Annotated in this window: 55 protein-coding genes, 1 tRNA gene and 2 pseudogenes; 23 read left to right on the top strand and 35 right to left on the bottom strand. The window is 28.8% G+C overall.

The window, feature by feature from the left end; all coding sequences use genetic code 11:
• Positions 1–674 precede the first annotated feature (674 nt).
• A pseudogene (locus tag AC1B00_RS04515) lies at positions 675–1,499 on the top strand (mechanosensitive ion channel family protein); the annotation flags it as partial.
• A gap of 49 nt (positions 1,500–1,548) precedes the next feature.
• On the opposite strand, the gene AC1B00_RS04510 reads toward AC1B00_RS04515, so the two are convergent.
• Positions 1,549–2,994: a DASS family sodium-coupled anion symporter gene (locus tag AC1B00_RS04510; protein ID WP_488848333.1), complete on the bottom strand. Its 1,446-nt coding sequence runs from the start codon at positions 2,992–2,994 to the stop codon at positions 1,549–1,551.
• A gap of 195 nt (positions 2,995–3,189) precedes the next feature.
• Between AC1B00_RS04510 and AC1B00_RS04505 the strand changes: the two genes are divergently transcribed.
• Positions 3,190–3,570: a hypothetical protein gene (locus tag AC1B00_RS04505; RefSeq protein WP_239817414.1), complete on the top strand. Its 381-nt coding sequence runs from the start codon at positions 3,190–3,192 to the stop codon at positions 3,568–3,570.
• A 51-nt stretch (positions 3,571–3,621) separates the two neighbouring features.
• Here AC1B00_RS04505 and AC1B00_RS04500 read toward each other — a convergent pair whose 3' ends face one another.
• The 3 genes from AC1B00_RS04500 to AC1B00_RS04490 form a co-directional block, all read right to left on the bottom strand.
• Complete coding sequence (locus AC1B00_RS04500) at positions 3,622–4,695, bottom strand: Cj0814 family flagellar-dependent secreted protein (RefSeq protein ID WP_488848331.1); 1,074 nt, start codon at positions 4,693–4,695, stop codon at positions 3,622–3,624.
• A gap of 96 nt (positions 4,696–4,791) precedes the next feature.
• Positions 4,792–5,421 carry a hypothetical protein gene (locus AC1B00_RS04495; protein ID WP_488848329.1) on the bottom strand — a complete coding sequence of 210 codons (630 nt, stop codon included), beginning with the start codon at positions 5,419–5,421 and terminating at the stop codon, positions 4,792–4,794.
• 219 nt (positions 5,422–5,640) lie between these two features.
• Positions 5,641–6,954 (bottom strand): cation:dicarboxylate symporter family transporter, encoded by a 1,314-nt coding sequence (locus tag AC1B00_RS04490; RefSeq protein ID WP_488848327.1) that lies wholly within the window; start codon positions 6,952–6,954, stop codon positions 5,641–5,643.
• A gap of 113 nt (positions 6,955–7,067) precedes the next feature.
• Between AC1B00_RS04490 and AC1B00_RS04485 the strand changes: the two genes are divergently transcribed.
• Entirely contained in the window at positions 7,068–7,394 is a 327-nt protein-coding gene (locus AC1B00_RS04485; protein ID WP_488848325.1) for a rhodanese-like domain-containing protein, read from the top strand.
• Between the two features lie 249 nt (positions 7,395–7,643).
• Complete coding sequence (locus tag AC1B00_RS04480; RefSeq protein WP_488848324.1) at positions 7,644–8,087, top strand: hypothetical protein; 444 nt, start codon at positions 7,644–7,646, stop codon at positions 8,085–8,087.
• 17 nt (positions 8,088–8,104) lie between these two features.
• Here AC1B00_RS04480 and AC1B00_RS04475 read toward each other — a convergent pair whose 3' ends face one another.
• The 10 genes and pseudogenes from AC1B00_RS04475 to rpmB form a co-directional block, all read right to left on the bottom strand.
• Positions 8,105–10,315 carry a FecR family protein gene (locus tag AC1B00_RS04475; protein WP_488848322.1) on the bottom strand — a complete coding sequence of 737 codons (2,211 nt, stop codon included), beginning with the start codon at positions 10,313–10,315 and terminating at the stop codon, positions 8,105–8,107.
• Between the two features lie 9 nt (positions 10,316–10,324).
• On the bottom strand, positions 10,325–12,553 hold the full coding sequence (locus AC1B00_RS04470; protein ID WP_488848321.1) for a FecR family protein: 2,229 nt from the start codon (positions 12,551–12,553) through the stop codon (positions 10,325–10,327).
• A gap of 57 nt (positions 12,554–12,610) precedes the next feature.
• A complete protein-coding gene (locus AC1B00_RS04465) occupies positions 12,611–13,915 on the bottom strand; it encodes a tetratricopeptide repeat protein (RefSeq protein WP_488848319.1) in 1,305 nt (434 codons plus the stop codon).
• Positions 13,916–13,920: 5 nt separating this feature from the next.
• Entirely contained in the window at positions 13,921–14,130 is a 210-nt protein-coding gene (locus tag AC1B00_RS04460; RefSeq protein ID WP_488848316.1) for an alkylphosphonate utilization protein, read from the bottom strand.
• A gap of 21 nt (positions 14,131–14,151) precedes the next feature.
• A tRNA-Leu gene (locus AC1B00_RS04455) sits at positions 14,152–14,238 on the bottom strand.
• Between the two features lie 129 nt (positions 14,239–14,367).
• Positions 14,368–14,688 (bottom strand): CZB domain-containing protein, encoded by a 321-nt coding sequence (locus AC1B00_RS04450; RefSeq protein ID WP_488848466.1) that lies wholly within the window; start codon positions 14,686–14,688, stop codon positions 14,368–14,370.
• Positions 14,689–14,808: 120 nt separating this feature from the next.
• Positions 14,809–15,078 (bottom strand): annotated as a pseudogene (locus AC1B00_RS04445) (methyl-accepting chemotaxis protein); the annotation flags it as partial.
• A gap of 398 nt (positions 15,079–15,476) precedes the next feature.
• On the bottom strand, positions 15,477–15,698 hold the full coding sequence (locus AC1B00_RS04440; RefSeq protein ID WP_488848314.1) for an HP1242/YdcH family protein: 222 nt from the start codon (positions 15,696–15,698) through the stop codon (positions 15,477–15,479).
• Between the two features lie 70 nt (positions 15,699–15,768).
• On the bottom strand, positions 15,769–16,893 hold the full coding sequence (locus AC1B00_RS04435; protein ID WP_488848312.1) for a potassium channel family protein: 1,125 nt from the start codon (positions 16,891–16,893) through the stop codon (positions 15,769–15,771).
• 15 nt (positions 16,894–16,908) lie between these two features.
• Positions 16,909–17,103, bottom strand: coding sequence for a 50S ribosomal protein L28 (gene rpmB, locus AC1B00_RS04430; protein WP_214117022.1), 195 nt, complete (start codon positions 17,101–17,103; stop codon positions 16,909–16,911).
• A 119-nt stretch (positions 17,104–17,222) separates the two neighbouring features.
• On the opposite strand from rpmB, the gene rpe reads away from it, so the two are divergent.
• Positions 17,223–17,870, top strand: coding sequence for a ribulose-phosphate 3-epimerase (gene rpe / locus AC1B00_RS04425; RefSeq protein ID WP_488848310.1), 648 nt, complete (start codon positions 17,223–17,225; stop codon positions 17,868–17,870).
• Positions 17,870–18,643 (top strand): 3'-5' exonuclease, encoded by a 774-nt coding sequence (locus AC1B00_RS04420; protein ID WP_488848308.1) that lies wholly within the window; start codon positions 17,870–17,872, stop codon positions 18,641–18,643. The genes rpe and AC1B00_RS04420 overlap by 1 nt, the downstream gene beginning before the upstream one ends.
• A 53-nt stretch (positions 18,644–18,696) precedes the next feature.
• On the opposite strand, the gene truA is transcribed toward AC1B00_RS04420, so the two are convergent.
• Complete coding sequence (truA, locus tag AC1B00_RS04415) at positions 18,697–19,428, bottom strand: tRNA pseudouridine(38-40) synthase TruA (RefSeq protein ID WP_488848306.1); 732 nt, start codon at positions 19,426–19,428, stop codon at positions 18,697–18,699.
• Between the two features lie 103 nt (positions 19,429–19,531).
• Between truA and AC1B00_RS04410 the strand changes: the two genes are divergently transcribed.
• The 7 genes from AC1B00_RS04410 (at position 19,532) to AC1B00_RS04380 (ending at position 27,087) form a co-directional block, all read left to right on the top strand.
• Complete coding sequence (locus AC1B00_RS04410; protein ID WP_488848304.1) at positions 19,532–20,887, top strand: sodium-dependent transporter; 1,356 nt, start codon at positions 19,532–19,534, stop codon at positions 20,885–20,887.
• A 2-nt stretch (positions 20,888–20,889) separates the two neighbouring features.
• Positions 20,890–22,239, top strand: coding sequence for a sodium-dependent transporter (locus AC1B00_RS04405; protein WP_488848303.1), 1,350 nt, complete (start codon positions 20,890–20,892; stop codon positions 22,237–22,239).
• A gap of 137 nt (positions 22,240–22,376) precedes the next feature.
• Positions 22,377–22,796, top strand: a complete 420-nt coding sequence (rplM, locus tag AC1B00_RS04400) for a 50S ribosomal protein L13 (protein ID WP_214117630.1) — start codon at positions 22,377–22,379, stop codon at positions 22,794–22,796.
• A gap of 1 nt (position 22,797) precedes the next feature.
• The gene (gene rpsI / locus AC1B00_RS04395) at positions 22,798–23,187 is read left to right on the top strand and encodes a 30S ribosomal protein S9 (RefSeq protein WP_214117629.1); all 390 of its coding nucleotides are present in this window, start codon (positions 22,798–22,800) and stop codon (positions 23,185–23,187) included.
• A 25-nt stretch (positions 23,188–23,212) separates the two neighbouring features.
• Positions 23,213–24,193 carry an OmpA family protein gene (locus tag AC1B00_RS04390; RefSeq protein WP_488848300.1) on the top strand — a complete coding sequence of 327 codons (981 nt, stop codon included), beginning with the start codon at positions 23,213–23,215 and terminating at the stop codon, positions 24,191–24,193.
• Positions 24,194–24,448: 255 nt separating this feature from the next.
• Positions 24,449–25,795, top strand: a complete 1,347-nt coding sequence (locus AC1B00_RS04385; RefSeq protein WP_239817437.1) for an APC family permease — start codon at positions 24,449–24,451, stop codon at positions 25,793–25,795.
• Between the two features lie 95 nt (positions 25,796–25,890).
• The gene (locus AC1B00_RS04380; RefSeq protein WP_488848297.1) at positions 25,891–27,087 is read left to right on the top strand and encodes a Cj0814 family flagellar-dependent secreted protein; all 1,197 of its coding nucleotides are present in this window, start codon (positions 25,891–25,893) and stop codon (positions 27,085–27,087) included.
• Between the two features lie 112 nt (positions 27,088–27,199).
• On the opposite strand, the gene AC1B00_RS04375 is transcribed toward AC1B00_RS04380, so the two are convergent.
• From AC1B00_RS04375 to AC1B00_RS04350, 6 genes are all read right to left on the bottom strand, one after another.
• Positions 27,200–28,387: a hypothetical protein gene (locus AC1B00_RS04375; RefSeq protein WP_488848295.1), complete on the bottom strand. Its 1,188-nt coding sequence runs from the start codon at positions 28,385–28,387 to the stop codon at positions 27,200–27,202.
• 9 nt (positions 28,388–28,396) lie between these two features.
• Positions 28,397–29,728 (bottom strand): DUF6844 domain-containing protein, encoded by a 1,332-nt coding sequence (locus tag AC1B00_RS04370; RefSeq protein WP_488848293.1) that lies wholly within the window; start codon positions 29,726–29,728, stop codon positions 28,397–28,399.
• The gene (gene lpoB, locus AC1B00_RS04365; RefSeq protein WP_239817441.1) at positions 29,722–30,342 is read right to left on the bottom strand and encodes a penicillin-binding protein activator LpoB; all 621 of its coding nucleotides are present in this window, start codon (positions 30,340–30,342) and stop codon (positions 29,722–29,724) included. Before lpoB ends, AC1B00_RS04370 begins: the two co-directional genes overlap by 7 nt.
• 9 nt (positions 30,343–30,351) lie before the next feature.
• Positions 30,352–30,723, bottom strand: a complete 372-nt coding sequence (locus AC1B00_RS04360; protein ID WP_239817442.1) for a putative periplasmic lipoprotein — start codon at positions 30,721–30,723, stop codon at positions 30,352–30,354.
• The gene (locus AC1B00_RS04355) at positions 30,724–32,154 is read right to left on the bottom strand and encodes a COG3014 family protein (protein WP_488848291.1); all 1,431 of its coding nucleotides are present in this window, start codon (positions 32,152–32,154) and stop codon (positions 30,724–30,726) included.
• An 85-nt stretch (positions 32,155–32,239) separates the two neighbouring features.
• Complete coding sequence (locus tag AC1B00_RS04350; protein WP_488848289.1) at positions 32,240–33,424, bottom strand: saccharopine dehydrogenase family protein; 1,185 nt, start codon at positions 33,422–33,424, stop codon at positions 32,240–32,242.
• Between the two features lie 94 nt (positions 33,425–33,518).
• Between AC1B00_RS04350 and AC1B00_RS04345 the strand changes: the two genes are divergently transcribed.
• Entirely contained in the window at positions 33,519–34,073 is a 555-nt protein-coding gene (locus tag AC1B00_RS04345; protein WP_239817445.1) for a YceI family protein, read from the top strand.
• Between the two features lie 38 nt (positions 34,074–34,111).
• Here the strand turns inward: AC1B00_RS04345 and AC1B00_RS04340 are convergent, their stop codons facing one another.
• On the bottom strand, positions 34,112–34,528 hold the full coding sequence (locus AC1B00_RS04340; RefSeq protein ID WP_239817446.1) for a DUF1090 family protein: 417 nt from the start codon (positions 34,526–34,528) through the stop codon (positions 34,112–34,114).
• 9 nt (positions 34,529–34,537) lie between these two features.
• Entirely contained in the window at positions 34,538–35,518 is a 981-nt protein-coding gene (locus AC1B00_RS04335; protein WP_488848287.1) for a PLP-dependent cysteine synthase family protein, read from the bottom strand.
• Positions 35,519–35,669: 151 nt separating this feature from the next.
• On the opposite strand from AC1B00_RS04335, the gene AC1B00_RS04330 reads away from it, so the two are divergent.
• Genes AC1B00_RS04330 through AC1B00_RS04315 form a run of 4 tightly spaced genes read left to right on the top strand, consistent with a single transcriptional unit; the run spans position 35,670 to position 39,523 of the window.
• On the top strand, positions 35,670–35,921 hold the full coding sequence (locus AC1B00_RS04330) for a hypothetical protein (RefSeq protein ID WP_488848285.1): 252 nt from the start codon (positions 35,670–35,672) through the stop codon (positions 35,919–35,921).
• 27 nt (positions 35,922–35,948) lie between these two features.
• Positions 35,949–37,055, top strand: coding sequence for an AAA family ATPase (locus AC1B00_RS04325; RefSeq protein WP_488848283.1), 1,107 nt, complete (start codon positions 35,949–35,951; stop codon positions 37,053–37,055).
• Positions 37,049–38,770, top strand: a complete 1,722-nt coding sequence (selB, locus tag AC1B00_RS04320; protein ID WP_488848281.1) for a selenocysteine-specific translation elongation factor — start codon at positions 37,049–37,051, stop codon at positions 38,768–38,770. Before AC1B00_RS04325 ends, selB begins: the two co-directional genes overlap by 7 nt.
• A gap of 27 nt (positions 38,771–38,797) precedes the next feature.
• Positions 38,798–39,523, top strand: a complete 726-nt coding sequence (locus AC1B00_RS04315) for a thioredoxin domain-containing protein (protein WP_239817451.1) — start codon at positions 38,798–38,800, stop codon at positions 39,521–39,523.
• A 79-nt stretch (positions 39,524–39,602) separates the two neighbouring features.
• Here AC1B00_RS04315 and AC1B00_RS04310 read toward each other — a convergent pair whose 3' ends face one another.
• The 9 genes from AC1B00_RS04310 to AC1B00_RS04270 form a co-directional block, all read right to left on the bottom strand.
• On the bottom strand, positions 39,603–40,274 hold the full coding sequence (locus tag AC1B00_RS04310) for a hypothetical protein (RefSeq protein ID WP_488848280.1): 672 nt from the start codon (positions 40,272–40,274) through the stop codon (positions 39,603–39,605).
• A 96-nt stretch (positions 40,275–40,370) separates the two neighbouring features.
• Positions 40,371–40,913 carry a hypothetical protein gene (locus AC1B00_RS04305; RefSeq protein ID WP_488848279.1) on the bottom strand — a complete coding sequence of 181 codons (543 nt, stop codon included), beginning with the start codon at positions 40,911–40,913 and terminating at the stop codon, positions 40,371–40,373.
• Positions 40,914–41,477: a hypothetical protein gene (locus tag AC1B00_RS04300; RefSeq protein ID WP_488848278.1), complete on the bottom strand. Its 564-nt coding sequence runs from the start codon at positions 41,475–41,477 to the stop codon at positions 40,914–40,916. It lies immediately after the preceding gene.
• A gap of 2 nt (positions 41,478–41,479) precedes the next feature.
• Positions 41,480–42,484, bottom strand: a complete 1,005-nt coding sequence (locus AC1B00_RS04295) for a Cj0814 family flagellar-dependent secreted protein (RefSeq protein WP_488848277.1) — start codon at positions 42,482–42,484, stop codon at positions 41,480–41,482.
• Positions 42,485–42,535: 51 nt separating this feature from the next.
• Positions 42,536–43,915: an argininosuccinate lyase gene (argH, locus tag AC1B00_RS04290; protein ID WP_488848275.1), complete on the bottom strand. Its 1,380-nt coding sequence runs from the start codon at positions 43,913–43,915 to the stop codon at positions 42,536–42,538.
• A complete protein-coding gene (locus tag AC1B00_RS04285; protein WP_488848274.1) occupies positions 43,912–44,715 on the bottom strand; it encodes a Ppx/GppA phosphatase family protein in 804 nt (267 codons plus the stop codon). Before AC1B00_RS04285 ends, argH begins: the two co-directional genes overlap by 4 nt.
• Positions 44,699–45,679, bottom strand: a complete 981-nt coding sequence (locus AC1B00_RS04280) for a nucleoside hydrolase (RefSeq protein ID WP_488848273.1) — start codon at positions 45,677–45,679, stop codon at positions 44,699–44,701. Before AC1B00_RS04280 ends, AC1B00_RS04285 begins: the two co-directional genes overlap by 17 nt.
• Positions 45,676–47,022, bottom strand: coding sequence for an MFS transporter (locus AC1B00_RS04275; protein WP_488848272.1), 1,347 nt, complete (start codon positions 47,020–47,022; stop codon positions 45,676–45,678). Before AC1B00_RS04275 ends, AC1B00_RS04280 begins: the two co-directional genes overlap by 4 nt.
• 8 nt (positions 47,023–47,030) lie before the next feature.
• Positions 47,031–48,527, bottom strand: a complete 1,497-nt coding sequence (locus AC1B00_RS04270) for an inorganic phosphate transporter (RefSeq protein ID WP_239817460.1) — start codon at positions 48,525–48,527, stop codon at positions 47,031–47,033.
• 147 nt (positions 48,528–48,674) lie between these two features.
• Here AC1B00_RS04270 and AC1B00_RS04265 point away from each other — a divergent pair, with 147 nt between their 5' ends.
• Positions 48,675–49,970, top strand: coding sequence for an alanine/glycine:cation symporter family protein (locus AC1B00_RS04265; RefSeq protein ID WP_336611981.1), 1,296 nt, complete (start codon positions 48,675–48,677; stop codon positions 49,968–49,970).
• A gap of 70 nt (positions 49,971–50,040) precedes the next feature.
• Here AC1B00_RS04265 and AC1B00_RS04260 read toward each other — a convergent pair whose 3' ends face one another.
• Entirely contained in the window at positions 50,041–51,150 is a 1,110-nt protein-coding gene (locus AC1B00_RS04260; protein ID WP_488848270.1) for a Cj0814 family flagellar-dependent secreted protein, read from the bottom strand.
• A 277-nt stretch (positions 51,151–51,427) separates the two neighbouring features.
• On the opposite strand from AC1B00_RS04260, the gene AC1B00_RS04255 reads away from it, so the two are divergent.
• The 3 genes from AC1B00_RS04255 (at position 51,428) to AC1B00_RS04245 (ending at position 54,297) form a co-directional block, all read left to right on the top strand.
• Positions 51,428–52,195 carry a MetQ/NlpA family ABC transporter substrate-binding protein gene (locus AC1B00_RS04255; protein WP_488848269.1) on the top strand — a complete coding sequence of 256 codons (768 nt, stop codon included), beginning with the start codon at positions 51,428–51,430 and terminating at the stop codon, positions 52,193–52,195.
• A 9-nt stretch (positions 52,196–52,204) separates the two neighbouring features.
• On the top strand, positions 52,205–52,963 hold the full coding sequence (locus AC1B00_RS04250; RefSeq protein WP_488848268.1) for a class I SAM-dependent DNA methyltransferase: 759 nt from the start codon (positions 52,205–52,207) through the stop codon (positions 52,961–52,963).
• Between the two features lie 65 nt (positions 52,964–53,028).
• Positions 53,029–54,297, top strand: coding sequence for an MFS transporter (locus AC1B00_RS04245; RefSeq protein ID WP_488848267.1), 1,269 nt, complete (start codon positions 53,029–53,031; stop codon positions 54,295–54,297).
• A gap of 41 nt (positions 54,298–54,338) precedes the next feature.
• Here the strand turns inward: AC1B00_RS04245 and AC1B00_RS04240 are convergent, their stop codons facing one another.
• Positions 54,339–54,791, bottom strand: a complete 453-nt coding sequence (locus tag AC1B00_RS04240; RefSeq protein ID WP_239817466.1) for a Dps family protein — start codon at positions 54,789–54,791, stop codon at positions 54,339–54,341.
• Positions 54,792–54,951: 160 nt separating this feature from the next.
• On the opposite strand from AC1B00_RS04240, the gene AC1B00_RS04235 reads away from it, so the two are divergent.
• Positions 54,952–56,025 (top strand): hypothetical protein, encoded by a 1,074-nt coding sequence (locus tag AC1B00_RS04235; protein ID WP_488848266.1) that lies wholly within the window; start codon positions 54,952–54,954, stop codon positions 56,023–56,025.
• A 47-nt stretch (positions 56,026–56,072) separates the two neighbouring features.
• Here AC1B00_RS04235 and AC1B00_RS04230 read toward each other — a convergent pair whose 3' ends face one another.
• Positions 56,073–57,431 carry an alanine/glycine:cation symporter family protein gene (locus tag AC1B00_RS04230; RefSeq protein WP_488848265.1) on the bottom strand — a complete coding sequence of 453 codons (1,359 nt, stop codon included), beginning with the start codon at positions 57,429–57,431 and terminating at the stop codon, positions 56,073–56,075.
• Positions 57,432–57,671 lie beyond the last annotated feature (240 nt).

Genomic DNA, 57,671 nt, shown 5'->3' with positions numbered 1-57,671 from the left:
TATCAATACTACCAACTTTATTTGATAAAAATAATCTAAATAACAAACTTTTAGAAGATTTCAAAAAAGAAAAAATAAGTAGTGAATTAAAGAAAATAAAATTAGAATTTTATAAAACTTTAATTGAATCAAACAATGTTTTTAATGATAGCAAAATTGACAATGAAAGCATTAAAGACATTATAGATGAAAGCATTAAAGAGCTAAATAGCGAAAAAGTAAAAGATGAAGAATTAGTTTATCTTAATTCTTACATAGAAATACTTACATACTTAAGATTAAACGCTAATGTTTTTGAAAGCAATTATTTAATCCAAGAATTAAAAACCGATAATTTTATCAATTATTTAAATGGTTTTTTCCCTAAAGAAGTAAGCAAATACTTAAATCCTGGAAAAATCATAATTTGTTGCATTATTTTATTGTTTATATTTATGTTTAAAAAGATAATTTTAAAACTAATATATTTTGTTTTCTTAAAATTAATCAAAAAACAAAAGCACGAAATAAACGAATCATTAAAAGATATAACAAAGCCTTTAACATTATTATTTTATATGTATGGAATTTGGCTGTGCTTTGTAATAGCATTTTATCCTGCAGCTGTAATGCCTATAATTTTAACGATTTTATCAATCATAAATACAATAATAATTGCTTGGCTAATTCTAAACATAATTAATTCTTATGGTTTAATTTTAATGTCAAAATTAGCATTAAAAAGTGGTAAAAAAGAAATAATCAACCTAATTTTAAAAATCATAGATTTTATTATCATAATAATTACAATCTTAATAATACTAGCAAAATTAGGCTTTGATATTTCAGCAATCATTGCTTCACTTGGAATTGGTGGTTTGGCTGTTGCTCTTGCTGCTAAGGATATAATTGCGAACTTTTTTGCATCGGTTTTAATGCTTTTTGATAATTCTTTTTCTCAAAGCGATTGGGTAGAAGTAAATGGAATAGAAGGAACTATTGTTGAAACTGGTCTTAGAAAAACCACAATAAGAACTTTTGATAACTGCTTAGTATTCATACCAAACTCAACTATATTAAACGGAAATATCAAAAACTATTCTAAGAGAAAATATGGAAGAAGAGTAAAATTAAGCGTAGGCTTAACATACGATTCAACAACCGAACAAATACAAAATTTTATAAATGATTTAAAAGAACTTTTAAATAACAATGAAATAATCGCTAATGAAAACGATGAAATCTTTCAGCACAAAAACAAAAACTTCTACAAGCAAAACCTAATTTCTGTAAATGATTTAGAAGGGTTTAAATCATCTATTTATGTTTGGCTTGATGATTTTGCTGCAAGCAGTATTAATGTAGAGCTTTATTTTTATATCAAAAGCATTAGTGCAAAACAATACTACGATGAAAAAAGCAAGATATTAATGGAAGTAATGAAAATAGTTGAAAAAAATGGCTTAAGCTTTGCCTTCCCATCAACAAGTCTTTATGTAGAAAAATTACCTAAAGATTAATTTATAATTCCTAATTCAAATTCCAAGGAATTTGAATTAGGATATAAGCTTAATGTCCTAAAAGACCCCAGTATGGAAGTCCCACAGCAAGACATAATACATAAGATACCATAGCAACTACAAATCCTGTTATCCACCATTCTTTAACAGTGTTATAACCAGCACCAAAAATAACTGAAGCAGCAGGGCCACCAAAGTGAGTTAATGCTCCACCATAAGAGTTTGTAGTAATTAATAAAAACGCTAATAAATAAGGATCAACGCCAGCACTCTTGCCTATTAAGAACAACACAGGTAAAAGCGTTGTAATAAACACAGTTGCAGAAGCATATAAATATCTTACGATTATACTAATAAATCCTATTAATATTAGCACAAGTAAAGGGCTTAGATTTAAGTTCATATTAGATTCAATAAATGTTCCAAGCCATTTAAAAAACCCTAGTTTATTCATCATACTTGATAGCGACATAATACCACCGAACCAAAATAGTGTTCCGATACATTCTTTTGAACCTGCGATATCTTCAAACTTTAAAACACCTAATAAAACAGATAAGCTCATCGCAGCAACAGCAACAGCAGTTGCATCTATATCTATTTTATAGTTAAATAAAGAGCTTGCAAGCGATGGAACAGACCAACCAAGTAAAGCAAGAATAAAGATTAAAACAAGCATTTTTTCACTTCTTTTCATCTCTCCTAACTCTTCTAAACCTTGTTTAGCAATAGCAACATTATCTATTGTCTTAATATCAGGGCGAACAAAAACATAAACAATAAAAGGAATTACTAATAAACATACAATACCAGGAACTATCATAGCAACAGCCCAATTTCCCCAATTTAGGCTAGTTCCTAAAATATCGTTTGAATATCCTATAACAAGCATATTTCCAGCCATTGCAGTAGCGAAAATAAACGAAGTCATCTTAGTGCTCATATAAGCATTACAAGCTAAGAATGCACCTACTCTATTTTCTGTTTCTACCTTATCTTTTGATAAAGATTGTGCAATTGAATTTACGATAGGAAACACTATACCACCAGCTCTTGCAGTATTTGAAGGAGTTGCTGGAGATACTATTAAATCCAAAAACGCCGTAACATAACCAAGTCTTAAAGTAGTTTTACCAAGCTTACCTATTAAAAAATAAGCCCATCTTTTACCAAGACCTGTCTTAGTAAAGGCAATACTTAAAGCAAAAGCAGAAACAATAATCCAAGTAGTAGCACTAGCATAACCACTTAAAGCTTGTTTAGTAGCTTCTTTAGCTGAGCCTAAATATTTACCCATAAAAAGTGCAGTTCCTGCAACAGCAGTAATTAACACCATTGAATTAGGAATAGGCTTAAATACAAGGCCTAAAACAGCAGAAAGATATATTCCAAACATTACCCACGCAGCTTCGCTAAGACCATTTGGGCAAGGAAGCACAAAAGCAAATAAAAATGGAATAATGATTAATGCAATAATAGAAATTGCTCGTTTCATTAATTCTCCTTAAATGAAATTAAAAAATAATTATTACTTTAGCAAAATTATCTATAAAATATATTTAAAATCATTTTTTTAAGATTTAATTGTGTAGTAAGGTAACATAATCTATAATTTTTTTATAAAAAACTTATAAATTAATTGGATATTTTATGTCTTTTTATAAGATTTTAAATTTAATTAGGATAAAAGATGAAAAAAGTATTAATATTTTTATTAAGTTTGAATTTATTTTCATATACGCTAGATTTTCCCGGAGATACTCCGCCACTTGATGCGAATCCAAACTGGACTGACCCTACAAAACCAATTGATTTATATAATACAAATGAAATTAATATAAGTCAAAAATTAAACGAATTAGATGAAAAAAAACTAAGAAAACTCAAAAAAGCTCTTGATATATTATTTGAAGAAGAAGAGCAAGAAATAAAAGAAGTAAAAGAAATTATTCAACCTATCAAAAAGCAAGATCCAAGCGAATATATACAAATTACAATAAATGGCGAAAAACCTACAAAAAAGCCAAAAAATACATATAAAAACAACGATATTTTAATAAATATAAAATGATAATTCCTATTTCAAATTCCTTTAAAAATTTATGGAATTTAAAATAGGAATTTAAACTTTCATATCAAATAACTTCATATCTTTTTGACTATATTTTAAAGCCGCTTGCAAAAACTCTTCAAAAGTTTCATAACTATCTATATCTTTAGGAGCTTTTAGGTTTTTGCCACTTATCATTTCATAAGCTAGTTTTTCATACCAATTTAGTATTTTTTTATATTCTTTTGCTAATTCTTCACTTCTTGCTCTTTTAAAATCTTGCGATAATCTATTTGCTTCATCTGCTAGCCATTTTGGCATTTTTGAAATATCACTTTGTGTTATCAAACCTTTTGCTACCATAGAATTAAGTGGTTTTGCGACATTTTGTGCGAATTCTTTATAATCTACAAATCTATCCCCACCACTCATCTTGCCCCAATAAGTTCTCTCGCCCTCTACTAAAAAATGATTATTTCTTAATACGGCTATTAATATTCCACCACGACTTACATCTCCTTGATTATTTTTGTAATTATCGCCTTTAGCGTCCCATAAAATAGAATAACCTTGAGAAAAACTATCGCTATGCACAGGAAACATATCCATTTTTCCATCACCATCATAATGAAATAGTGTGTCAGCGCCTTTTATTCTTTGAAAATCTCTTGCATGAATATTCTTATCATTATAATCTTCAAAATCATATCTAGTTTGTAAAATCTTGCCTACACTAAAGGTGCTATTATCTATCTCAAACCCACATGGCAAATTTTTAATATCTTCTTTGCTAAAAAATTCTTTAGAGTTTAAAAAATCTTCACTTACAACTTGGCTTAAGACTTTATAAGCATTTCCAACGCTTTTTGCTATATCAATTTCCATAAATCTTTTACCTATTATATGAGCTTTATTGTTTTGTTCTACTAGAGATTTTAAACTATCGCTGTGGATTTTATAATTATCAGGAATTCCTGCTGCTTTGTTAAAATCACTTGTAAAAAAGCCATCTTTATCAATTCCGTATCCTAAGACAACTCCTACCTTTTTATCATCTGCTTTATTATCTACTTTTTTAATCTCGTTATTAGTTTCTTTTTTATAAATTTGTTTTGTTTGATATGCTGAATAAGAATTTATTTTCATAATTACCCCTTTTAATTACTAATATCGGTATTTATTAAAATTATTTAATTCCTATTTCGTAATTCTTTAAAAATTCGTGGAATTTGAAATAGGAATTTAAACTCTTTTATCATAAAGATTTTCGCCGTCTTTATAAGCTAAAAATAAAGCTAACAAATCTCTTTCATCTTTGATATTACGAATATCAAGTTTGCTTAAAATCTCTTGCATACTCTCACGCACATCATTGCCTTTTACTTCTATGGGTTTGAATGGTTTTTTATCTTCAGCTTGTTCTTCGTTTTCTTCTTGTTTAATTTCTTCTTTAGATTGCGATATTTGTAAATCTTCATCTGTATTAGAAAAAATACTTTTCATTAATTTATTTTTTTCTTCATTACTTATGCTATCTGAAGTTAATTTATCTAAATTTTTGAAAAGTTTATTTAGAGTTTTTACTAATTCTTCTGTATCAATTTCTGGAGATTTCTCCAATTCCAACCTTATATGCTTTACAACATCAGGGTCTAACGCTCCATACATACCATAAGTTAACTTATCACGAAGACCTAAATTATTGTCATACAATGGTTTATAGGTCGGATCATTTTCTAACTTTTCTTGAGCTATTTTAAGATACTCTAAAGTAGCTGTGCCATCTTCATAATAAGGTTTATCGTTTGTATTTTCGCTTGTAGTTTTGTATTTGTTAATTGCTGTAATATAAGAATTTGATGATATTTTCATTTTAAACCCCCGTTTTTCGTATATCGGCAAGATTTAAAAAAAAATTAATACTTTAAAACAATAAGACTTAATTAAAGCCTTATTGTTGATTTTCTTTATTTACCTTTATAAAAAATGTAGCTATGCAAATTAGCACAGCAACTAAAGAAAACGCTTCTTCTAATATTTGCATTTGATATCCTTTCGTAGCAAGTAGATATCAAAAGCAAAAAGTATTCCTTAATCTTGGATTTTGTAATCGTTCGGATGATCTAATGCGTAGCGGAATTTTTCCATATCAATTTGTTTATTCCAAATAGCCACTATTAGACAAGCTACTGAGTTTCCGCAAAGATTTCCACAGGCTCTCATTTCACTCATAAACTTATCAACTCCAAGTAAAACGGTGATTGTAGCCACAGGAATTAAATTATCTCCTAAAGAGCTAAGAGTTCCAGCAAGAACGATAAAGCCACTTCCAGTAACCCCAACAGCACCCTTACTTGTAACCATTAAAATAAGTAATATTGTGATTTCTTGCCAAAGTGTGATTTCTATATTAAACGCTTGTGCTAAGAAAATTACAGCCATTGCTAAATAAATATTAGTGCAATCTAGGTTGAAACTATATCCAGTAGGTAAAACTAAACCTACACAGCTTTTATCAATTCCTGCCTTTTCTAGCTTTTTCATAAGTGGCAATAATGCACTCTCACTTGAACTAGTTGTAAATACTATTAAAAGCTCTTTTGCAATAAATCTAATAAACTTAAATATATTTATTTTCGCAAAATAGCAAATCACTCCTAAAACTCCGAATATAAAAACACAACAAGCTGTAAGCATTACGAACAATAAATATCCCATATTTACAAGTGAGCTTAAACCAAATTTTGAAATTAGATAAGCCATAGCACCAAATGTTGCAAATGGGCTAAAATACATAACTAATGTTAAGATTTTGAATACAAATGCTTGAAATACTTCTAAAGCCTTTTTAATATATTCTCTATCTTGCTCTTTTAGAGTAATTACAATAAATGCAGTAAATAAAGCGATAAATAATACTTGCAAGGTCTTGCCATCTGTAAATGGGCTTACTATATCTTGCGGAATAGCTCCTTTTATAACACCCCAAAAACCTGCTTGCTCGCTTTGAGAAGCTTGTATATATTTATTAACACTGCTTGCATCAAGAGCGTTGATATCAAGGTTCATTCCAACGCCAGGTTGCATAATCTTAGCCATAAAAATACCTACAATTAGAGCTAAAGTGCTTACTACTTCAAAATAAATTACAGCTTTAACTCCGATTCCGCCGATTTTTTTAATATCTCCAAGTCCTACAATTCCTAAAATAATCATAACAAATATAATAGGTCCTATTAAAAGCTTTAAAGCCTTAATAAACATATCAATAAAAACTTTTGACCATATTGCTAAATTTTCAATACCTAGGCTTTCTATTTTAATAGGAGGCATAGCACCTACAACAATTCCAAGGATTAATCCAACGATAACCCAAAAAATAAGACTTTTTAAATATTTTCTCATTTATGTCCCTTTTTTTAATAATATTCGTTCATAATATCCAAAAAAATATTTTTTTATGATTTTTTGATTTAAAAAAATAATAATAATGTTACAAATTTACACAAAGGAAAGAGATGAATATAAACATTAGTGCAAAAAAAATTGACCTAAATAAGCATTTAATAGTAGATATTAGAACTATTGAAGAAATAAATGAATTAAGCATTAAAAATACTCATTTATATCCGATAGATTTTAATACAGCCAAAGAAGATGAAGTAAAAAGCTATTTTGAAAAATTATACAAAGAAAGTGATAAAGCTTTGGTGATTATGTGTAGAAGTGGTGCTAGAAGTAGTATGCTATGTGAATTTTTAAACCAAGAAGAAAAAATAGCTTATAATTTAATGGGTGGAATAATAGCAATGTGTCAAAATTACCCAGAAATGATAAAAAATTAATTATTTATTACTTAATGTAACAAAATTAGAATTTGAATTTCCGAATTCAAATTCTTTTGACCTTTTAAACTCTTTATATTTAAATATAAACTTTAATTTGTAATAATCTTCAAAATATATAATTTATAAATTTTAAATATTAAAAATTATTTAAAAATTTAAATTAAATAAAAATTATAATATTTTAACCTTTATTTTTCATTTTATTGTAATATAAATGTAATAATTGATTGTTTTGTGGGGTTAAAAATGAAAGATTATAAGAGAGCCGTTGAGATTTTAAAAGAAATTGAAATCTTAATAAGCAATGAAAGTATATTTAAACAAAGTGAAGAAGATAGGTTTAATGATGAAATTTTCATCAATAATGTTGCCAAAGACTTTCCAGAAGTTCCATTTGATGAGCTAAAATATGAAATCATAAATCTAGTTTCTAATACAACACAAGAGCAATTTATAATATATAAAGATAAAAAATACTTATTATTTATTCCAAGTCTTAAAGTGATGACTTATATTTTTAACTGCATAAACCAAGAAACAATTGCATCAAAAACAAATGCTGAAATTGAAGATGATGAAAATGCAAATTTTATAAATATGTGCATTGATATTGCCAAAAAATGTGTTAGTGAGATTAAATATAGAAATGATAAATTAAGAAGTTTATTAGGAGAATTATCACAAATATAGGAGAAATAAATCTCCTATTATTTTCCTTTTACGCTTTCTTCATATAATTTTTTTACAATATGATAAGCATCAGGTGAATCAACATACTTTAAAATATCAGAATTGACATTAAATTTCTTACCATGTATATCTATACTAGCATCTAGCTTAGCACCTATTTTATCTGCTTTTAATTCCACATTAAAATCATCAGCATATTTATCTTCTACTTTTAAAGTATAGTTTGTGAAAGGATCTCTTACATTGCTTATATTGTGCTTATTGGTGTGAAATACACTATCAACAACCCCATTGGTTCTCTTAACATAAGTTGCATCGCCTACACTTTTGTCAAATGTAATTCTAAAAATATCACCTCGCCCTGCATTATAAACTATATAGCTATCAACTGCTTGTTTTACAGGGTTTAGCTTAATTGAACTACCACTACCTGTATAATAGAATTCTTTATCATCATCATTTGTAAAATATTTTTCTCTATATTTATTCACATGCTTTTCAAATTGATTTTTATTTAATTCATGCACATCTTTTGAATCGCTTGTAGAAGTTAATAGTGTATCCTTTATCAAATTAGAAAAAGAAAAATCTGCATATTTTTTATCAGCTTCTAGTTTTAATGTCGCATTTTCACTACCTGAACTAGCATTTGCATTTATATTTAATGGACTTGAGCCATTTATAGGAGAAACTACTTTATTATTTATTACAAATTCTTTATTTAAATAATATTCTCCAGAAGTATTTGATTCTGTATAATATATTCTATTAGCGTATTTTAAATCCGCATATAGCTTTTTACTGCTTGTATTATTTGCAAAATAATAAGTAATTGAAGGATTTCTTAAACTTAAACGAATTGATTCTAAACTATTGTGATAATAAAAGTCTTTGTTTGCATCAAGTGAATTAAAATAATCTTTATTTTTTTCTGCAAGATATTTTTCAAAATTAATCCAATTTTCATTTAGTTGATAAAAATCACTCCCTGTATCTTTTAACATGTCAAATCTATCGCCTAATATATTAGCTTCTAGTTCATTTTTATTTGCACTATAATAAAATGCGCTATTTGCTGAATTTACAACATAGTTACTATTACCATCAAGCTTTGAAGTTGTTGGAGCTAGTATTGTATGTTGAGAATTTGTAATCGCGCTTGCATCATCTGTTGTTTTTGAAATATTTACATATTGGTTTCCATAAATATTTATCTTTTTAAAATCAGTAGTATTTGAACCATTTTTTGTTTGAGAATAAATATTTAAATTACCTTTTTTTACATTTAATTCTGCTGCATCTTTTCTAACACTGCCATCATTTAAATTAGCATTAGATGAATAATAAAAATTCTTAGTATCAGCATATGTAAAGTATTTATCATTTATAGGCTTACTTGGATTTACAGGAATAATAGGCTTACTTATTTCACCTTCTTCTTTATCTTCTGTATTTAGCTTATCATCAATGTAATTTTCTAAATTATCTGCAATTATTTCTTCTTTAATATTTTGATTTTCTAACTTAATTGCATTGCTAGAATTTGAATTCGGATTTTGAGCTTTAATGTCTGAACTAAGAGTAATGCTACTTACTTTATTTTGATTTTGTTTTTCTTCTTTTTTCTCTTGAATTATTTCTTGTTTTTCTTGAATGAAATTAGCTTTTGTTAAAGAAAAATCATTTGCTTTTAAATTTTCTATTTTAATTACTTTTGTATCTTTAAAGCTTATTTGTTTTCCTGAATTAATTAGTGAAGTTTTGTTTCCTAATTTAACATCAATTGCTCCTTGTAAGCAAGCTAATTTATTTACATTAAATCCAACTTCTCCAACAAATACTGTTCCTCTAATACCAATAGTTGCTGTTTGTGCTTTTAAAGAGAAATTTTTTCTTGCAAGTTTTGAGATTTCTCCTGTAATTACTTTAAAGCTTCCTTCATCAACTACTAAATTAACTTTAGAATTTTTTCCATCTAATAAATACTGCTTTATTTCTAAGCTTGTATTTTTTCCTAAAGTTGTTACTGTATTATCATTGAATATTATTTGTAATCTTGCGTTATTACCTGTTTTTATAATATCGCTTTCTTCTAATTCTTGATTTAATACAGCTTGTATTTCAGAACCATTTGAAATAACTACTGCATCTCCTCTAATTGCTGAGATTTTACCTATACTTGCATAGCTTAGTGTTATTACACTTAATAACAAAATGAGTTTTTTCATAAACATTCCTTATTTAGTTTTTAAGTCTTTTATTAAATTATTAATTTTATCTTTCTCTAATGTTTTTTGTAAATCATCAACTTTTACATTGATTAAATCCCCATTAATATTGCTATTAATTTTTAAAGTAGCATCATTAGGAGTTGCTTTTAAAACTATTGAAGTTTTATCTGCATCTTGACTAGCGATATTTACTTTATACTCGCTATCTTCAACCTTTAAATGTGGAGTAACATTAGGATTAATCTTAATTATATTATTGTTTTTATTATAAATTCCTAACAAGTTATTCTTATCTAATTCAAACAATATACTTCTTACATTATCTAATTTATTATAAGACGCAAAATAAGAATCACTAGGCTTTAATTTTACATAATTTTCATCTTTTGCATAATAAAATTCTTTTGTAGGATTTACATAGAATTTTTCAAAAAACATATTTCTATCATTTTCCCAGCTTGATAATTTTGCATTAAAATCATTTATGTTTGAAACATTTAAGCTATCTTGAATATCAGAAATACTCATAATTAAATTATTTCTATCTGCTGAATAACTTATGTGTTCTTTGTTAATAATCGCATCTAATTTATATGTATCTTTAGAATCTTGAATATATGCAGGTCCTACATATAACATTTTAAATGATTCGTATTCTAAATCTTTTGCATCAAATTCTTTTCTTTGTAAAAAATCTTTATGAATAACAACTTGCTTTAAGCCATATTCATCTCTTCCATCTTTTAAATTACTTTTCTTTGAATAATAGGTTAAAGTATTATTTTTAAAATCTAACTTAGCTAAAGAATTATTTCCTACATAATAATTTGAATAATCTTGATTATTTTGATTCACGCTATCTTTAAAGCTATTCCAATCATCTCTTAAAGTTCTAAAATGTTCTAAATCTGATTTTGCTAAATCATAATTTAATCCTAATAATTGTGCCTTTAATTCGTTTTTATTTGCTTCAAAACTAGCATAATTAGAATTATAAGCTAGATTATTTTTACCTTCTGGATTAGTTATTGATGAATTACTTAAATTATGAGTTTCTTCATCAATACTTGCAGGTTTAATGTTATTGTTATTATATCTTTGAGCATTTATTGTATTAGCCGTTCCGTCTAAATAATAAGCATCAAATGCTTTAACTGATTTATCAGCATTTAATTCTCTATTATAAAGACTTAGGCTTACATTGTTTAAATTAAGTTCTGCCGATGTTTTTGTATCAGCTTGATTATTACCATAATAATAAGTGCCTTTATCGCTATTATCAAAATACTTGCTAACTGCTGGTTTTAATTCTGTCCATGGAACTTCATTTTTATTAGTAGGATTTGCCGGAGTTAATTCTACCCAAGGAATTTCATCTTTTTTGATAGGTTCTTCTGGTTTAGCTTCTGGCTCGGTTGGTTTAATAGGATTTGCCGGAGTTAGCTCTATCCATGGCTTACTATTTTGTTGAACTATTAAGTCTTTTACTTCTTGATTAACTTCATTTGCGATATTTATTTGCTCTTCTGTTTTTAAAGTGTTTTTAGAATTTGAATTCGGATTTTGAGCTTTAATGTCTGAACTAAGAGTAATGCTACTTACTTTATTTTGATTTTGTTTTTCTTCTTTTTTCTCTTGAATTATTTCTTGTTTTTCTTGAATGAAATTAGCTTTTGTTAAAGAAAAATCATTTGCTTTTAAATTTTCTATTTTAATTACTTTTGTATCTTTAAAGCTTATTTGTTTTCCTGAATTAATTAGTGAAGTTTTGTTTCCTAATTTAACATCAATTGCTCCTTGTAAGCAAGCTAATTTATTTACATTAAATCCAACTTCTCCAACAAATACTGTTCCTCTAATACCAATAGTTGCTGTTTGTGCTTTTAAAGAGAAATTTTTTCTTGCAAGTTTTGAGATTTCTCCTGTAATTACTTTAAAGCTTCCTTCATCAACTACTAAATTAACTTTAGAATTTTTTCCATCTAATAAATACTGCTTTATTTCTAAGCTTGTATTTTTTCCTAAAGTTGTTACTGTATTATCATTGAATATTATTTGTAATCTTGCGTTATTACCTGTTTTTATAATATCGCTTTCTTCTAATTCTTGATTTAATACAGCTTGTATTTCAGAACCATTTGAAATAACTACTGCATCTCCTCTAATTGCTGAGATTTTACCTATACTTGCATAGCTTAGTGTTATTACACTTAATAACAAAATGAGTTTTTTCATAAACATTCCTTTCAAAAAATATTAACAAATTATAACATAGTTTTGAAAGGAATAAGCTTAAAATTTATATTTATACATTAAATTAAGAAAATAATTATCGTAAGAATTGTATTCAAGTGTAGATTTTACTCTATCATATCCTAAATCTGCTGAAAAAATATTGTGATGATCCATATTGTATTCAGCACCAAAATTAACTCTTATAGATTTATCATTTCTTTGATTAGTAAAAATTGTTTCTTTATATTTACTAGAAGAATAACCTAAACTTGCTTTTAACATAACTTGTTTATTTAGCATATAAATAATACCTGAAGTAATAGAATATTCTTTATAATTATTTGTACTTTCTTTTACTCTACTAGTTTGCTCAATATCATAGGCCATTTTTAAATAAACCATACTTCTTTGAGATATTAATCTACTCATAGCATAAATACTATGATGGTTAGAATCGTTTTCTTTATGTTCTTCATTTAAATAATTATTATGATTAATAGTATAGCCAAGCCCTAAAGATATTCCATTTTCCATATAATAATCGCCAGAAACATCGGCTGTAAAAGTATTTAAATATCTTTTATGTTTTAAAACTATGTAATCATAAGATAATAAAATATTTAGCTTGAATTGTCTTGAAATGTCAAAGCCATTATTAATAGATGCAGTAAATACGCTTAAATTTTGAAAATCTTCTTCAATAGGTTTTATATAATATTTATTATAAAAATTAGCATTTATATCATAATCATAAACATCATTTACTTGCTTTTTATAACCTGCATTTAGATTAGCTAATACACTGCTAGCAGGTTCATGCTTTGCACCACTTATAGGAAATTTAATCCCTAGTTGTGGTATAGGCAAATAGCTATCTTTTAGATTTTGTTTTTTTGGATTACTATCATATCCATATCCTACGCTTACACTTGCGTATGGTGTGTTTATTTGAGCTTTTGATTTTTCTTGTTTTTTAATACCTTTTAGCATATTAGAAACAAGAATTTTTTCTTCTTTTCTTAATCTTTCATCATCTTTTAAGCTCTCAAGCTCAAGTTTTAATAATTCATAATTTCCACTTTTTTGATAAATAATTGCACTTTGTAATCTTGCATCAACATTGTTTTCATCAAGAACTAATACCCTATCAAAAGCAGCAAGTGCTTCATCATACATACCTAATTTAAAAGCGCTTTTACCCATGATTAAATTAAGGTCTATATCAGCACAAGAGTTTTTACAAATATCTGATGAAATTTCATAAGCTCTTTTAAAATTATTATTTTGATAGTTGCTTTGCAAGTCTGTGTAAGCATTATTAGCAAATAGACTAAGCGGTAATAAAATTGCCAATTTTTTCATAAATATTATGCCTTTTTTAAAAAACAAGTTTTTAAAACTATAACCCCATGTTTATCTACTTTAGCTTCTATTTCGTCATCATTTGAAGTAAGTTTAATATTTTTAACACTAGTTCCTCTTTTGATTGTTAAAGAACTACCTTTTACTTTCAAATCCTTTATAACGCTAACATTATCTCCTGCTTGTAATTCGTTTCCGTTTGCGTCTTTTGGCATATTGTTTCCTTTATATTATAGTGGTGCCCAAGGTCGGACTCGAACCGACACAGGATTGCTCCTACTAGATTTTGAGTCTAGCGCGTCTACCAGTTTCACCACTTGGGCTAAAAATGAGTATCATAATAAAATATACTTATATTAAAATAAAATTACCATTATTTTAATACTTTTATATAAAAATCTTATAGAATTTGAATTAGGATTTTAAGTCTAGCAAAAAGCTAGACTTAATTATTATTTCTTTAAAAATTCGCCTAATAAATGTCTAAAAATCATAAATAAATCAAGGCTTGATTTTTCAGCATTTTTATAAAGCTCAATGATTTCTTTACTATTGCTTGCAAGTTGTCCATGAGAAATTTGCTCAAGTGCTTGATTAATACTTTCATGAACTTCTTTATGTGGTGTTTCAATCTTAGAATATAAAGGCATATGTCCGAACATTTCTTTACCTTCATTTTGATACCATTTACCTAGACGGCAACTGAAGTGATCACTTAACTTAGCAGGATTATCACCTAGTGCATTTGCATATCCGTTTGCTTTAAATAAGATATGATCAAGTTTTACTAATGATGTAAATACTTCATATTTAATTGCACTACCATTAAATTTAATATCTTGTGAAATATGAACTAATTTATCAAATTGCTCTGAAAATGTTCCTATATGTGCATTAGAATCTTGCGAGATTTGTTCTACTTGTTCGCTCTGAGTAAACATTTCATTAGCATTTTGCTTTAATAAGTTAATATTCATTTCAACTTCTGCAGTTGCTTTTTGTGTTTTTTCAGCTAATTTTCTAACTTCATCAGCAACCACAGCAAATCCTCTACCATGCTCACCCGCACGAGCTGCTTCGATAGCTGCATTTAAAGCTAATAAATTTGTTTGGTCTGATACATCTTTAATCAAATTAATAACATTTGTTATTTCATCAACACTTCTATGAAGGTTTTGCGCTGTATCACGAGATTTGCTTGAAGATTCCGTAATTTGCTCAAGGGAAGTAATGATATTTTCTGAAACTTTTTTAAGATTTAATATCATATCAACACAATCTGTTGAAAGGGTTTCAATTTCTTTAGTTCTTGATAAATCACCTTCAATATCTTTTTGAACGAAAGATACACTTTCTTTCATACCTTTTACCATTATATCAAATAAAGAAAACTTAACTTTTTCTTGTTCTTCATTAGTTTGTTTTGCAGTAATTTCAGCTTTTAAACTTGCAATTTCTGCTTCTAGCTTTTCCCTTTCTGCAAGAGCTTTTTTAAGCTTATCTTGCAGTTCTAATTCGTGGGAATTATCTTTGTTAAAAAACATTAATACCCCTTTCTAAATTATGCTTTATTTTTGATTGAATTTAAGTAATTATTTAAATCATCTTTTAGTTTTAATTTTTCCTTTTTCATTTTAGCAACTTCTAAATCATCTAAATGAACTCTGCCTTCTTCTGCATCTTTGATTTTGTGGTCTAAATCATTATGTGCTTCAAATAATCTATCAAAATATGCATCTTTACCTTTTAAAGATGTCATTAATTCTCTGTGTTCATGTAACATGATTGCTCCTTAGTGATAATTTTCACATAATTTTAACTAAAATAAATTACAAGTTGATAACACTTATAGTTTATTTTAAATTATCTGGACTTTGCTTATTTTTAATGATTTTTTTTACTTCTTTTATGCTTTCAGGTGTTCCTATTAGTAATAGTTTTGTTCCTGTTCCTATCATTGCATCACCCTTTGGCATAGGCAAAAAATTATTATTAGCATCTTTAATACCTATTACGCTAACATTTGCAAGCTGTCTAAATGCAACATCCTTTAGTCTTCTAAATCTTACCCAGCTTTCATCAGGAACTTTTACTTCTTCAATATCAATACTTTGATCTCTTGTATATAAATATTGCTCTAATAAATTTTCCATCTCAGGCCTTACACTTACTACACTAAGTCTTTGTGCTGCTAATTTTGTAGCTAAAACAACGGTGTTTGCGCCTAATTTTTTAAGTCTTGCAGCATCGTGCTCAGAATTTGAAATCGTAATTATAGAATAAGGACTAATTCTTTTTATATCTTTTTCATACAATCTTGCACTTGCAATTATAGCTATATTATCAGCTGAATTTGGGCTAAGCGATATAATTCCTTTTGCACTTGAAAGATGAGTTTTTAAAAATGCTAAATCACTATGTGGAGGACATTTTACATAAAATGGATACTTATTATCTTCTGCAATTTTTTCAAAATCAGGTATATCATCAACTACTACAAAAGGTATGTAAGTTTGTTTAAATTGTTTTGCTAATTCTTGAGTGAATTCATTGTGATAACATATAACATAATGATTTTTAAGCCTTGCGATTTTATAAAGCATTCTTTTTTCCTTAATTAATCTTGTTAATTCGCCCTTTTTTAAAACTTCAATCACTATACCGATTGAAAAGGTAAAAGTAACAAAACCGAGTAATACATAACAAATTGTAAAAAATCTTCCTGCCGGAGTTATTTCAGCTACTTCAGTATAACCTAGAGTTGTAAAAGTCATTCCCGCTTGATAAATACCATCAAGCAAAGAAAAATTGCTAGTAATCATATACCCAATCGCCCCTAATAGCATCATAACAACAACAGCTATTAAAGGAAGGCGAAAAGGTTTTAATTGTTCGTAAAGTTCAGTATTTACATCTACTTCGGGCTTTCCACTTTCAGCCCAACCAAGTAATTTACTTAGCTTTTTAAAAAAGCTCATAAAATTTCTTTAAAATTAGTTAGCTCTTCTTTTTTTAAGTGTGCGTAATGTAGAAGCTGCAACTCTAATTTTTTTAGTTGTGCCATCACCTAAATCTATACGAATTGTGCGTAAGTTAGGTAAAAATCTTCTTTTTGTCTTGTTGTTAGCGTGGCTAACATTATTTCCTACCATAGGACCTTTACCTGTTAATTGACAAAATTTTGACATTGTAAATCCTTTTTTTGTATTCTTGTAAAAATTAAAAGCATTAATGATAGCATCTTAAGCTTAATTTTTTTTTTAAGTTTTAATGATATTCTATAAAAAATATTTTTCAAGGAATAAAAATGTATGTAGCTCCTAGTTTGTTGTCTGCTGATTTTTTGAATTTAGCTGAAGATATAAGAAAAGTTGAAGATGCAGGTGCTGACTTATTACATGTTGATGTAATGGACGGACATTATGTGCCAAATCTAAGCATAGGAACTTGCACGGCAAAAGCCGTAGCTAAAGTTGCTAGAGTGCCTTTAGATATTCATTTAATGGTAAGAGAAGTTGATAAATTTGTTGATTTATTTTTAGAATTTAAACCTAAATTTTTAAGCTTTCATATTGATGCAAGTACTCATCCGCTAAGACTTATTGAATACATAAGAAAACAAGGCGTAAATCCTGCAATCGTATTAAATCCACATCAAAATCTTCATGAAATTGAATATATTTTAAGCGAAGTTTCTATGGTTCTTTTAATGAGTGTAAATCCTGGCTTTGGCGGACAAAGTTTTATTCCTAGTGTTCTTAAAAAAATAAAAGATTTAAGAGAAATGATAGATAGAAATAATTATAAGTGCTTTATAGAAGTTGATGGCGGAGTAAATGGGCTAAATATTGCAGATATTGAAGGAGCTGGAGCTGATATTGTTGTGGCTGGTAATTATATTTTTAGCTCAAATGATTATAGAACCGCTATTAATTCTTTAAAAATGGAATTTTGATGGATTATAACGAACTTTATAAAAAGCAAATAATTAATTGCGATAAGATTTTAGAACGATTAATGACAAATAGTTTAAATTATAAAGATTTAAAAAATCAATATGAAAATGCTCTAGGTTTAGAGCTAGACTACGATACGCTTTTAATGCTAGGTCTTGATATCACATTAAAACAAAATCAAGAAGTGTTTTTAAACTCAAGAAATAAATCAATTCAAGATGAAACCTTTTGCGTTGTTGATATTGAAAGCACAGGTTCTATTAGTAACGGACAGATCATAGAAATAGGTGCTGTAAAGGTTAAAAATGGCAAAATATTAGATGAATTTGAAAGCTTTATTTACGCAAGTGAAGTTCCTGAAAATATCACAGAACTTACCGGAATTAATGCTTTGATGCTAAAAGACGCTCCAAAAAGTGCAAAAGTTTTAGCTGATTTTAGATTGTTTTTAGGCAATGCGATTTTTGTAGCTCATAATGTTTCTTTTGATTATGGTTTTATCGCTAAAGAAAGTTTAGAGCATTTAAATGCACCATTAATCAATAGAAAGCTTTGCACAATAATGCTAGCACGTCGCTGTATTGAATGCGATAAATATGGGCTTGATAGTTTAAAAAATGAATTAGGAATTACTAGCGTTCATCATAGGGCTTTAAGCGATGCAAAAGCTTGTGCTCTTATTTTAAATCATTGTATAAATACTTTAAAAGGAAGTTTGATTAAAACAAGTAATGACTTGATTTTATATTCTCGTTCTAAAATGAAAAAATAATCTAATTCCTATTTCAAATTCTTTGCAAAATCTTTGGAATTTGAAATAGGAATTTAATAAGTTATGCTTTTTAAATAAAGCCCATTAGGTTTAGCTAGTGTGCGTGAGTGAATAATCTCGCAATTTATTTGCTCTTTTAAATTATTTAAGCTTAATTTTCCTTCATTAATTTTAAGCAAAAAATCAACCATAAGCCTAATTTGCCCCCTTAAAAACCCATTAGCAAAAAAGTTTAAAACAACAAAATCTTTATACTCATAAACTCTAGTTTTATAAATCGTTCTTATGCTGTTTTTATCATCATCAAGACTTAGGCAAAATAAAGCAAAATCATGCTCGCCTTCATATAATTTTATCGCTTGTTTTAGCAAATTAATATCTAAATCTTTTTCATAAACACTAAAATAAGCCTTAGAAAAAGCATTGTGGTTTTTAGCGAAAATATATCTATAGCTTCTAATCTTTGCATCAAATCTAGGCTCAAAATCACAAAGGCTTAAATTCCTAATATAAATTCCATCTAAAATCCTATTAAGCTTTTTTATTACAAAGCTTTCATTTAGCTTATAAGGCGATGAAATCCTTGCTACATTGCACTTTGCATGAACACCTTTATCCGTTCTACTTGCAAAAATACTTGGCTTAAATACCCCAACCGAATGCAAGGCATTATCAAGTGTATTTTGCACGCATTTTAAATCAGGCTGTTTTGCAGAGCCAAAAAACCTTGAACCATCGTAGCTTAAAATCATTTTGTAAGTAAATTCAGTGAGATTTTTATCCAAATTTTAACCTTTTTTGTAATTTTTCTCATTTTTTTATACAAATTTTTAAAAATTATTATAGAATGAAAGTTTTAACCTTAAAAACCAAAAAGAAGGGCTTATTTTGAATAATACATTTTCTAAAATTGGATTTATTTTAGCCGTTGCTGGTTCTGCTGTTGGGCTTGGGAATGCTTGGAAATTTCCTACTATGGTTGGAACTAATGGTGGTTCGGCATTTGTTATGCTTTTTATCATTCTTACTTTAGGTGTTGGATTTGTTATATTTTTGTGTGAATTATATATAGGTAAAGCTTCTAGGCTTGATCCTGCAAGTGCTTATTATAACTTAGCACCAAAACATAAAAAAGCTTGGTCTTTAGTAGGTTTTACAATGATTGGGGCTTTACTAATAGTTAGTTTTTATAGTGTGATAATCGGTTGGATAATTTATTATATTTATTATGCTTTTACTACGATTTTAAATATTAATTCTTTAAGCACTGAAATTGCCATTAATCAAGAGCTTTTTGTTAGTTTAGTAGAAACTAATTTAAGTGCTTTAGTAGTATGTTTTAGCATTGTGTTTTTTATAGCTTTTTACACCGTTGCAAAAGGTGTAAAAGATGGCATTGAAAAGCTAAATGTATTTATGATGCCAACTTTATTTATAATGCTACTTTTAATGCTTTGTTATAGTGCTACTCAAAATGGCTTTAAAGATGCTTTTAACTTTTTATTCATGCCTGATTTTAGCAAGATTAATCACGATTCTTTTTTATCTGCTTTAGGACTTGCTTGTTTTTCTTTAAGTATTGGAGCTGGTAGTATTATTACATATTCAGCTAGTTTGCCTGAAAAAACTAATTTTGTAAGCTCAACTTTATATATAATTTTCATAAATCTTTTAATAGGTCTTATGATGGGGCTTATTGTTTTTAGCTTTATTTTTGAATTTAACGCTGATCCTAGTGCGCAAGGTCCTGGACTTATTTTTATAAGTCTTATTTCTTTGTTTGCTAAATTAGGATTTTTAGGAAAAATTTTAGCATTTACTTTCTTTATTGCTTTATTCTTTGCAGGGATTACTAGCGCTGTTTCTATGATTGAGCCTTTTGTGTTTTATCTAATTAATAAATTTAATTTTTCAAGGATTAAAGCCATAGTTTTAATAGGGATTGTAGTTTATATTTTAGGGCTTTTATGTATTTTTTCAAGCCTTAACGACTATAAAGCTAATTTAACATTTTTTGGAATGAATTTCTTTGATATATTAGACAATCTTAGCTCAAATATCATTATGCCATTTGGTTCTTTTATGGCTGCTATATTTGTTGGATTTTTTATAAGCAAACAAGATTTAAAAGAAACTTTTGTTCCTTATATGGGCGAACTTGGTTTTAAAATATGGATATTTTTTGCAAGATTTGTTGCACCTATTGCAGTGCTTGTTATTGTGTATTTCAAATTTAAAGGATAAAAATGAGAGAGCAGTTTTCTAAAATTGGCTTTGTTTTAGCGATGGCAGGCTCTGCCGTTGGGCTTGGAAATGCTTGGAAATTTCCTACTATGGTTGGAACTAATGGTGGTTCTGTATTTATTTTACTTTATCTTATCCTTACATTTTTAATTGCTTTTATGGTGTTTTTAGGAGAGCTTAGCGTTGGTAAAATAACTCAAAAAGATGCTGTAAATGCTTTTAGCGATTTAGCAAAATCTAACAAAAAAGCTTGGGGATTTGCAGGATTTTTTATGATAGGCGCAATTTTAATCGTATGTTTTTATAGTGTAGTAATTGGTTGGATTTTAAAATACATATATTTAAGCTTTTTTAGCTTACCAAAGAATACTCAAGAAGCAGCAACTTTATTTGGCAATCTAATTTCAAGTGATTTAATATCTCAAATCATTTGCTTTAGTATAGTTTTTATAATGGTATTTTGGGTTGTTAGCAAAGGAATTAAAAGCGGAATAGAAAAAATGAATGTATGGATGATGCCAGCACTTTTTATCTTGCTAATTTTAATGCTTTTATATAGCTTTACATTTGATGGATTTTCTAAGGCTTTTGAGTTTTTATTTAGACCTGATTTTAGCGTTTTAATTACTGAGAGTAAATTAAATATCTCATTAATTTTAGATGCTTTAGGGCTTAGTTTTTTTAGTTTATCTATGGGTGTTTGTGTTGTTTTAACTTATGCTGCAAGTTTGCCTGAGAATACTAATGTTATTAGATCAACTTTATCAATTATCTTTATAAATATTTTAGTTGGAATTATGATGGGTCTTATTGTATTTACTTTCGTATTTGAATACGGAGCAAATGCAAGCGAGCAAGGTCCTGGCTTAATTTTTGTTAGCCTTATGAGTTTGTTTTCAAATCTTGGCATTGTAGGAAATATCTTAGCGGTTGCGTTTTTTATAGCATTACTTTTTGCAGGGCTTACAAGTGCTGTTTCTATGATAGAACCATTTGCGTTTTATCTAATAAATAAATTTGGCATATCAAGGAAACTTGCACTAGTTTATATAGGTATTTTTGTTTATATTATGGGGGTTTTTTGTATTTTAGGATTTAATAAAGATTATTCATCTTATTTTACATTCTTTAACAAAAACTTATTTGATATATTAGATTATCTAACTTCAAATATTTTAATGCCACTTTCTGCAATTGTTACTTGCATATTTGTAGGATTTTTTGTGGATATTAATAAATTAAAAAATCTTTTTGTGCCTTACATGAGTGAAGTTGGTTTTAATATCTGGCTTGTATTTATTAGATTTATTTGTCCTATCGTAATCGCTATAATTATGATAAATTCTTTATAAAATTTAAATTCCTAATTCAAATTCTTGTTGGAATTTGAATTAGGAAATATTTTTCTTAATCTTTTCTTAATTTAAGTATTATTTAAGTTTAAAAACATATAATCACCTTTTTAAAAAATTTTGGCAAAGGTAAAATCATGACAAAAATAACAAAGCCAAACGAAGTTAAAAGAGATTGGATAATCGTAGACGCTGAAGGTAAGCGTTTCGGTCGTCTTTTAACAGAAGTTGCGACAATTTTAAAAGGCAAGCATAAGCCTTGCTATACACCAAATGTTGATTGCGGAGATTATGTAGTAATTATCAATGCATCTAAAGCAGAATTTACTGGAACAAACAAAGCTGATGATAAATTATATCACAGACATTCAGGCTATTTTGGAAGCACAAAGAGTGAGAAATTCGGTGATTTATTAGCAAATAATCCAGCAAAATTATATAAATTAGCAGTTCGTGGTATGCTTCCTAAGACTACTTTAGGTCGTGCTATGCTTAAAAAATTAAAAGTTTATGCAGGTAGTGAACACCCACATACAGCTCAGGTAAAAGGAAAGTAAAATGGCAAAAGTTTATGCAACAGGTAAAAGAAAAACTGCAATAGCTAAAGTTTGGGCTAAGGCTGGAAGTGGTAAAATTATAGTTAACGGTGTTGATTTAAATACTTGGTTAGGCGGACACGAAGCTATTAAATTAAAAGTAGTTCAACCATTATTAGTTACTAAGCAAGAAGGTCTTATGGATATTACTGCTAGCACTTTAGGTGGTGGCTATAACGCTCAAGCAGAAGCTTTAAGACACGGAATTTCTAGAGCTTTAGCAGCTATGAGTGCTGATTTTAGAGCTTTACTTAAGCCACAAGGTTTATTAACCCGTGATAGTCGTGTGGTTGAGCGTAAAAAATACGGACGCAGAAAAGCAAGAAGAAAACCACAATTTAGCAAACGTTAATTTTCATTTTAAATTAGGAGTATTTATGAAAAAGATGAGTTTAGTTTTAAGTGCAGCTGCAGTATTAGCAGTAAGCGCAAATGCAAGTAGTATTAATTTTGAAGGCTTAGAAATAAGCCCTATCGCTACATACAATGTACCAGAAGGAAATCTTGACCTTATGAATAAATTTGGTTATGGATTAAGAATTGGTTATATGTATGGTTCAGTAGGAACTGAAATTGGTTACGAGCACCAAAAAGGTGAATACAAAAGTATCAATAATTCAGGCCACAAACCAGTAGGTATTGATAGAGGATACTTAAACTTAATATTACCAGTTAAAGTTGGTGATACTAACTTTGATTTCTATGGTTTATTAGGTGTTGGTTATGAGAACTTTAGCGAAAATCTATATGACAATAAAAACGGAATGTTTGGTCATTATGGTGTTGGTTTAAAATACAAAATTTATAAGAGCTTTGGTTTAAGAGCAGAAGTTCGTGACCAAATCAAATTCCGCCACGCAGATCACCACTTAATTAGCACATTAGGTGTAATCTTCAATTTTGATGGTAAAAAAGAAGAAGTAGTTCCAACTCCAGCTCCAGTAGTTGAAGTTAAACCTGAGCCAGTAGTTGAAGTTAAACCTGAGCCAAAACCACAACCAAAACCAAAAGCTTGCTATGACCTTGAAATGGTAAAAGTTAATTTTGGTTTTGATAAGAGCAATGTAACTGCTAATTACATTCCAGAAATTAATCGCTTAGCGAAATTAATTAAAGAAGAGCCTGCATATTTTGCAAACATTACAGGATATACAGATTCAATCGGTGCAACAGCTTATAACAAAAAATTATCAGAAAAAAGAGCAAGAGCTGTTAAAGCTGAATTAGTTAAAGCTGGTGTTAGCGAAGATAGAATCAACCCAACATGGGCTGGTGAGCAAAACGCAATCGGCGATAATAAAACTAAAGAAGGCCGTGCAGCAAACCGCAGAGTTGAATTAAAAATCATCTGCCAATAATTTATTTGGGTTTCACTTTTTAGTGAAACCTATTTTACTACTTCTTTGAAACTCAAAACTTTTTCAAATTCCTAATTCAAATTCTCAATTTTTTATAAGAATTTAAACTAGGAATTTAAAAGATAACCCATAAAACCAACTCTTTTAATATTATTAAAAAATCCATATTTTATTAAATTTTAAAATATTTATAATTTTGTTTATCTTATTAAGATTTAGTAGTATTATTCGCTCATTTTATTAAGCGAGTAAGAAATGAAACTAAGCATTAAAGACATTGTTTTTATGAATCTAATCGGGATTTTTTCTTTAAGACAAATCCCTTACGTTGCTCAATACGGAGCTAGTTCAATTATTTTATGGTTATTTGTAGCTTTTGGATTTTTTGTGCCACTTGCATTAATTTGCGGAGAACTTGGCTCAAAATTTCAAAAAAGTGGTGGAATATTTCTATGGATTAATAAAGCTTTTGGTGTAAGGATTGCTTATTTTTGTCTTATATGCTACTTATTATCTTGCTTAACTTTTTTTCCTATGATGCTTTATTTTGCAGCAAATTCATTAGCTTTTATTTTTGATATTAAAGCAAAATCGTATTTCATAGCAGCTTTTTCAATATTTAGCTTTTTAGCTTTAACTTATATTAATTACAAAGGTCTTGAATACACTAAGTTTATAAATAAAATCTTTGTTTATTTAGGAATATTACTACCTACTTTACTATTAATTTTAGTAAGTTTAATATTTTATTTTAATGTTGGCAAAATCCAAACCCCTTATAATTCAGGATATTTAATAGAATTTGATTTAAATACTTTGGTTTTTGCAAGCACAATGATGTTTGCCTTTGCTGGGCTTGAACTTAGCACCATGATAGGAGCTAAGGTTGATAATGCTAGAAAAAATTATCCTAAAGCAATTTTTCTTAGTGCCTTGCTAATAGTTGGCATTTATATTTTAGGAACATTTTGCCTAAATGTAATATATCCTGCAAAAGATACTGATATTTTAGACGGAATTATGCAAGCGATTTCGTATTCTGAAAAACTATTAGGCATAAATCATCTTACTCAAATTATGTCTTTTTGTCTTTTTATAGGAACTTTAGGTCAAATTAATTCATGGCTAATTGCTCCAATTTATATGCTAGCTAGCGCATCAAAAGAAGGTATTATTAAATTTTACGAAGCAAAACCACATCCAAAATACAATACACCTTATAGAGCATTATTTTTTCAAGCTTTTTTGGTTAGTATAATCTGCTTATTTTGTGCGTTTTTTACTAATTCTCAAGACATTTACTGGACACTTAGCTCGCTTACTACTGTTTCGTATTTTTTACCTTATATCGCAATGTTTTTTGCATATTTTAAATTAAAAAATTATGCGAACGAAGGCGAAGATTTTGATATTAAAAACAAGGCTCTTAGTTATTTTTTAGCGATTTTAGGTCTTTTTAGCGTATTATTTGCTTTGGTTTTAAGTTTTGTAAATCCTGATGAAAATACTAATAAATTTTATTTTTTAGAAATATTATTAGCTCCTATTGTTGCATTTATCATTGTGCTAATAAGTTTTAACAAGACTTGCAATAAAAACTAATTCCTATTTCAAATTCCAAGAATTTTTAAAGAATTATGAAATAGGAATTAAATAATTTTAATAAATGCCGATATTAATAATTAAAAGGGGTGGTTATGAAAATATCGGCGAATTCTTATTCAACATATCAAACAAAGCAAATTTATAAAAAAGAAACTAATAACGAGATTAAAAAAGTAGATAATAAAGCAGATGATAAAAAGGTAGGAGTTGTATTAGGATACGGAATTGATAAAGATGGCTTTTTTACAAGTGATTTCAACAAAGCCGCAGGAATTCCAGATAATTATAAAATCCACAGCGATACTTTAAAAAATCTAGTAGATAGAAATAACAATTCTTTAAGAGCATATAGAAAGTATTACGAGATTGATATTGCAAAAACTGTTAATAACGCTTATACACTTTTTAGCCAAGTTGTAAGCGAAGATTTTTTAAACTCAAAAGAATTTTTTGATACTGAAGATATAAAGCAATTTCCACAAGGTTATGTTATCAAAAAAGGAACTTTTGAAGTAACAAAAATATTGCAAAGCCCATATGAGTTTTCAAATGCTAATTTTGATAAAAGAACCGAAGATGTTGGTGGTATGTTCTTTCATTATAGAAATGAGGATAGAACCAAGCCAAATACCGTTGTTTTTCGTAGTAAGGAAATATTAGAAGAAGATAAATTATATATAAGCAATTTTGACCCCGCAGAAGATAGATATAAAAATGAAAAAGGAGAATTTACAAAAGGTGGGCTTCTTATGGGATTTTTATCAAGTGATATAAGAGCAGTTATAGAAGCAGAGACTACTTATGATGGTAAATTTAGCGGTTATGATAGAAATATTAGTAGGCAAGATTTTCATGCATTTGATATGGCACTTGGAGCACAGCTTATTAGTAGGGGTGAAAATGGCTTTACAAGTGCTGAGGTTGAGCGTATGCCAAGATGGCTAAAAGATTATGTAAAATTTAATAGATTTGATAAGAGCTTAAAGGAAAGAAGCGCTTTTTCTTCTTACGATACATATTCAAAACTAATGTTTAGCCCTATAAAAGATGGTGATTTTGAAGGAAAAAATATTATAAGTGCCTTAGCTGGAAATAATAATCTTGTATTAACTCCAGAGCAAATCAAAGCAGAAAGAGAAGCTTTAGAAAAATTTATGAAAAAGATAAGAGAATTAATGGGTATAGAAAATAATAGTAAAAAATCTAATATAATGAGTTTTGAAGATTTATTAAAACTAGCTTTTAGTTTTAGTCAAAAAAATATAAGTTTATTTGATATGAAAGTTTAAATTCCTATTTCAAATTCTTATAAAATTAGCTTTTAGCTTTAGCGAGAATAAAGCGTAAATCCTATTTCGCAATTCTTTTTTAAGAATTTGAAATAGGAATTTGCTTATATTATTAGAATATAAATCCACCGCCATTTACAGGGATTACATCTTTTACATCTTTTCCGTTAGCATCATTTGTGGTATTGCTTTGTTTAAATCTACAAACCAAACCCTTTTCTATATTGCCATCTAGTATTTTTGCATAACTTGTTTTGCTATTTGCATTTACAACTTCTACTAAAGACATATATTCTTCTTCATATCCATTTAGCTCTTTTGTATAGCTATCATAGATTTTCTCTCCTCTTTTGTAGCATTCTAGCTTTGTATTTAAAGGCAATTTTTGAGTAAATACTGCTAAATTATCTTTAGTAACTTTTTCTATCTTTGGTGGATAAATAGCTGCTTGAGTATTTAACACAATAGAATTAGCAATATTATTTAAAATTTCATTGTAATCATTCGTAGCAAACTCAAAATCAACACTATCAGAAAACTTAATCTCTCTAGTAGCAAATACAATTACTTGATAATTTACATAGATTTTTACTTTTGATTTTGTTTTAGAGCCTGTGATTGCTATTTCTTTGCCTTTGCTAGTTTGTGCATCACTTATGCTATAAAGTAAAATATAATCAGTTCCTAAATTTTTGCCTAATTTTAGCGCTTCATCTAAAGCCCCATCTTGCTCTATAATCTCTCTTTCGGTAGCCAAAGCTTCTCCTGCTTGTCTATCTAGTAGATTAAATTTGCGAGTTTTAGTAATATTGCTTTCTATTCTAAATCTTAAATCCCTTAAAACTTGCTCGCTATCTCTTCCCATTAAAGAATAATTATTTGGATCAAGTGCAGGTGCTACGATGATTTTATTACGATTTGTCTGCATTCCTGGAGCTTTATAGCTTTTAATAGTGCTAGTTTTTTTAATCTCTACAACAACTCTAAAACCATCGCTTGTTTGCTCTTTGCTAAGCACTTCAAAAGCACTAAAACGACCATTTGTAGCTTTGCTGATTTGCTGATTAAATCTTTTATATAGCTCATTTTCATTATTTATAGAGCTTAAATCAGAACTTACATTTGTGCTTGTTTGAATCTTTGCTCCGTTTAGTTTAAGAACTGCTTCAGCTAGTGCATTATCAACTGCTATTTCATAAGTTTTACCATAGCCTTCGCCTATTGCTTTACTAGTGTAGCTTTTAGTAACTACACTAGCATTTGCAAAAATACATAATAAAAATACAATTAAAAATCTCATTTTTTAACCTTAAAAATCATCAACTTCTATATTTTTAGAACGAATGATATTAGCATTTGCAGGCTTTGCACCTTTAGTTTTTGCTTCTTGTTTGCTCTTATTATCTAAATTACCTTTTATTTCTAATCTTTCTTGTTTTGCACCTGCAACACTTGAAGGAGAATAATATAAAATCACACCAGCAACACCAAAATCATCAAATTGTTTAGTCCATTTATTAGCTACTTCAACGCCTACTAAACTCATTTGAGCATTTGAGCTAAAAAATTCTTCTAAGTGAGAATAGCTATTAGCTGTGGTTTGCTTGCCACCAGTCGCTCTTTTGCCGCTATTATCTTCTACTATTTCTTTATAAGCTGTTTGGATATTTTCTGTTACTTTTTCTGCATTTGTATATGTGTAAATTGATGAGCTTACAAAATTAGCTAAAGCTTTTTCTGCAAGTGCTTGAGCCATTGAATAGCTTGAGTTTTTGTATTCATTAGTCATTCCTTCTTCTACCTTATAAGAATCCATTCCATAAGCTAAAAGTGATGGTTGGCACTCTTCGTTATAAAAGAAAGTTAAGCCTAATTTGTTTATTTTCTCATCGCTTCCACCGATTTTTGAAACTACTTCATCAGCACTTTTACAAGCGTTTTCATTTTTTGCTGCTTTTGCTTTATAGCCACTTGCTAAAGCTCTTGCTAATTCTCTTGATTTTGCTGATGTGTATGCAACTATTCCTATTTCAGTTTCACCATTATCATTTACTACTATGAAGTTTTCATAAGGAATTAAACCTGCAATTTCTTCTCTTGCTACTTTATTCATCTTTTCTTTAAAACTATTGCTATATAGAGTTTGTTTTGCTTGGATTTTTAACTCTTTTTCTTGCTCTGGTTTTAATTGATAAGCTGGTGCTTCTTCGCTATCGCTAAAGATTTTGCCCATTAATTTATCAAAAAATCCATTTTCAATTTTATTTTCACTTATTCTTTTTTGGCGTTCTATTTCTTTATTTAAAAACTCTTCAACTAATTCTGGTGGCATTTTGCTTTTATCATCTTTACTAGCTATTTCGCTTGTTATTAGCTCTCCTGCTACTTTTAAAGCTAATTGAGCTTTAATTTTTAAAAACGCTTCATTATATTTAGCAAATAAAAAATCATAATACTGAGGGTCTTGCTGATTTTTCGGAACTGAAATTGTCTGCAAATATACTTTTGCATTTGGATTTTTTAATAATAATTCACTTTTTGCACAACTTAATAAATCTTCTATATTATTATTTGGCGCATCACAATTAACAGCTAATAATGAACTTGCTGCAACTATACTTAATAAGGCTTTTTTTACCATGCTACACTCCTATTTGAACCTAATTTATTTATTTTGATTTCATCTTCCCAAATAGCTAAGCCATTGTCAAGATTTGTTACGGTTAATTGAAAATAATAATCAACCCTTTGAGAATCACTAAAAGTTCCTTTTATTCTTGTATTTCTTTGAATAATTTTTCCACTTAAAGAACGATTAGCACTAATTAAAGTCCCTTTTTTAGCTATTGTTTTTTGATTAAATTCATCATCATCTCTTAAACTTCTAATATCTTTACTCATTTTATCTTCTGCACCATTTGCCCCAATAGCCGTTGTTACATAAACTTTTCCTGAATTTAACAATGCAATTCTTATTTTTTTGATTAATATATCAGTATCAAAATGCTGCATAGTATCATTGATAATTCTACTAATTACTAGAACATGTCTTTCGTTTGGATTACTAGTCGCAAAAACAGGACTTGCTAACATAGAATTAATCATATCTCTTGCTGCATTTTGTAAATCTATATCATCAATACCTAATGAAACAGGTTGATTTTTGCCATTTTTTGTTTCATCAACTACATAACTAGGCGCACTAGCACATGCGCTTAATAATAGTGCTAATGAAAACATAAGCGTTTTTTTCATATTTTCTCCTTATTTTGGTTTTATTATTTCAATTTTGTAAAAATTTGTATTATTTGGTGCTCCAAATCTTAAAAACCCACTTTCATGTGCTTTTAAATTAAGCTTTTGATTTATCATTTTAAGATTTGCAATATGCATTCCATTTGAATCAAAAAAGCTTTGTTTTGCTTCTAAATTAATTTCTTTTTTACTAGAATTTAAAAGCTGAATTTCAATTACTAAATTATTTGGATTTTTATTAGTTAGCTCTTTACAAACTAAGTTTTTTTGTAAAGTCTCATCAGTAAAAATCACATTAGGGCAATTATTATTTGCCACTACTTGTTTGCTAACACATGCACTAAAAAGCATTGCCACACCTAAAAATATTGCTCTTTTCATTTATCTTCCTTTTAAAATATGAGTATAAAAAATCCCATAATTTGGACTTTTTACTAAAATTACATAGTGTTTATTTGTATCTAGTTCTGTATTTAAAATCTCTACACCTTCAGGGCTTTTGACTACTAATTTGCCGTTATTTGCAATTCTTGCTACTTGATAGTTTTTTGGCAAACCTACAAAATGTCTTGTATCAGAATGATTTAAAAGATTATTTGCTAAATCAACACCCACACCAGCTAATAAATTTTTCTTATTTGCCTTTACACTAGCTAAGGTTTTACCAACTGTGCTTAAGAAAGATTTAGCTATTTCTCTTGGTAAAGCTGCTTGATATTCTGCTGTTACGATATTATCCATATTGCTTATTTGTGAAGTTTTTTTGTTATTTGCATATAAAAACATATAAGAATCGCTACTATATTTTAAAATAGGTATAGAAAAAACTACTGAAGTTATTACTAGATGATTATTATCTGAAGTAGGTTTTAAATATAAAGCATATTCAACATTTTCTGCATCTTTTTGGTAAAAAATTATTGGAATACTTAAATTCATCTCACCAAAAGCTCTTGTTTTGCCATTCTCATAAATTAGCCAAATGTATTTATCGTTTTTTGATTTTTCTATATTTTTGCGAATTTTATTAGGTATTTTTTTATAATTAAAATTATTTACTACTAAAGCATGGTCTTGAAAAACTGAAATATTTTTCTCTTGAGTATAAACTTCTTGTAATAAATTAATCGCAAGTGAAGGCCTATCATCAAGAATATAAAACAAACTTGCAAAATAACTAACAAAAGGATTTGAATAATCTTTGTAAGCTTCATAATAAGGTATTTTCACAGAACTTGCTATTTGCATAACCTCATCTTTTTCTTTAGGACTAAAACTACTTGAATTAAGCAAAGAATTAATCTTGCCTTCATAATATTCTTTATTTCTTTTTTGTCTATCTAAAGCACGATTAATTTCAACTCCAGCACTATCAAAATCACCTAAAGCTAAATAATCCATTGCTTTATAAGTATTTACAAGCATTTTTTCATAATTTTTGCCTGTATAATCTAAGATATTATCATTTAATAGCATTTTTAATAATTCTTTGCCAACTTGCAATGCTATATTTGTTTCATCGTTGTTTTTATGAGCGTTTTCTACTAAATCAAAAGCTTTTATGCTGTTTTTATAGTTTTTACATAAAAACATTTGATAACCATAAAAAGTCCCGTTATAAAGTTCATCTTTTACGCTTTTAAGCCCTTCTTCATCAAATTCAAGACTATTTATATTTGTAAAATCGCAATTATTAGTAGAAATTCTAGAAAGCTTTTCATTATTTGCGCTTTCATATCCTAAGAATTGTTGCACTGAACAAGCACTAAGAAAAAAAACCGAAATAAGTGTAAAAGATATTTTTTTTAACATTTTTCCCTTTCAAAAATGTTAGCTTATTTAAATAAAATTAATAAAGATTAAACAAAATGCTAATATTTCTATTAGCATTTATAATTTAAAGCTCTATAATCTTAATCGGAAGACCCATTTTATTCATTTCATCAAAGAATGGTTGTGCGTCGAATTCTTCCATATTAAACACACCTTTGCCACTCCATTTTCCGCTAGCGATTAAGTATGTTCCAATTGCAGCAGGAACACCTGTTGTATAGCTTACTGCTTGAGCACCAGTTTCTGCGTAACATTCTTCGTGAACGCATACATTATAAATATATACTTTTTTAGCCTTGCCATCTTTAATACCTTCTATAATGCAGCCTATATTTGTTTTACCTTTTGTTCTAGCACCTAAACTTGCAGGATCAGGTAAAAGTGTCTTTAAAAACTCAATAGGAATAATCTTCATTCCTTGATGCTCCACTGGCTCAATTCCTAGCATTCCAACATTTTTAAGACAATTCATATGCTGAATATAGCTTTGTCCAAAAGTCATAAAAAATCTAATTCTTTTAAGCCCTTTTATATTTTTGCAAAGACTTTCAAGCTCTTCATGATAAAGCAAATAGCTATCTTTAACGCCAACTTCAGGATAATCGTGCTCTACTTTAATCTCAAGTGGCTTAGTCTCAATCCATTTGCCTTCTTCCCAGTAACGACCATTCGCACTAACTTCTCTTAAGTTTATTTCAGGGTTAAAGTTCGTTGCAAAAGGATAGCCGTGATCACCTGCATTGCAATCCATAATATCAATTGTATGAATTTCATCAAATAAATATTGCTGTGCATAAGCACACATAACATTCGTTGCACCTGGGTCAAAGCCACTTCCAAGTAGTGCAGGAACACCTGCATTTACAAAATCATCATGTCTAGCCCATTGTTCTTTATATTCAAACTTAGCTAAATCTGGGTGCTCGTAATTTGCTGTGTCAATATAAGGAATTTGTGTCTTGCTACAAGCATCCATTAAAGTAAGGTCTTGATAAGGTAAAGCCACATTTAATAAAATCGTAGCATTAATGTCTTTTATAAGCTTAACAACTGCATTTGTATCATCAGCATTAATTGTTGCGGTTGCAATTTCAACTCCTAAACGCTCTTTAATAAAGCTTGCAATTTCATCACATTTGCTTTTTGTTCTACTAGCAAGTGTGATTTTGTCAAAGTATTTGTATTCAGCTGCTTTGTAGGTTGCTACACGACTAACCCCACCAGCTCCAATTATTAATAAATGTTTCATGATTTCTCCTTTTGGCTAATGATAAAATATTTATGATAATGATTAACTTTTATATGGGATTATAATTATCTCATTTTATTTTAAGGAGTATTTTATGAAAAAATTATTTTTAGCTTTAAGTTTAGCAGGACTTTTAAGTGCTAGTGAGTTCATGCTTGATAAGGTTCATACGAGCGTTGAATTTAGTGTAAAACACATGCTTGTAACAAATGCTAAGGGTAAATTTAAAAGCTTTGATGCGATGATTGATTTTGATGAAGCAAGCAAAACTTTTAAAGTATTTAATGCAAGTGTTGATGTAGCAAGTGTTGATACAAATAGCGCAAAAAGAGATGAGCATATTCAAGCGAGTGATTTTTTAAATGCTAAAGTTAATCCAAAACTAACTTTTGTTATGAGCAAATACGAAAAGATTAGCGATTCACAAGGAAAAATGATAGGCGAATTAACAATAAACGGCGTTAAAAAAGAAGTAGCTTTTGATGTTACAATCAACGGCGTTGCAAATATAGGAGATAAAACAAAATTAGGATTTGATTTAAATCTTGATTTATTAAGAAAAGATTTTAATGTTGCAAAAGATACAGCTGATAGCTTAATCTCAAATGATATTAAAGTTTCAGTTTTTGCAGAAGCAGATAAAAAATAAGAAAGGAATTTGAATTCGGAATTTCCGAATTCAAATTCTTAATAATTATAAGTTTCTTTTAAAGATCTTTTTTGCTCTTTATATTCTCTTTTGATACGATTTTTTTCAGCTTTTAATTCAGCCTTTTTTCTTTTATATTCTTCTTTACTCATCGTATCTTTCATATCGTTTAATTCATCAAGCTTATCTTCAATTCTATCAATTTTACGCTCAGCCTCATCTTCTAAATCATCAATTTTGTATTTTATTGCATCTTTTCTAGCGTAATAATCATTATAATATCCGCCACCACAATGAGCTTTCACATTAGCTAAAGCGTTTTCTAAACCTCTAACTCTATAATAATTTCCATATTCTTTCGCATAGCTAAGCTCACGCTCTAGCTTATGAATTTTATAAGAGCAATCAGCCATCGCAATACTTGCAATTGCACTAAGTAATAATAATTTTTTCATATCTTCTCCTTATAATACTTTAAATCCGATTAGTTCAACTTTGTTGCTTAAAAATCTTTCTTCATTTTGCATTTCTTGCATTAAATCAGTGCTTAGATATTTTTTATTATCATCAGCAAATACACTAACGCTTACGCATTCTCCGAAAAGCTCTTTTGCTTTTATACAACCTAAGAAATTTGCACCACTTGAAATTCCAACTCCAAGACCGATTTTTGCTAATTTTTGAGCCATAATAACGCTATCAATATCATTTACAACAATAATATCATCAAGCTCATTTAATTTTACGATATTAGGAACGAAACCATCTCCTATTCCTTGTATTCTATGCTCAGCATTTTCGCCAGGAATACTCATACTAGCACAGCCTTCAGGCTCAAGTGGGCAAATCTTAGCTCCTAATGGCTTTAATACCGAGCCAACACCCATAACAGTTCCACCAGTTCCAACACCTGCTATAAAACAATCAGGCTTAAGATTGTGTTTTGCTAATGTATCAACTATTTCTTGAGCTGTTTTTTTATGAGCATTTACATTACTTTCATTTTCAAATTGATGTGGCAAAAATACATTGCCATTTTTAGCACTCTCATTAGCAAGTCTAACGCTACCTTCAAAACCACCTTCACTTGCACTTACTTCTCTTAATTTTGCTCCATAGCTTTTAATTAATTTTTTGCGTTCTTCACTCATCCAATCAGGCATAAAAATCTCAACCTTAGCACCCAAAAACGCACCTAATGCACTAAAAGCAATCCCTGTGTTTCCACTTGTTGCTTCAGCTATACTCATACCTTCTTTAAAATTGCCAGAACTAATTGCTTCTTGCATAATTTGTAAAGCCATTCTATCTTTTATCGAGCCACTTGGATTAAAATATTCTAATTTAAAATAGCTCTTGCTTTTTTTACCTTTATATAAGTACTCAACTTCTACTAAAGGAGTATTTCCTACTAATTTTGCATAATCATTTAATCTATTTTGCATTTTTTCTCCTTAAATGAAAAAAATTAATTCTAGTAAATTAAAGTTAAAAATAAATTTAAAAACAATTTCAATAAAGATTATAAAAAACAATATCACATATTAATCAAAAGTGATTATAATTTATAAAATTATTATCAAAAAGGTTAGAGTTATGTTTTCTTTTATTAAAAAAATAGCTAAATCTTTTTTTAACTTATTTAAAAAACCAAAAAAAGTTAAAAAAACTCAAGTGCTAGTAAATAAAGCAAATGAATTTGTAAATAAATATGTATTTAAAAAAGATGAAGTTATAAAATCACAAAAACCTGATATTTTAAAAGAGATTTCATTATTAATTTTAAAAGAATTTGGATTCGGAAAATACATTAACTTTGCTTTAGGCTTTGCTAAGTTATTAAAATAAATCATTACAATGCCTTAAAGGATATTAATGGTAGGGCAAAGTAAAGTAAGAGAAATTTTTAATGAATTTTTAAAAGCTAAAGAAATTCCACATAGTGTTTTTTATGGACCTAGTGGAGTTGGCAAAACTACTTTTGCAAGATTTATTGCAAAAGAATTAAATACTAATTTTTACGAATTTGATGGTGCTAGTTTTAGCGTTGAAGAACTTAGAAAAATTATAAAGCAAAACAGCCTTTTTAAACCCTTAGTCTTTATTGATGAAATTCATCGCTTAAATAAAGGCGTTCAAGATGTATTATTAAAACCTTTAGAAGAAAATAGCTTTTATTTTCTAGCAGCAAGCACTCATAATCCTTTATATTCATTAAATAAGGCTTTATGTTCTAGATTATTATTTTTTGAATTTATGCCTTTAAGCTACGATGAATTAAAAGAGATTTTAGAACAAGTTGAACCAAATTTAAGCGAAGAAGTAAAAGATTATTTAATAAAATCAAGCTCAAATGACGCAAGAGCAATGCTAAATCTTTTTCATCATGCAAATGTTTTTGGCAATATTTCGCTTGAAATTTTAAAAGCCTTAAGACCGCAATTTATTAGCAATAAAGAAGATGAATTTTTACTCACATCAGCACTTATTAAAAGCCTTAGAGCAAGTGATGTGAATGCTGCTATTTTATATCTTGCAAGAATGATAAATGCAGGAATTGATATTTTATACATTGCTAGAAGACTTTGTATATTTGCAAGCGAAGATGTAGGAAATGCTAATCCAAACGCTTTAGTAATGGCTAATTCTTGCCTTCAAATTTGTAAAGACATAGGACTTCCTGAAGCAAGGATTACGCTTTCACAATGCGTAGTTTTCTTAGCAAATTCTAAGAAGTCTAATTCATCATATCTTGCAATCAATAAAGCCTTAGATTATGTAAAACATAATGAAGCTTTAAAAATACCTACTTATTTAGATAATAATCATCCTGATAAAGAAAAATTTTATATCTATCCACACGATGAGCCAAACAAAACTCAAGAAATGGCTATAAATTGTCCGAAATTTTATGAAGATTACAGCATAGGATATGAAAAAAATTTCGCAATATGGAGAAAGGAAGGACTATATAAATGTTAATAATCTCAACCGCAGGTCATATTGACCACGGAAAAACTTCTTTAATAAAAGCTTTAAATAATTTTAGTGGAGATAATACCCCTGAAGAAATAAAGCGTGGAATTACAATTGATTTAAGCTTTTCAAATTTAGAGCATATTTCATTTGTTGATGTGCCAGGTCATGAAAGCCTTGTAAAAACAATGATAGGCGGAGTGCAAAGCGAATACGCAATGCTAGTTGTAGATATCAATGAAGGTCTTATGCCACAAACTTTAGAGCATATTTTTATCTTAAAAATTATGGGTGTAAAAAATATAATTTTGGTTTTAAACAAAATTGATTTATGCCAAAATTTAGATGAAAAAAAAGAAGAAATACTAAAAAAGCTAGATTTTACACCTATTAAAACATTTTTAGTAAGTGCTACAAAAAATATAGGAATAAACGAATTAAAAGAATATTTATTAAGTCTTCCAGTGCCAAATTATGAAGATTTTGCATTAAAAATTAATATTGATAGGATTTTTAATGTAAAAGGCGTTGGGCTTGTAGCAACAGGGATTTTAAAAAGTGGCAAACTTGAATGCAAAAACTACATAAGCGATGAAAACAAAAATATTCAAATAAAATCAATTGAAGTTCAGCATAAAAGCGTTGATAGCGTAAATGCACCTGCTAGAGTTGCCTTTGTTTTTAAAGGTGAATTAAAAGTAGGAAACATAATTTATTCTAAAGGTTATTTAAGAAGCGCAAATGAGATTTATACTACCTTAGAAGGTGATTTAAAGCATGATGAAAATGTGCTTTTTTGTGCTGCAAATAAGCAAATTGAAGCTAAATATTTAAATTATGAAAATTATGCGAAATTTGTATTAAAAAAACCTATCGCTCTTAGCTTTAATGAGCCTTTTGTGATATTAAAAAACGCTCGTGCTATTGCTGGTGGAGTGGTGCTAAATCCACTTACTGAGCCACTAAAAAAAGCAAAAATGATTGAGCTTTTAAGAGCCTTAGAGCAAAAAGATTTTAAGAGTGCTTTTGCTTTATTAAATCAAAATCACAGCACGGGTTTTGGGCTTTTTTGTGCTCCGCAAAGATTTAATCTAAGCACCGAACAAGCTTTAGAATATGCAAAAATAGTAGGAGAGATTGTAGATATTAAAGGTGCTTGTGTTTATACTAAAAAAGCTTTAGAAGAAGTCAAAACTCAAATCAAAAATCTTTTTATAAAAAATCCTTATTCATTACAAAGTGCAAAAAGCTTAGAAAAATCTTTAGGAGCTGATGAGTTTTTATGCGATTTGGCTTTAAAAGACTTAGATTTTTTAGAATTAAATAATGGGCTTTATCATAAAAAAGGCGAAAAAATAGAAAAATTATTAGAAAATAATGAAGAAAAAATCTATAAAGAGCTAAACTCACTAACCCCAAAAGCTCCTTATAATATCTATGATGAGCTAAACTTAGATAGAAAAAGTGGCGATGATATTATAAAAAGACTATGTTCTAAAAACAAAGTAAAAAGACTAGCTCACAATTATTTTATAAGCGTTATTGCTTTAGATGAGTTTGTTAAAAATATTCAAGGGCTTTTAAAGCTTGGCGTTGGGGTGCAAGAGCTTAAGAATGAATATAATTTGAGTAGAAAATACGCTATTTCTTTACTTGAATACTTAGACACTTTAAAAGGTGTAAAAAATATTGACAATAAACGCTATTTAATGCAAAATTAAGTTTTAATTTTTTAAGGAGAATTTAGTATGAAAAAAATAATTTTAGCAATGTCTGTTGCAAGTGCTTTAAGTGCAAGTGCAATAAGCGATAAAGTTGCGCAGTTTATCAAAAGTATTACTAAAGCTGATGTAGAAATTGTAAAAATTGATAAAGTTCCTAATACAAACTTTGAAATGATTGAATTTAATATAGTAAAAGATGGAAATGTTTTAGGCTCTGATATATTCTTTAGCGATGGAGTTTATGGAACACCTACTATGTTAAATATAAAAGAAAGCATAGACTTAAAAGAAGAGTTTGTTATTAAAAAAGAAAAAGAAAAATACGAAAAATTAAGCAAATTATCAGGCGATTTTGTAAAAGCAAATCCTGATATGTTAGTTAGCTTAGGCGATAAAAAAAGCGATGTAGCTACCGTTGTATTTAGCGACCCAGATTGCCCTTATTGCAGAAAACACTTAGATGCAATTGAAGAAGATTTAAAAGAAGCAAATGTTAAATTCGTTCTAAGTCCTTTACCAATGCACCCTAAAGCTTTAGTAAAAAGTATGCTTATTTTAGAAGAAGCTAAAAAGGCTAAAACAGATAGCGAAAAAATCGCAATCTTAAAAAAATACTACCAAGATTCAGTTGAATTAAAAGATATTCCAGAAGAAAAACAAGCTGAATACTTAAAAAAAGTGAATGAAAAAATCTTCAAAATGGGAATTAATTCAACACCTTCAGTATTTACAAACGTAAAAGTAAAATAATTTTTTGGAATTTGAATTTCTTAATTCAAATTCCTATTTCAAATTCTTTGAAAAAATCGTGGAATTTGAAATAGGAATTTCAAACCCTTTTATCATATAAATTTTCGCCGTCTTTATAAGCTAGAAATAAAGCTAATAATTCTCTTTCATCTTTGATATTACGAATATCAAGTTTGCTTAAAATATCTTGCATACTCTCACGCACATCATTTCCTTTTACTTCTATGGGTTTGAATGGTTTTTCTTTAGTTTGTTCTTCTTTTTCTTCTTGTTTAATTTCTTCTTTTGTATTTATTGCATTATTTCTTAAATTTTCTTTTTCTTTAACTCTAGCTTGTAATTCTTCAATGCTTGGCATTTTCTTGCTATCTATATAACCTAAAGGAAAATCTTTAGGCAAACCTAAAGATGGCATATTTAACGAATTTAGCACTCTATCAAGCTCTTTTTTATCAATTTCTACCCAATTTTTCATAGATTCTTTGCTTATTTCTTCTACTAAATCAGGGTCTAATGCTCCAAATGTGCCAAAAGTCGCTATATCGCCTATGCTTAAGTTTTTATCATTTAAAGGATTGTAAGTCGGATCATTTTCTAGCTTTTGCTGAGCTAGTTTTAGATATTCTAAACTAGCCTTTCCGCCTTCATAGTAAGGCTTATTGGCTTGAATATCTAAGTTTTCATTATTTGTTTCTTTTTTATTCATATTAGTTGCTTGATACATTGTATAAGAATTAGTCGTTATTTTCATAATTACCCCTTTTAATTATTAATATCGGCATTTATTAAAATTATTTAATTCCTATTTCGTAATTCTTTAAAAATTCGTGGAATTTGAAATAGGAATTTAAACCCTTTTATCGTAAAGATTTTCGCCGTCTTTATAAGCTAAAAACAAAGCTAATAAATCTCTTTCATCTTTAATATTACGAATATCAAGTTTGCTTAAAATTTCTTGCATACTCTCACGCACATCATTGCCCTTTACTTCTATGGGTTTAGAAGGCTCTTCTTCATATTCGGCTTTTATTTTTAGATATTCTTTTTTAAAATCATCTATGCTTATTTTTTCATCTGCAAATAATCTAAAAAGCCTTTCATCATCACTAAAATTAAACCTTAAACCATCATGATATGTAAAGCTACCACTACTACTATTTATAGGATTTGCTTGTAAAAAGCTTTGCAAATCTTTTTTAATCTCTATATCTGAATGCTTTGCAAAAGCTCTTTGATAAATACTATCTGTCTTATAATCATTTTGAACTTGCAAAAACAAATCAAACATATCATTAGGCTTAGTAATCTGGCTAAGCTCTTTGCTTAAATCTATCTTTTTTAAATCTTTATTAGCTATGAAATTATTTTGTAAGTTAGTATTAATCTGCATTTAAACCCTTTTATTTAAAAACTCAGTTTCTAGCATAGATAAAACATAAGCATCATAACTATCTTTTTGCTCCCTTAATGTCTTAACTAAGCTTGCTAAGTTTTCTTTATAGGTTTTAAAATCACTCTTTACTTCAATTGGCTCTCTTTTAATCTCTTTAGTATCTAGCTCTTTTACTGCTAAATCCTTAGTAATTGCTAAAAGCCATCTAGGTTTAAATTCTTCTATACTTAAATCGCTATTTAATAAGCTTTCCAACTCATCATTTAAGGCGATTTGTCCGTTTAGCGAATTTGAATTAGTCATAATAAAGCTTAAAAGTTCGCTTAATTCATTTAAATTGCTTTTATCATCAAGCCCTAGCAATCTACCATAAATAGTAACTTCGCCATTCTTACTAACCCCACTAAAACTCTTACCCCAATTATCGTGATTATATAGATTAGAAATACCTTTTAAATCACTTACTGGCTTAGCGTTTAAATCTTTGTCAGTCTTTATCTCATCTCTTAAAAATAATTGCTTTAAATCCAAAATGCGTTGATTGTTGTTTGAAACTAACATGACTAAACCTTCATATCAAATATTTTTATATCTTTTTGACTATATTTTAAAGCCGCTTGCAAAAACTCTTCAAAAGTTTCATAACTATCTATATCTTTAGGAGCTTTTAAACTTTTACCACTTATCATTTCATAAGCTAGTTTTTGCATTAATTTTTGCCATTCATCTTCTTTACCTATCTCATAGCGTTTTGTATTGTTTGGATTTATCATACCACAATCATCTATGCGGTGCGGATCAAATGGGTCGCTGTAGTCATGCCCCATTTGCTTAGCATAATTAGTTTTTTCACCTTCTACTAAAATGTAATTGTTATATAAAACAGCAGCTAAAAGTCCGCCTTTACTATACTCGCCTTTTTCGTTTTGATAATTTTCCTTGTGTGGGTTGTAAATATGACTACATATACTATCTAACCACGCATCATAATTATTTACAGGTGGTTCTACTTTATGAAAAATATCATCTTGTGCAAACAAACCAGACAGATGATTACTCGCTCTATATTTTGAATCAAGCCTACAATAATCCATTTTATCTACATAATCATTATAATCTTTGAGATTATCAAAAGTCTTTGTAATAGTTAGGCTTTTTTTATCCATTTCAAAAAAATGTGAAGTTTTCCAAAGCTCATCAGAGCTAAAAAAATCCTTTGAATTTAAAAACTCATCGCCTAAAACTCCTTTTAAAACTTTATAAGCATTGCTTGCGCTTTTTACTATGTCTATGTTGTGACGCATTTTGTATATCGGTGGGTTTGCTTGGTTATTTTTTTCTACAAGGGAAAGCATTGTATCACTATGTATTTTAAAATCTTCTGGAATTCCTGTGGCTTTGTTAAAATCACTTGTAAAAAAGCCATCTTTATCAATTCCGTATCCTAATACAACTCCTACCTTTTTATCATCTGCTTTATTATCTACTTTTTTAATCTCGTTATTAGTTTCTTTTTTATTCACATTAGTTGTTTGATACATTGCGTAAGAATTCGCCGATATTTTCATAATTACCCCTTTTAATTATTAATATCGGCATTTATTAAAATTATTTAATTCCTATTTCAAATTCTTCAGCAAATCTTCTGCATTTTTAAGCTGAATTAATACCGCTTCTTTTGAAGTGCCGCCGTAAGAATTGCGAAGATTTACGCAAGTATTTAAATCAATTGCTTTATAAATATCATCATCAATTAAATCACATTCAAGCCTTAATTCTTCTAAGCTTAAATCATCTAGCATTTTGCCTTTATTAATTGCAAAGCTTACGAGCTTTCCTGTAATTTCATGGGCTTTTCTAAATGGCACACCTTTTTTTGCTAAATAATCAGCCAAATCAGTAGCATTTGAGTAGCCGTTTTTTGCAGCTTTTAACATATTTTCTTTGATAGGTTTTAGGTTTTTAAGTAAATTTGTAATGATTATTAAACTATCTTGCAAGGTATCTTGAGTATCAAAAACATTTGCTTTATCTTCGCTCATATCGGTATTATACGCAAGTGGCAAGCCTTTCATAATAGTTAGCATTGCCATTAAATTACCATATACCCTACCCGTTTTGCCACGCATTTTTTCGCATACATCAGGATTTTTCTTTTGTGGCATTATGCTTGAGCCTGTGCAAAAATCATCACTTAGCTCAATAAATTTATAATCATTTGAATTAAATATAATCAATTCTTCACAAAGGCGTGAAAGATGGCTAAAGCAAATCGCACTCACGCTACAAAACTCAAGCATATAATCTCTATTGCTAACACTATCAATGCTATTTTCACTTGGCTTTGCAAAGCCAAGCTCATTTGCTGTAAAAAATCTATCTATATTAAAGGTTGTCCCTGCAAGTGCAGCTGAGCCTAGAGGACATTCATTAAGTGAGTTAAAAAGATTGCTAAATCTATCACAATCTCTTTTAAACATCCAAAAATAAGCCATAATCCAATGAGAATATAATATCGGTTGAGCTGTTTGAAGATGAGTAAATCCTGGCATAATTAAGTCTAAATTTGTCTTAGCTTGAGCTAAAATCTCTTGCATTAAGTCCTTTAGATTAGACCTAATTCCTAATACAAATTCCTTCATTTGCATTATCTCATCTACTGCTATTTGATCGTTTCTACTTCTTGCTGTATGAAGCTTGCCTGCACTTTCTCCTATTAATTCTTTTAGCCTTTTTTCAATAGCCATATGAATATCTTCATCGCTTATATTAAAGCTAAAAGTATCGTTTAAAAACTCATCTTTTATAAGCTCTAAACCTTTTAAAATCTCTTTAGCTTCAAGCTCGTTTATAATGCCTTGATTTTTTAACATTTTTGCATGTGCAATGCTACCTTTTATATCTATTAAGGCAAGTCTTTTTTCTAATGGTAAAGTTGCTGTGTAGTTTTCTACTAAAGTATTAGTAGTTTTGCTAAATCTTCCACCCCATAATTTCATTCTTTTAATACTCCTTCTTTTAATCCATAAGCTGAGATTATAAACTCATAGTCTTTAAATAAGTTATTTATAAAAAATGCCCCACAATATACTGCAAAATCTCTATTAGCTCCTAGCATTAGTTCTCTTTCCTTTTTGCTTGAGTTTTCAATAAAATTTATTAGATTATTTAATTCATCTTTATTAACTTTTGCATTATGATAGCACAAATCATCTATCTCATTATAAGGCGTATTTGCTTGAATACTCTTTGCAAATATACCTGTTTTAGAAGCTAAAACAATAGGTCTAGGATAATCCTTTAATTCACTCTCATATGGGCTTAAAAGCTCTTTTGCATAGTCTTTTATATCTAAATTATTTGCTTTTACATACTTATAAAATGATAAAAGTCCGATATCTAGCATTAGGCTTTTATCATTTGAGCTAATTTCTGTTGAATACCCACCAACATCAACTAAGGTAAAATCTCCATCTAGCCCAACCCCAAGTCTAGTTAGCCTTGCTTCTTCGCTTTGACTTAATATTCTAAGCTTAAAGCCAAATCTAAGCTCAAGTAATTTTGCTATTTCATTAGCGTTTTTGCTCTTTCTAAAAATAGCTGTTGCAACTACTTTTGCCTTGCTTAAGTCATATTCAAGCTCACTAAGTGCATTAATTAAGAGCTTAATTCCTTCATCATTAATGCACTCGTTTTCATAAAATAGCCCTAAGTTTAAAACCTTTTCATAATTTTTTAAAACCTCATCAAAAACAGCTATTTTTAAAGTATTTGAGCCTATATCAATTGCTAAATTCATCTAAAGTTGCCTTTATTAATCTTAGTAATTTTTCATTATCAATATCTCTTAACACCTTTACAAGGCTTAATTTAGAAGTATCAATACCTATATTCATATTAAGAACTTTATCATATCTTGTGCTTTTGCCCCTTGCTTCACCACAAGTTTCCACATCTACATAATACTCATCACTTTTACAAATACTTGAATCTAGCAAATATGCAATCACTAAAGCATCATGTATCCAAGTGCCAATGCTACCCCTTGTAAGCTCTGCATAACTTATCCAAGGCTTTATGCTTTTGTATAAAAAATCACATAATTTATTATTAATTGCTCTAATTTCTTCTAAATCACTATGTTGTAAGCTTGTTTGCATTGTGATATTGTATGGTGCTAGTGTGATTTTTGCCCCACTTCTTAGCACAATCCTAGCAGCTTCAGGGTCAAAGCCAAAATTAGTATCCTTAGGGTATTTACTCATATCAAATACCCCGCCCATAATTACAATTTCTTTTACATTTTTTGCAAAATTACTATCTAAAACACAAGCTTGAGCGATATTTGTAAGCGGTCCAATGGCACAAACAATAAGCTCATTTTTATAAACTCTTGCTAATTCGCATAATTTATAAACAGCATTATATTTAGCGTTTTTATAAGTTTTAATAGGCTTAAAATCTTGCCATAAATGCTCTAATTTAAAATTATAAACACTCTCATCAAGTCTTTTTCTCCAAGGCTTTTCATCTTCTAATAAAGCCTTGCTTGAGCCTAAAAATACAGGAACTTTTACTCCTAATTCCGAAATCAAATTCCTTGCAACTGCATAAGCTAGATGATTACTTACATTGCCACTTAATGTAGTAATCGCTTTTAAATCAATTTTTTTACTTGCAAGTGCAAGTGCTAGAGCTAATCCATCATCAGTATTAGCCCCACAAACTCCATTTCCTATATCAGTGTCAATTACAATTTTCATATAGCATCTTCAACTAAATTTAAATCCCTACCCCTAGTCTCAGGAGCAAAAAATGTAGTAACAAATCCAATTCCAGCAGTTAATATAAAATAAGCTGCAATTAAGTGCCAATTACCTGTAAGACTTAGGAAAAAACTAGCGAGCATTGGTGCAGTTCCACCTGATAAAATACCACCTATTTCTTTTGCTAGTGCCATTTTTGTATAACGATTTTTGCAACCAAACATCTCAACTCCATAAGCTGCTTGAACTCCAAAAATACCAAGTGATGCAAGGCACATTCCTACAACAATTACGCTAATTACGATTATTTCATCTTTACTATCAAGCAACATAAATGCAGGAATTGCATAAATCATAAGCAATAAACAAAATATTCTATACATAATACGACGACCAAATTTATCGCTTAAAAATCCTGCTAAAGGAATTACTAAAAAGCCTAAAATTGAAGCAATTAATACCCCAGTAGTTGCAACTTGTTTATCAAGTAAAAGCACCTTAGTTACATAACCAACGATAAAACCTTGAGCTAAATATGAAGGTCCATTTTCTCCAATTCTAAGCCCCACCATTATCCAAAATGCTTTTGTTTTTTGCCAAAAGCTTTTATTTTCTTCGGTATATGATTTTAGATTTTCTTCTCTTGTGTTTTGCATTAATTCAAGTTGCTTTGCAAATACAGGAGTTTCTCCTACAAAGCGTCTTAAATATAAAGCAAATAAAGCTATTAAAAAGCTAAATATAAAAGGCAATCTCCAGCCCCATTCTAAAAAGTCTTCTTTATTCATAAAGCTAAGTAAAAACCAAATCCCACTAGCAATTAATGTCCCGCTATTAGAGCCTAAAGCTATTATTGATGATACTAAACCACGATTTTTACTAGGTGCATATTCGCCTAGCATAATAGCTCCACCACTAAGCTCGGCTCCAGCACCAAAACCTTGTAAGAATCTTAAAACTACTAATAATAATGGTGCAAAAATACCAATACTTGCATAAGATGGAATAAAGCCTATTAAAGTTGTAGCAATTCCCATTAAAAATATAGTTATCATCATAACTTTTTTACGACCATATTTATCACCCATCTTACCAAAGAATAATGCTCCAATAGGTCTTGCAACAAAGCCTACTCCAAAGGTTGCAAAGCTTAGCATTAGAGCAATTATAGGCGTTTGCTCAGGATAAAAAATCTCACTAAAAACAGTAGCAGCTGCAAGGCCGTATAATGCAAAGTCTGCATACTCCATAGCAGTTCCTAACCAGCAACTAATTATTGCATTCTTAAAAGACTTCTTGCCTTCACTTGTTTTTAAAATGTCATCTTGAATTTGATTCATTAATACTCCTAAAATAAATAATAAAGTAAGCTTAAAAATAACGCAGACATCAGTGCGCTTGCAGGTAAAGTAATAACCCATGCTAAGCCTATTGGTTTCATCATTTTCCAATTTGCGTTTTTATTAAATACGCCGATTCCTAAAACTGCTCCTATTAGAATATGAGTTGAGCTAATTGGAATTCCTAGTTGAGTTGCTAATAAAATTACAATAGCCGAAGCAAACTCAGCACTAAAGCCTGTGGTTGGCTTTATTTTTGCTAGATTTTTACCAACGGTTTTAATAACGCTTTTTCCTAAAAACCAAAGTCCAGCAACCAATGATATACCAAATACAAGCATTACTATTGTTGGCACTGCTGAAGTTGGATTTACTTTATCAGTATGTAAAATATCTAAAATCGCTGCAAATGGTCCAACTGCATTTGAAATATCGTTTGCTCCGTGCGAAAAGGCAAAGGTGCAAGCTGTAAAGATTTGAAACCATGAAAAAATACGATTTACTGCTTTTTTTGGTTCGCCTTTTTTCATAATATTAATAATTCCAACACAGATTATATAAGCACTTATAGTAATTAATAAAATTATTAAAGCAAGGCTAAAATGACTTAGTCCTGTATCAACATTTTTTAAAGCTTTAAAAAATAACATAGATGAGATTACAAAAGCAATTAAAGCAGCTAAAACAGGTATGCGTTTGCTTAAAAATCCACTAACATCAACGGCTTTTTCACGCTTTGAGAATTCTTTCAATCTATTTGAATATTCGCCCTTTTCGTTAAGTAAAATGCCGTAAAGTTCGCTATATTGCTTTGATTTTTCGCTTTGCATAAAATCATCTATATATTGCTTTTTATATTCTTCTTTGTCTTTTTTGATTTGTTTTAGAGCTATTGTTTTTTCTTTTGTTGGAATTACTATGAACTTATAAACTAAAGAATAAACAAAATAACTTAAAAGTCCGCCTAAAACAGGAGAAACAAACCAGCTTAAAACAATAGTTCCTATTCCACTCCAGCTAACTTCACTTGAATTATTTTGTGAAATAAAACCTAGTGCTAAGGCTGAACCTAAAATACCACCTACGATAGAATGAGTTGAGCTAACAGGTAAAGATTTAAATGTAGCTATAAATATCCAAACACTAGCAGCACATAAAGCACTCATCATAACATAAGCAAAATGAATAGGCTCTATGTTATCTTTTACGCTAACAATTCCACTTCTAATAGTTGCAGTTACTTCAGCACCAGCAAAAAACGCTCCACTAAACTCAAAAATCGCAGCTATTATTAAAGCTTGTTTAATGCTAAGTGTTTTTGCTCCAACGCTAGTTCCAAAAGCATTTGCAACATCGTTTGCTCCTATATTAAAAGCTAAAAATACTCCAAAAATAGCAGCTATTGTAAAAAACACATAAGAATTAGTGGTTGAATAGCCCCAAAACAAAAAGCTAACACAAACGATAGCAAAAATTATCGTTATTACAATGTTTTCTCTTGACATACCTTTCCTTTAATAAAAATATGGCTAATTATAGACTAAAAAGAAAGGCTTAGTTTTCTTGAATGTAAAATCTTTGTAAAATTATCGTAAAGGCTTTTTTACTCTTTTATAAACTTATTTTTTTATTATCTTAAAATAGGAGAAAAAATGTATTTTGATAAATTAGCCGAAATTTTAAACTTGATTAATGATTATTTGTATTCAAATATTTTAGTTTTTATGTTGATTTTTACGGGGGTGTTTTTCTCGTTTTACTTAGCATTTCCACAACTTCATATTAAAAATATTTTTAAGATTTTATTAAATAAACCAAAAGAAAAAAACCTAAGTTCTTATGAAGCTTTTTTGATTTCTAGTGGAGCAAAAATAGGCGTTGGAAATATAATAGGCGTTAGCATTGCTATTTCAACTGGTGGTTCTGGGGCTATTTTTTGGATGTGGGTTTTTGCGTTTTTTGGGGCTGCAAGTGCGTTTTGCGAAAGCACTTTGGCTCAAATTTATAAGCGTAAAGATGATAAAAAGTATTATGGTGGAGTGGCGTTTTATATAAAATATGGCTTGGGTTTAAACACCCTTGCTATATGTTTTGCTATATTTTTAATCCTTGCTGATATTGTAGGTTTTAATGCTTTACTTGGTTTTAGTATTAAAAATCATCTTGATTTTAAATATAGTGAGATTTTAATCACGCTTGTGGCTGCTTTTATATTTTTTAATGGAATAAGTTTTGGTAAAAAAATCGTTCCTTTTATGATTGTTTCTTATTTGCTTCTTGCTCTTTATGTTTTTATTAGATATTTTGATTTAGATGTGATTTTGCAAATATTTTATAATGCTTTTAATCTAAATAGTGCAGGTGGTGGCTTGCTTGGAAGTGTGATTGTAATAGGTGCTAAGCGTGGATTATTTTCAAATGAAGCAGGTATGGGAAGCGCTCCAAATGTCGCTGCTAGTGTAGAATGCGCTCATCCTTGTGAGCAAGGTTTTGTGCAAAGCTTTTCTGTTCTTATGGATTTATTAGTTTGCACTGCTAGTGCTGTGTTTGTTTTATTTGCTAAGGGAAATTACGAAATTAATGAAGCTTTTAGATTTTATTTTGGAGATTTTGGCTCGTTTATTTTAAGCTTTTTTATAATTTTGTTTTGTCTTACTTCATTTTATGGCAATTATTATTATTCTAAGGCTAATTTATTGTTTATTACACAACGCAAAACAGCTTTAATAATATTTAACATAATAGCTATTTTATGTGTTTTTATGGGGACTTTAGCTGAGTTAAAATTTGTATGGAATTTGGCTGATTTTTTAATGTTTTTTACAACTATTATAAATCTAATTGCGATTTTTATGCTAAGAAAATTAGTATTAAAAAGTATTAAAAACTATAAATCTAACAAAGACTTTAAAGAGTTAAACACTAGCAATACCCCAGCTTGGAATTAAGAATTTGAAATTCCTATTTCAAATTCTTAAGCCTTAGTTTTATCTAAAAACCTAGTTAATAAAAATATTTTTATATTTGCACTCTTTTATAAAAATCTTTAGCACTAGTTCTAAAATCATTTGAATAATTATTGTTTAGTAAAGCATCTACTGCTAAGCTTTGGCTTAGTTCTTTTACCTTTTCGCTTAGTTTCTTCTCATCTTCAAATCTGTCTAAATAATCTTGGATTTTTTCTTTGCTAAGTCCTGTTAGAAATTCTAGCTTTGAAATATCTATGCCTTCTTTTGGGTCTAGTTTGCTTAAAGCATCTTCTATAAGCATTCTTTCTTTATATTCATCTTTAATCTTAGTTGCACCGCTATCACTTACTTTTAGTCCTTGTGTTCCACCTAGAAAGCTAACAAATAATCCCGCATTAGAAATCTCGCCATTTTTTATGTATGGACTTAAATCAAAATTAAGTTTTCTACTATTATTTACACTTAAATCATAATCAAACTTAAAGCCTATTTTTAAAGCATCATCTTTACTCTCATAATATTTATTTCCTACATTTGCCTGTGAATAATCAAATGTATAGCCATTATTGACTTTAAGCCCTATTAAATCAACATAATTTGGCATATTAGAAATATCATCTTTGCTAAAATTATTTACATCTCCTACGATTTGCTCATATAATCTAAATTGATGTTTGATAGTGTCTGCATAATCAATCTTTTCATAAATATTATTAAAAATTCCTACCTGTGGCATAGTCATAAGATTACTCTGCCTTGAGATTTCTTTAAGTGTGCTTGAATGTATTTTAAAATCATCTGGCAAATTAGCAGCCTTGTTAAAATCAGCTCCTAAAAAGCCACTACTATCAACACTATAACCAAATTCCGTGCTATTAAAAACTCTAGCTTTCATCAATTCGTTTTGTTTAGAAATACTAGCGTTGATTTTTGTTAAATCGTTATCAAATACTTTAAATCTTGAATCGTTAAACCTATCTATAAAAATATTTGAAGCGTCTATTATGTCTTTATCTAGCGAATACTCAGCTTGAGTTTCTAGCTTAGGATTTACCCTTGCAAATTCACTTGCAAAAATAGATGAAAACGAAACACCTGCAGCCTTTTGAGCTTCTTGAAGCTTTGCTTCATCAAAAATTGAAATACTTTCTACTCTCATTTATCTTCCTTTAATGTTTTGTTTAAAAAGCAAAAAGTATTCCTAAAATAGTTTCGTAACTACACATAAAATGATAAATATTATAAAAAATATACACTTATTAAATATATATGAGTAGTATTGAAAAAACAAAAAAAGGAACTTCAATGATGCAGATGCGATAGCGTCTAGCTAAAACTTTCTAGCTAGACGCATAAATTAAGAATAAAGCAAGCGAATAGCTAGAAAGAAAATGATAAACATTTTCTTCTAATTACAAAATAATTAAAGGAAAATTATGAAAAAATTATTAATATTTTTATGTTTGTTAGGTCTTGTAAGTGCTAATGATAAAATAATTAGCATAGGTGTTACTCCGTATCCAACTGCAATGATTTTAGAAAATGTAAAAGACTTAGTTACTGAGCAAGGTTATGAATTAAAAATAGTTGAATTTAATGATTATATTTTGCCAAATTATGCAGTAAATGATGAAGAATTAGATGCGAATTTTACCCAAACAAAACCCTTTTTAGATAGCTTTAACGAAGAGCGAGGGAGTGATTTAGTAAGTGCAGGAAAGATTTTTATAGGACCTATGGCAGCTTATTCAAAAACTATAAAAAATATAAAAGATTTGCCTAAAAATGCTTTAGTTTATATTCCAAGCGATCCTATTAATGGAACTAGGGCTTTAGAATTATTAGCAAAAAGTAATTTAATAGAATTTAGCGAAAACTCTAAAACAAAAACCATTTTAGATATAAGCAAAAATCCACTAAATCTTAATATAAAAGAAATAGAAGCACCACAATTAACAAGAACCCTAAATGAGTGCGATTTAGCAGTAATTAATACAAATTACGCACTACTTGCTAAGCTAAATCCTATTAAAGATTCAATACTGCATGAAGATAGCACAAGTGATTATGCAAGCGTTTTAGCTGTTAAGAGTAAAAATATAAACTCTCAAAAAACAAAAGTTCTTCTTAAAGCAATGCAAAGTGAAAAAATGAGAGAATTTTTAAATAAAAATTTCAAGGATATATTAATTCCTAGTTTTTAAAGGATAAATATGTTAAAAGCTGCAAATATTTCTAAAATCTCTTTTGCTTCTTTATATAAAGAACAAAAGAGCTTAAGTGATTTTAAGAGTAAAAGCCCTAATGAATGGGATAAAAAAGCTAATAGTTTTAGCGATTTTAAAAAGCATGAAATTTATGTTAAAGAGTTTTTAAAAAGGGTTAATTTTAAAGATTGTTCTAGTTTGCTTGACTTTGCTTGTGGGAGTGGCTTTTTAGCACAATACTCTAATTTAGACGATATTACATTATGTGATTTTTCATCTAAAATGCTAGAAATCGCTAAACAAAATTGCCCTAATGCTAAGATTATTAATGGCTCATTTGATGATTTAAACGGCTCTTGGGATTTGGTGTATGCTAGTAGATGTTTAGATGTTTTAGACTTAGCAAGTGCTTTAAAAACCTTGCTTAAAGTTTGCAATAAAAGACTTTATTTTACTTATAAAATAGATAATTCTTACATTCATGAAAAAATAATAAATGCTTTAGATTTAGATATAATCGCAACTCCAAATTATATTTATGCAGCAAATATTTTGCACGAATTAGGATATTTTTTCACACTTGATAAAATAAGCATAAAAAATGAAAACTATTACAAAGATTATGAAAGTTTGAAAAAAAGCGTTGAGTTTTCTTACAAAACACTAAATCCTATTCAAGATGAAAAATTACAAGAATTATTTAAAAATGACAAAGATTTAATCAAACAAGAACTAAGCTGGGCTTTATTTTGCGTTGAAAAATAATTCATATTAAATTAGTGGTAAATAAAATTAGGAGTAAAATAATCTTTTATCAAAAAGGATAGATTATGAATAAAAACACCATAATTTTAAGCTTTATAATTGCATCAAGGTTTTTTGGACTTTTTATAGTATTGCCTGTAATTAGCCTTTATTCGCATGAATTAGAAGGAGCTAATGATGTTTTAGCAGGTCTTATCGTTGGTATTTATGCTATATTTCAAATGATTTTTAGCATTCCATTCGGAGCTATTAGTGATAAAATTGGGCGTAAAAAAACAATGTTTATAGGACTAATTATTTTTATAATAGGTTGTTTAATCTGTGCTAATGCAAATGATATTTATACAATGCTAGCTGGTAGGATTTTGCAAGGTATGGGGGCTATTGGCGGTGTTGCAACTGCGATGATTGCTGATCTTACAAGTGAAAAAGATAGAGCAAAAGCAATGGCTTTAATGGGCGGTGCTATTGGGCTTAGCTTTGTTGTAGCTATTGTGAGCGGTTCTGTTATTGCTAGTTTTTTTGGTCTTGGGGCTTTATTTTATATTAGTGCGATTTTAAGTGTTTTATGTGTTGTTTTATTGTGGTTTTTGCCAAAAGAAACAGCTTGGCAAAAGCAAGATAAAATCCCTTTTAAAGAAGCATTTTTAAGTGCAAATCTAAATAAACTTTATATAACCTGTTTTTTACAAAAAATGTTAACTTCAAGCACATTTATGATAATTCCACTTAGTTTTGTAAATGTATTTCATAAAAATAGTGATGATTTGTGGATAGTTTATAGTGTTGCTATGTTTTTTGGATTTTTAGCGATGGGAGTTGGTGGAGTTGTAGGCGAATCAAAAGGCAAAAGCAAAACGATTTTGCTTAGCGGAATTGCTTTATTTTGCTTATCTTCACTTGTGTTTTTAAGCTCAAATTATTATTTATTTTTCTTAGCTGTTGTGATGTATTTCATTGCATTTTGCTTGCATGAACCTATTATGCAAAGCTCAATTTCTAAGATTTGCAAAGCAAGACAAAAAGGCTTAGTTTTAGGATTTTCTAATTCTTGTGGATATTTTGGCTCGTTTTTAGGAGCGTTTTTGTGTGGTGTATTTATGCATGCAAATTTACATGATGAGTTTTTAGTAATTATTGCAATTGTTTGTGTAGCTTGGTTTGTTATGCTAAAAAGTATGGATAATCCGAATGATTTTAAGACTTATAAATCTACAAGCTTACCTAAAGTAGAAAATGAATTTATAATTGATATTAATAAAAAAGATGATTTTTATTTGATTAAATACAATCGTGCAAAATTAAGTGAAGAAGAATTAAAAACTTTATTTTAAGAAAAGAATTTGAAATAGGAATTTCAAATTCTTTTTATTAATTACTTAACGCAGCAGCTAGTTGCACCTGTGCTTTTTAGCATCCAAATTGACTTTTCATATCCTGCGATTTGCTCTTGAGCATAAGCTGCAGTTGTTGTATCGCCTGCATCTTCAGCTAATTTGTTTAGCTTTTTAAACTCAGCTAGTAAGTATTCATAATCAGCTAAAATTAAACCTACTAATTCAGTTGCTTCAAAGCAAGTTTTATCAGTCGTAGGAGCTTTTGAAGTTTCCATTAAAACTTTTGGGCAAACTATTGCTTTATGTCCTAATTGCAATAATCTTTCTGCACAATCATCAAACATAGTAGCCATTTTTTCGTAAGCTTCTTCAGTATATGAATGAAGAGCAAAGAATTGTAAGCCTTTTACATTCCAGTGATAGTTGTGAAACTTTAAAAATAATGCGTGAGCATCAGCTTGTAATTGTAATAATTGTTTTTCTAATGACATTTTGTCTCCTTTAATTTGAATTTGTTTTGAAATTATAACTCAAAATAATTAATTAAAAATTTATCAAATAATAATTTTTATTATTTAAAGATAATTTTAATAATCTCTTTTATTAAAAACATATTGATATACTTTATAAATTACAAAAAAAGGAGATGTTATGAAAAAATTACTTGCTTTAAGTGCAGTAGCAATTGCTTTCATAGGATGTGGTGGCAACAAAATCAGCGATGAAGCTACTAAAAATTTTGAAAATGGGCTTAATAAAGAATTAAAAGAATCTTTTGCAGCTGTTAATGCTCTAGTTTATTTAGCAACAGGCACACCAGTAAGCCTTAAAACCGATGGATATAAGTGCGAAAATAAAAGCTCTTATATAAGTTGCAAAAATGCTAGTATAGATATAAATATTGATAATCCTAATGGTGGTGGTGTTGAGCTAGATATTCTTCATGTTAAAAATATTAGCTTAGAAACAAATGCTATTTATACAGGCAATAAAAAAGGTGAAATCAGCATTAAAGAAGCGCTTGAATCTATGCCAAAAGAAGTTTATACAAAAAGCAAAATTGAATCAATTACAATTGGTCATGTTGTAAATAGTATGCTTGCTTATCAAAGTCTTGTAAATGCTAATTTGTCTGAACTAACTAAGATTGCAGGCGATGAATACGAAATCTCAAGCAATATTACGGGTAAAAACATTACAAAAAATGGCAATATGCAGATAAATACGAGAATTTTTGGTAAAAATAACAAAAACGAATTTAATGTAGTTTTTGATTTTGATGTTTTAGCAAAAATGTTTGATATGTTTGAAAAATACGGAATGAGATACGATACAGAAAATCCAAATAGTACAAGTTCTAGTAATAAATTAGCAGGATTAAAAGCAGAAGATTATGTAGGAACGCTTTTACTTAATAAATTAAATACTAATTTAGTAATTTACAATGACTTAACAAGTATAAAAAATATCATTGATAAAGACCTAAGCAAAGCTCCTAAGCCTTTAGCTGATTTAATAAATACAATTTTTGAAAACAAACCACACAAAATTGCACAAGTTTTTGAGATAAAAAACAAATTTGATATTTTACAGGCTATTGCAGATAAAGATAGTGGAAAATATTCAGACGAACAACTTGAAAAAGATATCAAAAATATAAACTTTAAAATTAATAATGTGGATATGATACAGCTAATCAAAGAACTTGATAGTTCAAAGCTATAAAGCAAAATCCTATTTCAAATTCTAGAATTTGAAATAGGAATTACAAATTATTTTTTCTTACTTTCGTTAAATTTTACTAATTCTTTTTTTACAATAGGAGCTAATAAAAATAATGCTAAAACATTCGGTAATACCATTAAAGTATTGCATAAATCAGAAATACTCCAAACCAAATCAAGCTTAAGCATTGCACCTATAAAAATACATAAAACAAACACTACCTTAAATATAGGTAAAGCTTTGTTTGAGAATAGATATTGCACATTAATTTGTGCGAAATAATACCAGCCAATAATAGTTGTAAATGCAAAAAACACAAGGCAGATTGCAAGAAGTTTTACACCAATACTTCCAAAAGCTATGCTAAATGCAGAAGTTGTAAGCTCAATTCCACTTAAGCTTAAATCAGCACCGCTAAGTAAAATTATAAGAGCAGTTGCTGTGCAAATAAACGCAGTGTCAATAAATACTGCAAGCATAGCAACAAAACCTTGAGAAACAGAGTTTTTAGTAGTTGCACTAGCATGTGCGTGTGGGGTGCTTCCCATACCTGCTTCATTAGCAAAAAGCCCTCTAGCAACTCCATATCTAATAGCTTCTTTTATTCCAATTCCAACAGCACCACCAGCTACTGCTTCAAGCCCAAAAGCTTGTCTAAAAATCATAGAAAATACATTACCAATATTTTCGTGAAATGTTATTAAAATATAAATAGCTACTAAAACATAAAATATAGCCATAAAAGGCACTACAAGTTCAGCAAATCTAGCAATTCTCTTAACTCCACCAATTACTACAAATCCTGCAATAATTGCTGTAATTGCTCCTGTGATTTTTAAATCTACTCCGAATGCTTGATGAATTGAGCCTGAAATTGAGTTGCTTTGTGTCATTTGACCTGCACAACCTAGAGCAATAATGATTGCAATAGCGAAAAATCCTGCTAAAAAATTGCAAAATTTAGTGCCTAATTTCTTTTTAAGACCAAGCTTTATATAAAACGCAGGACCACCTATATAATGTCCATTTTGCCATACTTTATAGCGTTGTGCTAAAACACCTTCAGCTAAAATAGTAGCCATTCCTAAAAATGCACTAGCCCACATCCAAAAAATAGCCCCAGCACCACCTAAATTAATAGCAGTAGCAACACCTATAATATTTCCTGTTCCAACTTGAGCTGAGATTGAAATCATCATAGCTTGAAGAGCTGTAATACCTGAGTTTTTATTTTTGCCCTTTTTAAATAAATCACCAAAGCTAGCACTAAGACCTTCTTTAAAATAGCGAAATTGTGGTAAGCCAAGATAAATTGTAAAAATCAGACCTATTCCAACAAGAGCAAATACTAGCACATAGGCAACTAAAACGCCGTTTATTTGTTCAATAAAACTGTGAAAATCCATATGAAAAACCTTGTTTTAAAGTAAAAAACATAAAGTGTAGCAAAAAAATTAAAGATTTAGCTTAATTTGTTTCACAAAAAGAAACAAATTAAGCATATTTTAAAAGATATTTATTTATAAATTTTATTTATTCTTTCTAAAACCACTCAAACCTAACCCCCCCCCCAACCCAAACTCTAAAAGAATTTGGATTAGGAATTAAGAATTAAAACTTATATGAAAAACCAATGTTTCCTTTTA

It is taken from the genome of Campylobacter sp. DY7, from assembly GCF_057802535.1.
This window is presented reverse-complemented; position numbering and strand designations above follow the sequence as displayed.

Bases quoted from the DNA above. Each gene is read 5' to 3' on its own strand.
- AC1B00_RS04510 (WP_488848333.1), bottom strand. From the start codon at position 2,994: ATGAAACGAGCAATTTCTATTATTGCATTAATCATTATTCCATTTTTA.
- AC1B00_RS04505 (WP_239817414.1), top strand. From the start codon at position 3,190: ATGAAAAAAGTATTAATATTTTTATTAAGTTTGAATTTATTTTCATAT.
- AC1B00_RS04500 (WP_488848331.1), bottom strand. From the start codon at position 4,695: ATGAAAATAAATTCTTATTCAGCATATCAAACAAAACAAATTTATAAA.
- AC1B00_RS04495 (WP_488848329.1), bottom strand. From the start codon at position 5,421: ATGAAAATATCATCAAATTCTTATATTACAGCAATTAACAAATACAAA.
- AC1B00_RS04490 (WP_488848327.1), bottom strand. From the start codon at position 6,954: ATGAGAAAATATTTAAAAAGTCTTATTTTTTGGGTTATCGTTGGATTA.
- AC1B00_RS04485 (WP_488848325.1), top strand. From the start codon at position 7,068: ATGAATATAAACATTAGTGCAAAAAAAATTGACCTAAATAAGCATTTA.
- AC1B00_RS04480 (WP_488848324.1), top strand. From the start codon at position 7,644: ATGAAAGATTATAAGAGAGCCGTTGAGATTTTAAAAGAAATTGAAATC.
- AC1B00_RS04475 (WP_488848322.1), bottom strand. From the start codon at position 10,315: ATGAAAAAACTCATTTTGTTATTAAGTGTAATAACACTAAGCTATGCA.
- AC1B00_RS04470 (WP_488848321.1), bottom strand. From the start codon at position 12,553: ATGAAAAAACTCATTTTGTTATTAAGTGTAATAACACTAAGCTATGCA.
- AC1B00_RS04465 (WP_488848319.1), bottom strand. From the start codon at position 13,915: ATGAAAAAATTGGCAATTTTATTACCGCTTAGTCTATTTGCTAATAAT.
- AC1B00_RS04460 (WP_488848316.1), bottom strand. From the start codon at position 14,130: ATGCCAAAAGACGCAAACGGAAACGAATTACAAGCAGGAGATAATGTT.
- AC1B00_RS04440 (WP_488848314.1), bottom strand. From the start codon at position 15,698: ATGTTACATGAACACAGAGAATTAATGACATCTTTAAAAGGTAAAGAT.
- AC1B00_RS04435 (WP_488848312.1), bottom strand. From the start codon at position 16,893: ATGAGCTTTTTTAAAAAGCTAAGTAAATTACTTGGTTGGGCTGAAAGT.
- rpmB (WP_214117022.1), bottom strand. From the start codon at position 17,103: ATGTCAAAATTTTGTCAATTAACAGGTAAAGGTCCTATGGTAGGAAAT.
- rpe (WP_488848310.1), top strand. From the start codon at position 17,223: ATGTATGTAGCTCCTAGTTTGTTGTCTGCTGATTTTTTGAATTTAGCT.
- AC1B00_RS04420 (WP_488848308.1), top strand. From the start codon at position 17,870: ATGGATTATAACGAACTTTATAAAAAGCAAATAATTAATTGCGATAAG.
- AC1B00_RS04405 (WP_488848303.1), top strand. From the start codon at position 20,890: ATGAGAGAGCAGTTTTCTAAAATTGGCTTTGTTTTAGCGATGGCAGGC.
- rplM (WP_214117630.1), top strand. From the start codon at position 22,377: ATGACAAAAATAACAAAGCCAAACGAAGTTAAAAGAGATTGGATAATC.
- rpsI (WP_214117629.1), top strand. From the start codon at position 22,798: ATGGCAAAAGTTTATGCAACAGGTAAAAGAAAAACTGCAATAGCTAAA.
- AC1B00_RS04390 (WP_488848300.1), top strand. From the start codon at position 23,213: ATGAAAAAGATGAGTTTAGTTTTAAGTGCAGCTGCAGTATTAGCAGTA.
- AC1B00_RS04385 (WP_239817437.1), top strand. From the start codon at position 24,449: ATGAAACTAAGCATTAAAGACATTGTTTTTATGAATCTAATCGGGATT.
- AC1B00_RS04380 (WP_488848297.1), top strand. From the start codon at position 25,891: ATGAAAATATCGGCGAATTCTTATTCAACATATCAAACAAAGCAAATT.
- AC1B00_RS04375 (WP_488848295.1), bottom strand. From the start codon at position 28,387: ATGAGATTTTTAATTGTATTTTTATTATGTATTTTTGCAAATGCTAGT.
- AC1B00_RS04370 (WP_488848293.1), bottom strand. From the start codon at position 29,728: ATGGTAAAAAAAGCCTTATTAAGTATAGTTGCAGCAAGTTCATTATTA.
- lpoB (WP_239817441.1), bottom strand. From the start codon at position 30,342: ATGAAAAAAACGCTTATGTTTTCATTAGCACTATTATTAAGCGCATGT.
- AC1B00_RS04360 (WP_239817442.1), bottom strand. From the start codon at position 30,723: ATGAAAAGAGCAATATTTTTAGGTGTGGCAATGCTTTTTAGTGCATGT.
- AC1B00_RS04355 (WP_488848291.1), bottom strand. From the start codon at position 32,154: ATGTTAAAAAAAATATCTTTTACACTTATTTCGGTTTTTTTTCTTAGT.
- AC1B00_RS04350 (WP_488848289.1), bottom strand. From the start codon at position 33,424: ATGAAACATTTATTAATAATTGGAGCTGGTGGGGTTAGTCGTGTAGCA.
- AC1B00_RS04345 (WP_239817445.1), top strand. From the start codon at position 33,519: ATGAAAAAATTATTTTTAGCTTTAAGTTTAGCAGGACTTTTAAGTGCT.
- AC1B00_RS04340 (WP_239817446.1), bottom strand. From the start codon at position 34,528: ATGAAAAAATTATTATTACTTAGTGCAATTGCAAGTATTGCGATGGCT.
- AC1B00_RS04335 (WP_488848287.1), bottom strand. From the start codon at position 35,518: ATGCAAAATAGATTAAATGATTATGCAAAATTAGTAGGAAATACTCCT.
- AC1B00_RS04330 (WP_488848285.1), top strand. From the start codon at position 35,670: ATGTTTTCTTTTATTAAAAAAATAGCTAAATCTTTTTTTAACTTATTT.
- AC1B00_RS04325 (WP_488848283.1), top strand. From the start codon at position 35,949: ATGGTAGGGCAAAGTAAAGTAAGAGAAATTTTTAATGAATTTTTAAAA.
- selB (WP_488848281.1), top strand. From the start codon at position 37,049: ATGTTAATAATCTCAACCGCAGGTCATATTGACCACGGAAAAACTTCT.
- AC1B00_RS04315 (WP_239817451.1), top strand. From the start codon at position 38,798: ATGAAAAAAATAATTTTAGCAATGTCTGTTGCAAGTGCTTTAAGTGCA.
- AC1B00_RS04310 (WP_488848280.1), bottom strand. From the start codon at position 40,274: ATGAAAATAACGACTAATTCTTATACAATGTATCAAGCAACTAATATG.
- AC1B00_RS04305 (WP_488848279.1), bottom strand. From the start codon at position 40,913: ATGCAGATTAATACTAACTTACAAAATAATTTCATAGCTAATAAAGAT.
- AC1B00_RS04300 (WP_488848278.1), bottom strand. From the start codon at position 41,477: ATGTTAGTTTCAAACAACAATCAACGCATTTTGGATTTAAAGCAATTA.
- AC1B00_RS04295 (WP_488848277.1), bottom strand. From the start codon at position 42,484: ATGAAAATATCGGCGAATTCTTACGCAATGTATCAAACAACTAATGTG.
- argH (WP_488848275.1), bottom strand. From the start codon at position 43,915: ATGAAATTATGGGGTGGAAGATTTAGCAAAACTACTAATACTTTAGTA.
- AC1B00_RS04285 (WP_488848274.1), bottom strand. From the start codon at position 44,715: ATGAATTTAGCAATTGATATAGGCTCAAATACTTTAAAAATAGCTGTT.
- AC1B00_RS04280 (WP_488848273.1), bottom strand. From the start codon at position 45,679: ATGAAAATTGTAATTGACACTGATATAGGAAATGGAGTTTGTGGGGCT.
- AC1B00_RS04275 (WP_488848272.1), bottom strand. From the start codon at position 47,022: ATGAATCAAATTCAAGATGACATTTTAAAAACAAGTGAAGGCAAGAAG.
- AC1B00_RS04270 (WP_239817460.1), bottom strand. From the start codon at position 48,527: ATGTCAAGAGAAAACATTGTAATAACGATAATTTTTGCTATCGTTTGT.
- AC1B00_RS04265 (WP_336611981.1), top strand. From the start codon at position 48,675: ATGTATTTTGATAAATTAGCCGAAATTTTAAACTTGATTAATGATTAT.
- AC1B00_RS04260 (WP_488848270.1), bottom strand. From the start codon at position 51,150: ATGAGAGTAGAAAGTATTTCAATTTTTGATGAAGCAAAGCTTCAAGAA.
- AC1B00_RS04255 (WP_488848269.1), top strand. From the start codon at position 51,428: ATGAAAAAATTATTAATATTTTTATGTTTGTTAGGTCTTGTAAGTGCT.
- AC1B00_RS04250 (WP_488848268.1), top strand. From the start codon at position 52,205: ATGTTAAAAGCTGCAAATATTTCTAAAATCTCTTTTGCTTCTTTATAT.
- AC1B00_RS04245 (WP_488848267.1), top strand. From the start codon at position 53,029: ATGAATAAAAACACCATAATTTTAAGCTTTATAATTGCATCAAGGTTT.
- AC1B00_RS04240 (WP_239817466.1), bottom strand. From the start codon at position 54,791: ATGTCATTAGAAAAACAATTATTACAATTACAAGCTGATGCTCACGCA.
- AC1B00_RS04235 (WP_488848266.1), top strand. From the start codon at position 54,952: ATGAAAAAATTACTTGCTTTAAGTGCAGTAGCAATTGCTTTCATAGGA.
- AC1B00_RS04230 (WP_488848265.1), bottom strand. From the start codon at position 57,431: ATGGATTTTCACAGTTTTATTGAACAAATAAACGGCGTTTTAGTTGCC.